40 protein-coding genes (1 of these 40 cut by a window edge) are annotated in these 42,140 nt (G+C 41.3%); 19 read left to right on the top strand and 21 right to left on the bottom strand.

What is annotated here, in order from left to right:
- Positions 1 to 313: 313 nt before the first annotated feature.
- A complete protein-coding gene (locus B6K83_RS12375) occupies positions 314 to 856 on the top strand; it encodes a gamma carbonic anhydrase family protein (protein ID WP_085285247.1) in 543 nt (180 codons plus the stop codon).
- Between the two features lie 12 nt (positions 857 to 868).
- On the opposite strand, the gene B6K83_RS12370 is transcribed toward B6K83_RS12375, so the two are convergent.
- The 6 genes from B6K83_RS12370 to B6K83_RS12345 form a co-directional block, all read right to left on the bottom strand.
- Positions 869 to 1,102: a hypothetical protein gene (locus tag B6K83_RS12370; protein ID WP_085285235.1), complete on the bottom strand. Its 234-nt coding sequence runs from the start codon at positions 1,100 to 1,102 to the stop codon at positions 869 to 871.
- A gap of 17 nt (positions 1,103 to 1,119) precedes the next feature.
- The gene (gene aroE, locus B6K83_RS12365; protein ID WP_085285234.1) at positions 1,120 to 1,932 is read right to left on the bottom strand and encodes a shikimate dehydrogenase; all 813 of its coding nucleotides are present in this window, start codon (positions 1,930 to 1,932) and stop codon (positions 1,120 to 1,122) included.
- A gap of 112 nt (positions 1,933 to 2,044) precedes the next feature.
- Positions 2,045 to 2,722, bottom strand: coding sequence for an OmpW/AlkL family protein (locus B6K83_RS12360; protein ID WP_085285233.1), 678 nt, complete (start codon positions 2,720 to 2,722; stop codon positions 2,045 to 2,047).
- Positions 2,723 to 2,958: 236 nt separating this feature from the next.
- The gene (gene hemF / locus B6K83_RS12355; RefSeq protein WP_085285232.1) at positions 2,959 to 3,864 is read right to left on the bottom strand and encodes an oxygen-dependent coproporphyrinogen oxidase; all 906 of its coding nucleotides are present in this window, start codon (positions 3,862 to 3,864) and stop codon (positions 2,959 to 2,961) included.
- Positions 3,861 to 4,406, bottom strand: a complete 546-nt coding sequence (locus B6K83_RS12350; protein WP_085285231.1) for a Sua5/YciO/YrdC/YwlC family protein — start codon at positions 4,404 to 4,406, stop codon at positions 3,861 to 3,863. Before B6K83_RS12350 ends, hemF begins: the two co-directional genes overlap by 4 nt.
- A gap of 137 nt (positions 4,407 to 4,543) precedes the next feature.
- Positions 4,544 to 6,175: an acyl-CoA synthetase gene (locus B6K83_RS12345; RefSeq protein ID WP_085285230.1), complete on the bottom strand. Its 1,632-nt coding sequence runs from the start codon at positions 6,173 to 6,175 to the stop codon at positions 4,544 to 4,546.
- A 325-nt stretch (positions 6,176 to 6,500) separates the two neighbouring features.
- Between B6K83_RS12345 and purE the strand changes: the two genes are divergently transcribed.
- Positions 6,501 to 6,983: a 5-(carboxyamino)imidazole ribonucleotide mutase gene (gene purE / locus B6K83_RS12340; protein ID WP_085285229.1), complete on the top strand. Its 483-nt coding sequence runs from the start codon at positions 6,501 to 6,503 to the stop codon at positions 6,981 to 6,983.
- A gap of 10 nt (positions 6,984 to 6,993) precedes the next feature.
- Positions 6,994 to 8,151 carry a 5-(carboxyamino)imidazole ribonucleotide synthase gene (locus B6K83_RS12335; RefSeq protein WP_085285228.1) on the top strand — a complete coding sequence of 386 codons (1,158 nt, stop codon included), beginning with the start codon at positions 6,994 to 6,996 and terminating at the stop codon, positions 8,149 to 8,151.
- A gap of 51 nt (positions 8,152 to 8,202) precedes the next feature.
- Here B6K83_RS12335 and B6K83_RS12330 read toward each other — a convergent pair whose 3' ends face one another.
- From B6K83_RS12330 to B6K83_RS12315, 4 genes are all read right to left on the bottom strand, one after another.
- Entirely contained in the window at positions 8,203 to 8,769 is a 567-nt protein-coding gene (locus tag B6K83_RS12330; protein WP_085285227.1) for a topoisomerase DNA-binding C4 zinc finger domain-containing protein, read from the bottom strand.
- 111 nt (positions 8,770 to 8,880) lie between these two features.
- Positions 8,881 to 9,354 carry a DUF494 family protein gene (locus B6K83_RS12325; RefSeq protein ID WP_085285226.1) on the bottom strand — a complete coding sequence of 158 codons (474 nt, stop codon included), beginning with the start codon at positions 9,352 to 9,354 and terminating at the stop codon, positions 8,881 to 8,883.
- Position 9,355: 1 nt separating this feature from the next.
- Positions 9,356 to 10,492, bottom strand: a complete 1,137-nt coding sequence (gene dprA, locus B6K83_RS12320; protein ID WP_233143984.1) for a DNA-processing protein DprA — start codon at positions 10,490 to 10,492, stop codon at positions 9,356 to 9,358.
- A gap of 32 nt (positions 10,493 to 10,524) precedes the next feature.
- Positions 10,525 to 11,613, bottom strand: a complete 1,089-nt coding sequence (locus B6K83_RS12315) for a LysM peptidoglycan-binding domain-containing protein (RefSeq protein WP_085285225.1) — start codon at positions 11,611 to 11,613, stop codon at positions 10,525 to 10,527.
- A gap of 116 nt (positions 11,614 to 11,729) precedes the next feature.
- Between B6K83_RS12315 and def the strand changes: the two genes are divergently transcribed.
- From def to trkA, 4 genes are read left to right on the top strand one after another with little or no spacing between them, the layout of a single operon-like run.
- Positions 11,730 to 12,245 carry a peptide deformylase gene (def, locus tag B6K83_RS12310; RefSeq protein ID WP_085285224.1) on the top strand — a complete coding sequence of 172 codons (516 nt, stop codon included), beginning with the start codon at positions 11,730 to 11,732 and terminating at the stop codon, positions 12,243 to 12,245.
- Between the two features lie 45 nt (positions 12,246 to 12,290).
- Positions 12,291 to 13,292 carry a methionyl-tRNA formyltransferase gene (gene fmt, locus B6K83_RS12305; RefSeq protein ID WP_085285223.1) on the top strand — a complete coding sequence of 334 codons (1,002 nt, stop codon included), beginning with the start codon at positions 12,291 to 12,293 and terminating at the stop codon, positions 13,290 to 13,292.
- 2 nt (positions 13,293 to 13,294) lie between these two features.
- On the top strand, positions 13,295 to 14,605 hold the full coding sequence (gene rsmB / locus B6K83_RS12300) for a 16S rRNA (cytosine(967)-C(5))-methyltransferase RsmB (protein ID WP_085285222.1): 1,311 nt from the start codon (positions 13,295 to 13,297) through the stop codon (positions 14,603 to 14,605).
- Positions 14,606 to 14,626: 21 nt separating this feature from the next.
- Entirely contained in the window at positions 14,627 to 16,006 is a 1,380-nt protein-coding gene (gene trkA / locus B6K83_RS12295; protein ID WP_085285221.1) for a Trk system potassium transporter TrkA, read from the top strand.
- A 35-nt stretch (positions 16,007 to 16,041) separates the two neighbouring features.
- Here the strand turns inward: trkA and B6K83_RS12290 are convergent, their stop codons facing one another.
- From B6K83_RS12290 to B6K83_RS12275, 4 genes are all read right to left on the bottom strand, one after another.
- Positions 16,042 to 17,508: a TrkH family potassium uptake protein gene (locus B6K83_RS12290; protein WP_085285220.1), complete on the bottom strand. Its 1,467-nt coding sequence runs from the start codon at positions 17,506 to 17,508 to the stop codon at positions 16,042 to 16,044.
- 2 nt (positions 17,509 to 17,510) lie between these two features.
- Positions 17,511 to 18,140 carry a YigZ family protein gene (locus B6K83_RS12285; protein WP_085285219.1) on the bottom strand — a complete coding sequence of 210 codons (630 nt, stop codon included), beginning with the start codon at positions 18,138 to 18,140 and terminating at the stop codon, positions 17,511 to 17,513.
- A gap of 4 nt (positions 18,141 to 18,144) precedes the next feature.
- The gene (gene pepQ / locus B6K83_RS12280; RefSeq protein WP_085285218.1) at positions 18,145 to 19,464 is read right to left on the bottom strand and encodes a Xaa-Pro dipeptidase; all 1,320 of its coding nucleotides are present in this window, start codon (positions 19,462 to 19,464) and stop codon (positions 18,145 to 18,147) included.
- 70 nt (positions 19,465 to 19,534) lie between these two features.
- Complete coding sequence (locus tag B6K83_RS12275) at positions 19,535 to 21,484, bottom strand: transglycosylase SLT domain-containing protein (RefSeq protein ID WP_092251368.1); 1,950 nt, start codon at positions 21,482 to 21,484, stop codon at positions 19,535 to 19,537.
- 188 nt (positions 21,485 to 21,672) lie between these two features.
- Between B6K83_RS12275 and tusA the strand changes: the two genes are divergently transcribed.
- Entirely contained in the window at positions 21,673 to 21,921 is a 249-nt protein-coding gene (gene tusA / locus B6K83_RS12270; protein WP_085285217.1) for a sulfurtransferase TusA, read from the top strand.
- 201 nt (positions 21,922 to 22,122) lie between these two features.
- Here tusA and glyS read toward each other — a convergent pair whose 3' ends face one another.
- The 6 genes from glyS to dnaA form a co-directional block, all read right to left on the bottom strand.
- Positions 22,123 to 24,192: a glycine--tRNA ligase subunit beta gene (glyS, locus tag B6K83_RS12265; protein WP_085285216.1), complete on the bottom strand. Its 2,070-nt coding sequence runs from the start codon at positions 24,190 to 24,192 to the stop codon at positions 22,123 to 22,125.
- Entirely contained in the window at positions 24,192 to 25,118 is a 927-nt protein-coding gene (glyQ, locus tag B6K83_RS12260) for a glycine--tRNA ligase subunit alpha (protein WP_085285215.1), read from the bottom strand. The genes glyS and glyQ overlap by 1 nt, the downstream gene beginning before the upstream one ends.
- A gap of 177 nt (positions 25,119 to 25,295) precedes the next feature.
- The gene (gene gyrB / locus B6K83_RS12255; RefSeq protein ID WP_085285214.1) at positions 25,296 to 27,737 is read right to left on the bottom strand and encodes a DNA topoisomerase (ATP-hydrolyzing) subunit B; all 2,442 of its coding nucleotides are present in this window, start codon (positions 27,735 to 27,737) and stop codon (positions 25,296 to 25,298) included.
- 10 nt (positions 27,738 to 27,747) lie between these two features.
- Positions 27,748 to 28,842 (bottom strand): DNA replication/repair protein RecF, encoded by a 1,095-nt coding sequence (recF, locus tag B6K83_RS12250; protein ID WP_085285213.1) that lies wholly within the window; start codon positions 28,840 to 28,842, stop codon positions 27,748 to 27,750.
- A complete protein-coding gene (dnaN, locus tag B6K83_RS12245; protein ID WP_085285212.1) occupies positions 28,842 to 29,945 on the bottom strand; it encodes a DNA polymerase III subunit beta in 1,104 nt (367 codons plus the stop codon). The genes recF and dnaN overlap by 1 nt, the downstream gene beginning before the upstream one ends.
- Before the next feature lie 27 nt (positions 29,946 to 29,972).
- Positions 29,973 to 31,337 (bottom strand): chromosomal replication initiator protein DnaA, encoded by a 1,365-nt coding sequence (gene dnaA, locus B6K83_RS12240; protein ID WP_085285211.1) that lies wholly within the window; start codon positions 31,335 to 31,337, stop codon positions 29,973 to 29,975.
- A gap of 451 nt (positions 31,338 to 31,788) precedes the next feature.
- Between dnaA and rpmH the strand changes: the two genes are divergently transcribed.
- From rpmH to B6K83_RS12210, 6 genes are all read left to right on the top strand, one after another.
- Positions 31,789 to 31,923 (top strand): 50S ribosomal protein L34, encoded by a 135-nt coding sequence (gene rpmH / locus B6K83_RS12235; RefSeq protein WP_085285210.1) that lies wholly within the window; start codon positions 31,789 to 31,791, stop codon positions 31,921 to 31,923.
- Positions 31,924 to 31,965: 42 nt separating this feature from the next.
- Complete coding sequence (gene rnpA, locus B6K83_RS12230) at positions 31,966 to 32,322, top strand: ribonuclease P protein component (RefSeq protein ID WP_085285209.1); 357 nt, start codon at positions 31,966 to 31,968, stop codon at positions 32,320 to 32,322.
- A complete protein-coding gene (gene yidD, locus B6K83_RS12225) occupies positions 32,289 to 32,537 on the top strand; it encodes a membrane protein insertion efficiency factor YidD (RefSeq protein ID WP_085285208.1) in 249 nt (82 codons plus the stop codon). Before rnpA ends, yidD begins: the two co-directional genes overlap by 34 nt.
- Positions 32,538 to 32,543: 6 nt before the next feature.
- Positions 32,544 to 34,178, top strand: coding sequence for a membrane protein insertase YidC (yidC, locus tag B6K83_RS12220; protein ID WP_085285207.1), 1,635 nt, complete (start codon positions 32,544 to 32,546; stop codon positions 34,176 to 34,178).
- A gap of 188 nt (positions 34,179 to 34,366) precedes the next feature.
- Entirely contained in the window at positions 34,367 to 35,752 is a 1,386-nt protein-coding gene (mnmE, locus tag B6K83_RS12215; RefSeq protein ID WP_085285206.1) for a tRNA uridine-5-carboxymethylaminomethyl(34) synthesis GTPase MnmE, read from the top strand.
- A 90-nt stretch (positions 35,753 to 35,842) separates the two neighbouring features.
- Positions 35,843 to 36,352, top strand: coding sequence for a hypothetical protein (locus B6K83_RS12210; protein ID WP_085285205.1), 510 nt, complete (start codon positions 35,843 to 35,845; stop codon positions 36,350 to 36,352).
- 56 nt (positions 36,353 to 36,408) lie between these two features.
- On the opposite strand, the gene B6K83_RS12205 is transcribed toward B6K83_RS12210, so the two are convergent.
- Positions 36,409 to 36,954: a tetratricopeptide repeat protein gene (locus B6K83_RS12205; protein ID WP_085285204.1), complete on the bottom strand. Its 546-nt coding sequence runs from the start codon at positions 36,952 to 36,954 to the stop codon at positions 36,409 to 36,411.
- A gap of 147 nt (positions 36,955 to 37,101) precedes the next feature.
- Between B6K83_RS12205 and mioC the strand changes: the two genes are divergently transcribed.
- From mioC to B6K83_RS12180, 5 genes are all read left to right on the top strand, one after another.
- Complete coding sequence (mioC, locus tag B6K83_RS12200; RefSeq protein WP_085285203.1) at positions 37,102 to 37,545, top strand: FMN-binding protein MioC; 444 nt, start codon at positions 37,102 to 37,104, stop codon at positions 37,543 to 37,545.
- 408 nt (positions 37,546 to 37,953) lie between these two features.
- Positions 37,954 to 39,843 (top strand): tRNA uridine-5-carboxymethylaminomethyl(34) synthesis enzyme MnmG, encoded by a 1,890-nt coding sequence (mnmG, locus tag B6K83_RS12195; protein ID WP_085285202.1) that lies wholly within the window; start codon positions 37,954 to 37,956, stop codon positions 39,841 to 39,843.
- Between the two features lie 29 nt (positions 39,844 to 39,872).
- Complete coding sequence (gene rsmG, locus B6K83_RS12190) at positions 39,873 to 40,499, top strand: 16S rRNA (guanine(527)-N(7))-methyltransferase RsmG (protein ID WP_085285201.1); 627 nt, start codon at positions 39,873 to 39,875, stop codon at positions 40,497 to 40,499.
- 40 nt (positions 40,500 to 40,539) lie between these two features.
- Complete coding sequence (locus B6K83_RS12185; RefSeq protein ID WP_085285200.1) at positions 40,540 to 41,346, top strand: ParA family protein; 807 nt, start codon at positions 40,540 to 40,542, stop codon at positions 41,344 to 41,346.
- Positions 41,347 to 41,358: 12 nt separating this feature from the next.
- Positions 41,359 to 42,140, top strand: partial view of a ParB/RepB/Spo0J family partition protein gene (locus B6K83_RS12180; RefSeq protein WP_085285199.1) — the 5' portion only. It continues 109 nt past the right edge of the window; the window shows 782 of its 891 coding nt (coding positions 1–782); it begins with the start codon at positions 41,359 to 41,361; its stop codon lies off the right edge, out of view.

The following is a 42,140-nucleotide window of genomic DNA, read 5'->3' as shown; positions in this document are numbered from 1 at the left end:
GATAACCTATTAAAACCGCCTCTTCGACTTGTCCCGAAGAAGTGGAGCGCATTTTAGAGATTTATCGCCCCGCGTCAACCGCTAAATGCAATTAAATTGCAAAAATGTGTTCGTTTGCTTTTTATTTATACAAGCCACGCCTTGGTTGTATTTTAACTGTGCAAAGCGCTGAAAATAACAGCAGCCTAATAACCGCTAACATGAGCTTTTTCGAGTAATTTAAGCTTTTGAGCAAGACTTTGGCATGAAAGACGCTATTCGATGCTCAATTTTTGCTAAGATGCCAGCATCAATCCTTAAAAATTTTCATTTTATGCAAATTAATAATTTTCGAAGCTATCGAGGTATAACACCTCAATTAGGTGATGCAGTTTATATTCATGAAAGCGCAGTTCTGGTCGGCGACATTGTTTTAGGCGATGATGTTAGCGTTTGGCCTTTAGTGGCCGCCAGAGGAGACGTTAATAAGATAACTATTGGCGCGAGAAGCAATATACAAGATGGTACTGTATTACATGTCACAAGAAAAAGTGCCACCAACCCTGACGGCTATCCATTAGTGATAGGCGCTGATGTTACCGTTGGCCATAAGTGTATGTTGCACGGCTGCACTTTAGGCGATCGTATTTTAGTGGGCATGGGCGCCATTATTATGGACGGTGCGATCGTTGAAGATGATGTTTTTATCGGTGCGGGCAGCTTGGTGCCACCCAATAAAACCCTTAAAAGTGGTTACTTATATGTTGGCAACCCGGTAAAACAGGCAAGAGTTCTTAAAGAAAGTGAAGCCAATTTTCTCAAACAGTCTGCGAATAACTATGTAGAGTTAAAGACGGAGTATTTAGCAGCTTACTAATAACGACCTGCTTTACCTCATTTCTATATGTATTTCATTTCCCTCTGGCTCGTTTTTCTCGAGCCAGAGCTCAGTGATCTCTTCTAAGTCATACTTTGTACAACTATCAATGCTCGATAATTGCTTTAACTGTAGAGAGTGAAAATATATGGTTATTTTTTGGCCCGAAAGTTGGCCGGTAAATGACCAAGCATCATGCTGGCTATCAAAACGTAGGTCATCATTAAATAGTATGGCTTGGTTCATGACATTCTCGCTTATTGCTAGGTTAACTCTGCTCTTAAAGATGCAAGTACTGGCTCTACATCTGGATTAATTCCGGTCCACAACTGAAAACTTGCCGCTGCTTGTCCAACCAACATACCTAACCCGTCAACAACCTGTTTGACACCTAAGCTGGTTGCTTGTTGTAAAAAGGCCGTTGGCGTTTTGCCATAAACCATATCATAACAAGCTAGCGCATTTTTTATGGTTTGATCGGATATCGGTAAGCTTGCGCCCGTTAATCCTGCAGACGTCGCATTGATAATAACATCAAAGGTTTGATGTTCGGTATCAGTAAACGTAACGGCGTTAATGTTGCTATTGGGGTATTGCTTAGTGATTGCCTGTGCTTTGCTTAAGGTTCGATTAGCGATTGTTAAAGACTTTGGTGCTTGTGCCAATAATGCCTGCACTACTCCTTTTGCTGCACCACCGGCACCAAGCAATAATATCTTACCTTCGTGTAGTTGAATTTGATGTCTGAGTAGGTCACTGACTAAACCCACGCCATCAGTTGTATCACCAATAATAGTGCCATTAACAAAGCTTAAGGTATTAACCGCGCCCGCTAACTTGGCCCTTTCACTGAGCTGATCACACAGTACAAATGCTTGTTCTTTAAATGGCGCAGTAACATTGGCTCCTTTACCTTGATTAGCGACTAAATTATTGACGGCTGATTCAAACTTATCAACTGGCACTAGCTCACGCTCATAATTCAGACGCAGTTGACTTTGCTGTGCAAATTGTTGGTGAATAAACGGCGATTTAGATTGGGCAATGGGATTACCGAAAACGCGATATTGATCCATAGGGGGTTTTAACTTGTGTGTTTAGCTTAGAATAACGTAAGTATGCACAGATACAACTAAAAAAGCAGCCATAAAATGACTGCTTAGAAAGAAGTTTAACTTAAAAATAGCACTAGAACGTATAGCCTAACATTAATGAATAGACCATAGGATCGACATCAATACTTGCCTTGCCAATACTGGCACCACCTACATCGAATGTTGCCTCAGTGTCGATATCGATATAGCGAACTGAGGCATTAAGCGACCACTTTTCATCTAACTGATAATCTGCGCCTATCTGAGCCGACAAACCAAACGAACCATCAAGCTTTAAATTGCTTAAGCCGAGCGACTTTGGCGCAGTACTAAACTTTTCTTTGAAAAATATTGTGTAGTTAAGCCCTAAACCAAGATAAGGCTTAAAGGCGCTGTTGCTGTCAAAATAATATAAGGCGCTCAATGTTGGCGGCAAATGAGAAACTTCACCTAGGTTGGCTCCATCCACGCCAAGCACGGCATTTTTATCTTGAATAGTCACTTGATGCTTATAAGGTGTTGCGGCTAATAACTCAATTGCCCAGTTATTATGGTAGAAATAAACAAAATTCAAACCGAGCTGCGTGTTATCGTCTACTGTAAGTGTCATGGTTGAGTCAGCGCCAGCCAAGACAATGTTAGTTTTATCACTATCTGGGTTGATCAAAGTGGCGCCACCACGGATGATAAAATCGCCAGTTTGATGGGCAATCGTGTGTGATGACAAGCAAAGCGCGGTAAGCATTAGTCCATTAATTACGGATGTTTTCATGAAAATATAACCTTATAAAAAATAGCGAAAGTATTGAATTCGTTTAATAAGGTGATACTACAACTGGCCTCAATTAGAGTAATTGATCTAGCACAAGTTTTTTATAAGTCCACAATTATTTTAGGGTTTTATGTTAAGAAAATGACAAGCTTTATGGATTTTGTGACTTAACGCACCAACAAAACCATCTCAGCGTTAGTTTTATTAGTGCCTTAAGGTTAATGAGCAGGTGCTCTTTATAGCCAGTCTTGGGGTACTAAATAGTCTTGCAATTGTGCCTCTGCACTACCGGTTTCAGCTTGAAAATTATACTGCCAACGCGCTAGCGGCGGCATTGACATTAAAATGGATTCCGTGCGCCCACCAGACTGCAAGCCAAATAACGTACCGCGATCGAACACTAAGTTAAATTCAACATAGCGACCACGACGATATAATTGAAATTGACGATGTTGCTCATTAAATGGAGTCGCTTTACGTTTTTCAAGTAGCGGAATATAAGCGTCGATAAAACCTTCACCTACTGCTTGCATAAAGGCGTAACATTTATCAAAGCCCCATTGATTAAGGTCATCAAAAAACAAACCACCGACACCACGCGTTTCGTTGCGGTGCTTCAAATAGAAGTAATCATCACACCATTTTTTGTACTCTGGATAAACTTCATCTCCAAAAGGCTGACAGATATCTTTAGCGGTTTGATGCCAATGCACCACATCTTCTTTGAACGGGTAAAAGGGAGTTAGATCAAAACCACCACCAAACCACCACACAGGTGCTTCTCCTGCTTTTTCCGCAATAAAAAATCGCACATTAGCATGTGAAGTGGGTATAAAAGGGTTTTTCGGGTGGATCACTAAAGAAACACCACACGCTTGCCATTTGCGGCCTGCTAGCTCTGGTCGATGTGCTGTTGCTGATGGTGGTAATTTATCACCTGAAACAACAGAGAAGTTAACCCCCCCTTGCTCGATAACACTGCCATCGGTTAAAACACGCGTTCTACCGCCTCCGCCTTCTGTACGTTGCCAGTTATCTTCAATAAACTTGCCACTGCCGTCTGCGGTTTCAAGTGCGTGACAAATTTTATCCTGCAATGATTTAAAAAACTCGATAACAACATTGATATTTACAGTGTTCATGAACGAATAATCTCTCCAGATAAGGCATCTATAATAGTGGATGGCTGTGCAAAGCCTAAGGTCTGCCCTTTAATAATAAAGTCGATTTTTTTTACTAAGGCTTCCGGGATCTCTTGCCATGATTTGGCTGGCTCCTGACCGGCTAAATTTGCGCTGGTTGACACTATGGGTTTATTAGTGGCATTGCAAAGCGCAACAACGTCGGGTTGACTGGTAATTCGCACCGCAATAGTGTCGAAACGCCCCGTTAACAAGGCTGATGTATTAGCATTTTTTGCCACCAATTGCGTTATGCCATCAGGCCAACGTGACAATACGGTAAAGCGTTTATCCTGCGGGATTTTACTGTCATCGATATAAGGTAACAGTTGTGAATAATTTGCCGCCAATAAAATCAAGCCCTTTTCAACCGGACGTGACTTTATCGCTAATAGTTTTTTTATTGCCTGCTCGTTATCAGGATCACAGCCTAAACCAAATACGGCTTCGGTAGGATACGCTAAAATCCCGCCCTGCTGGTATGTTGCTAATGCGCTTGTCATTGAGTGATACAATCTATGATTAATAAAAAATTGTCGGTGATTATACGTTTTTTATAAAGAAACTACATAATAACTATAAAAAAGCGCTAAAGGTGGTAAAGCCCTTAGCGCTTTCAAACTATTTTAGTCCATAAAACTTAGGCGTCAAAAAGCGTTTTTACCTGCTGACGTAAGACAAATTTTTGTACTTTTCCGGTTGAGGTTTTTGGTAACTCACTAAAGACGATGGTTTTCGGCACTTTAAAGCCGGCTAAATGTTGCCGACAGTGTTGAATAACCTCTTGCTCGGTTAGTACTTGCCCTGCTTTTAAGCCGACAAAAGCACAAGGTGTTTCACCCCATTTTTCGTCATTTTTTGCCACCACAGCGGCTTCTAAGATAGCCGGATGCATGTAGAGTACGCTTTCTACTTCTACTGAAGAAATATTTTCGCCCCCCGAAATAATAATATCTTTAGAGCGATCGCGAATTTCAATATAACCATCGGGGTGTTTCACCGCTAAGTCTCCAGAATGAAACCAACCATGTGCGAACGCTTCAGCGGTAGCTTTATCATTTTTTAAATACCCCTTCATGGTGGTGTTGCCTCGAAACATGATTTCGCCCATGGTTTCACCATCAGCAGAAACCGGCTCCATAGTGTCAGGATCAAGTACGTCAACATCTTCTTGAGTGAGATAACGTACACCTTGACGCGCTTTTAAAGCGGCACGTTCATCGGCACTCAACTGATTCCACTCTGCTTTCCATTCACTAACCACACAAGGCCCATAAACTTCGGTTAGGCCATAACTTTGGGTAATTTCAATACCTAGGCTTTCTATGCCTTTGATAACCGCAGCTGGTGGCGGTGCGCCGGCGGTCATGGCTTTGATGTTTTTCGGTAATTGCGCTAACAAGTCTTTATCGGCATTTAAAATCATATTTAAAACAATCGGCGCGCCACAAAAATGGCTGACTTGATGTTGGATCATAGCATTAACAATGGCGCCAACTTCCACTTGTCGCAAACATACCTGTGTACCGCCGACAGCCACTATAGTCCAAGGAAAACACCAACCATTGCAATGGAACATAGGCAAAGTCCAAAGATAATTGCTGTGCTGATCGGTCGGCCAAATAAAATTATGACCAAGTGCATTAAGATAAGCGCCACGATGTGAATACACCACACCTTTTGGATTACCTGTGGTACCCGAGGTATAATTTAACGCCAACGCCTGCCATTCATCTTCAATCAATGACTCAGTAAAGTTTTCATCTCCTTGTGCAAGTAACTCTTGATACTCCATCGTACCAAGACGTTCACCTCCCGGGCCTTCAGCATCATCAATGTCTATTACTAGCGGTTGGCGTTTACTGATCGCTAATGCTTGCTTAATTACCGCTGAAAATGCGGTATCTGTGAATAAAACATCACACTCACCGTGATCAAGAATAAAAGCGATGTTTTCGGCATCAAGGCGTATATTTATGGCATTAAGTACCGCGCCTATTAATGGCACCCCATAATGGGCGTCAAGAAAAGCCGGAATATTAGCGGCCATAATACTCACCGTTTGCCCCGGTTTAATGCCGTGTTGCATTAGCGCCGAAGCTAAGCGACGAACATTTTTTCGGTACTGCTGATACGTGAACTGTTGTCTACCATGAATTATCGCTACTTTATCGGGATGAACATCGGCAGTGCGGTTTAAAAAATTGATCGGGCTTAACGGTTGGCTATTGGCGCTCACCTTGTCTAACCCTTGCATATAAATATTGCTCATGATTTTTCTCTCTGGTTAGCAACATAAGCGGCAAAGCTGCCCATTTGCTACTTGATATTAACTAGATAAAAAATATCATACGCCAATCCCACCATTAGAAAATTAGCCTTTGGTCTAAAGCCAACATTATTTATTGCTCTTAATGGTGCTGATAAAAGAATTGTCATTTCAGATTATTTGCAAACACGTTATAATCTCTGTTTAAATTTTTGTAATGCGTCATTAACAACTCAATGAAAGTATCAGCGCCTTCATCGTAAACATAGGCCCTTTCAGCGACATTGACGATAAATATTAAATCACACCACAAAAAGGCAATAGCTATATGAAAGTCGGAATTATCATGGGGTCAAAATCAGATTGGCCAACCATGCAACATGCTGCACAAATGTTAGATTTATTTAATGTTGCTTATGAAACCAAAGTTGTGTCCGCGCATAGAACCCCACATTTATTAGCTGAATATGCTGAAAGCGCAAAAGACCGTGGTATTAAAGTGATCATTGGTGGTGCTGGTGGCGCCGCTCATTTACCAGGCATGACCGCTGCTTACACTAGCTTGCCTGTACTAGGTGTACCTGTGCAGTCAAAAGCGTTAAGTGGTCAAGACTCTTTGCTGTCGATTGTACAAATGCCAAAAGGTATTGCCGTTGGCACCTTAGCCATAGGCACTGCCGGTGCAGCCAATGCCGGTTTATTAGCCGCACAAATTATCGGCACCTTTGACCCAAGAGTACAAGCTGCTGTTGAAGCGTTTCGCAGCGAGCAAACGCAAAATATTCTTGATAACCCAAATCCTGCAGAATAAGGCCAACGCAATGAATGTTTTAGTATTAGGTGCTGGACAGTTAGCGCGTATGATGGCATTAGCCGCCAAACCATTAAATATCACTATTCGTGCCTTTGATGTTGGCTCTAACCAGGTGGTTGACCCGCTGTCTACTGATATTGTTTTTGGTGATTTAAACCAAGGTATTGAATTTGCAAACTTTATCACTGCAGAGTTTGAGCATATTGATCACCAAACCTTAGCACTTTGCCAAGCATCTGGAAAACTGCGTCCATCAAGCCAAGCCATTAAAACCGGCGGTGACCGTAGATTAGAAAAAGCGTTATTAGAAAAATGCGCGGTAGCTAATGCCAAACATAAAATCATTGCCAACCAAGCCGATTTCGAGCAAGCATTAACTGACTTATCCTTACCGCTAATTTTAAAAAGTGCTTTAGCAGGTTATGACGGTAAAGGCCAATGGCGCTTAAAAGATAAAGCGCAAGCAGCAGCAACTTGGGCCGATATAAAAGCCTTTTTCGACGGTGGCGAGCAAGGCGTTAGCCATGCGGTAGTGGCGGAGCAAATGGTTGCTTTTGATCGTGAAGTTTCGCTTGTCGGCGTGCGTGATAGTCAAGGTAATACCCAAGTTTATCCGTTAACTGAAAACCACCACAGCGATGGTGTTTTGAGTGTTTCCATTGCCAGCCAAGCCGATGCAGCATTGCAAGCACAAGCTAAAGACGTCTTCGACCGTATTGCCAATGAATTAAATTATATCGGTGTATTAGCAATTGAGTTTTTCCAAGTAGGTGAGCAATTATTAGTCAATGAAATTGCGCCGCGGGTTCATAACTCTGGCCATTGGACACAACAAGGCGCAGATACCTGTCAATTTGAAAATCATATACGGGCCGTTTGCGACTTACCGCTCGGCAGTACCGCATTAGTGCGACCATCGGCAATGATTAATATACTCGGTGAAGATCAAGTCACTCATGACATCTTGCAAATTGCTAGCACGCGTTTACATTGGTATGGCAAAAGTAAGCGCCCGGGTCGTAAAATGGGCCATATTAACGTTTCTGGAGATACCAAGCAGCAATTGGCTCAACGCCTGGTGCAATTGGCTGAACTTTTACCAGCAGCGGCATTTAATGAACTCAAGCCTTATGTCAGTAGCTACCAAAAACGCCTAAGCAAATAAACCACACTAAAAAGCCAGTATCACACTGGCTTTTTTATCGCGAACGCATAACTAAGTGGTTTGGAAATGACCACATGCTTTGGCGGCACATTGTCGCTTTTCACCAGCCGCCATTTGTCGTTTCAACAGTAAAGCAAAACCACATTGTTCACACTTGCCCGTCACGGGTTCATGATTAACCACAAACTTACATTTTGGGTAGTTTTCACAACCATAAAAGGTTTTGCCAAAGCGACTCGTTTTTGATTGCAAGTGGCCTTTCTGACACTGGGGGCAATTGATATCGTCTTGCGCAAGCTCATTTTCATCTTGTGGTACGATATGATGGCAAGCAGGATAATTACTACACCCTATAAACATGCCATAGCGGCCCTGCTTTACCGCCAACTCATGACCGCACTCTGGGCATTCGCTACCTGAAAGTAGCTGATCTTCAACACGTTCATGCTCAACAACCGGTCGAGTATATTGGCATGAGGGATAAGCGACACAACCAAAAAAGGCGCCCGCTTTGCCGTGTTTAATAGCTAACTGTTCGCCACATTCAGGGCAAGCTTGCGCACTTTTCTCTAAGGCATGTTCATGACGGGAAAATAATGTTTTATCAGACTTTGACATAATAAATGCACCTAAAAAATTAGCGATTTATTATGCCATAGTTTAGCCAATATAGCTGTAATGAAAACACAGGCGCTTAAACCTGCTTTTGCGTCTCGATGACCAGACAAATTAATGCAAGGGTCCTTCTTGTTCGTCAAAAATGAGATCTTCCATTTGCGAATAGGCACTTTCTTGGCCCGGCACATTAAACAGCACCATTAACACCACCCACTTTAGATCGTCAATTGAAAAGAACTTAGTATCAAGCTCCATGACGCGATCAATCACCATTTCACGAGTAGAAAAGTCCAAAACATTCACTTGCTCTAAAAACAGTAAAAAGCCGCGACACTCTACATCGAGTATTTGGCATTCTTCACGGGTATAAATTCGAACCGAACGTTTGCCAACACACGGTAAATATGGATACGCGTCGGTATCTTGCAATGCGGCAAGCTTTTCTAACCAAGCTAATGCTTTATAAATTTCATCTTGGTGAAAGCCTGCACGCGTTAGTTCATCGGTCAATAAATCATGGTCAACCATGACCTCGGCTTCACTGTGGACGTAATTCTCAAAGAGGTAAATCAAGATATCAAACATGTTAGCCCCTATCTAATTTAAGGTAACCCCCTGGCACCGAAGACACCAGACCTTTAAGCTCAAGCACGGTTAATCGAGTTAGTACAACATCGATCGGTAACTGACTCCGAGAAACCACTAAGTCTACCGGAGTGATTTCATATCCCACACTAGCTAACATTGGGTCGTTACACAAGTGCTGATTTTTACTATTTTCTGATGAGTTATCGAGTTCTTGGTTGTGATTTGGCTTTTGATTAATTATCACAAGATCCTCAAACTCTTCTCTTATATCGGCAACATCTTCAACAAGTTTAGCCCCCTGCTTAATGAGCCAGTGGCACCCCTTGGCTTGGTCATTAAATATTGAGCTAGGTACGGAGAACACCTCTCGCCCTTGCTCTAAGGCGCAACGCGCCGTGATTAACGAGCCACTTTTTAATGATGCTTCAACCACTAACACCCCTAAACTTAAGCCGCTGATCAAACGATTTCGTTTCGGAAAATGCCCAGCTTTTGGGCTGATGCCTGGCGCAAACTCGCTAATAATAAGACCGCCCTTGGCAATGATATCTTTCTGTAAACTTTTGTGTCGTGAGGGGTAAGTAATATCTAAACCTGTGGCGACAACTGCTATCGTTGCACCTTGGCAGTGTAACGTACCTAAATGAGCTTGCGCATCAATACCAAGCGCTAGACCACTGGTTATTACAAATTGTCTGCTTAATTGCCCGGCAAACTGATGGGCAATTTCTCGGCCCGCAACACTAGCATTACGGCTGCCAACAATCGCCATCTTTGGTAGTGTAAGTAAATCAAGGTTTCCGCGGGTAAATAGCACTAACGGCGGGTCGTAAATTTCCTTTAATAAGCTTGGGTAATTGGGGTCATCATAGGTAATAATTTGACTTTGGCACAGAGCAGACGCGGTGATTATTTTATCTATTGCTGACCAATTGGGTGAGGTTAATGCCATGCGTTGTGATTGGCTTAAACCGATCGCGGTCAGTTCAGCACTGTGGGTAAATAACGCTGTTAAACCATATTTTTCAACCAGTGCTATTTTCTTATGACTGGCCAGACGCGGAATTGCTTTCACGGCTAACCAGTAATGAATAGGCGTTAATGCCTGATTGTCGACATCAATATTATCTGCCACTAAATCTCCTTATCGTGTGGCGCACTTGATTATTAAGGTGCTGTTACTTGGTCGAGTATTCGCAATGGCTTTTCAGAACTCAAGATCAACGCCATACTGACATTAGTATAGACTTTAAACACCATCACCTTACCTATGGTTTCAGTTGGCATATCATAATCTGTCTGGCTTTCACTCACCATGCGATTCCAGCGTGATGTATTTTTGCTATATTGCGGGCCATCTTCTGTTTCAACAACAGCTGGGCTTTGACGATTCACCATTAGCACGTCTCCGGCCTTGACGGCTTGCTGATCACCTTTGTTAATCATTACCACGTCAAACTTAGCAAACTCTCTTAACTTAGAAACTGAACTAACAATTACGCCTTGTGCTTTTGGACTCGCTGCACGCATTGTAAAAACAGATGGGTATTGTTGATCATCATTCACAGGTATAACAAATGCGCCCGAGCGAATTTCGCGCTTGGCACCTTCAACATAAATCGTACTCGGTTGCTTCAGGCTGATATCACCAGATTGGGTTGCTTTGCCTGTGCCAACAAGTGTTATGTTATAACCTAAGTTTTCGGCTGTTTCGGGATCAATAATGGCACTACCTTTTTGAAATAAGCCATAGCTTTGCCCAACAACAAGGTCACTATTAACATAGACTTTAAAACCATCAATACTCGACTTATGACCTTCATCACTTCCAATGACATAAGGCAAGTTTGCTAACTCTGTAGCAGTTTTGACACTGTCATAACGGATATAAGGGGCAATGGCATGTAACGGCAACGTACTGACCGGATTTTGCTCCTTCAAGTGGCTGCGTACTTTTGGTGACCATTTCAGTTCAGGCTTACCTCGAACTAGCATAGGTTGACCTTGTTCATCAAACACAAGCCGAAGTACATCACCCGGGTAGATTAAGTGAGGGTTATTTATTTCTGGGTTAAGCCGCCACAATTTTGGCCATAACCAAGGCTGATTAAGGAATATTCCGGAAATATCCCATAAGGTATCACCTTGCTTAACCGTATAGGATTTAGGCGCATCTGTCTTTATAGTTAACTCATCTGCCAGCAAAGTCACTGACATTGTTATACCCAATATTAACGTAATAATTCTTTTTAGCATGTTAATCTGCCTATTATTTTAGGTTTTATCCTAAACCACTATGATTAATATCAAATAATGGCTAAAATTGAAACATAACACTCTATGCGAATTTTCGCGAACTCTTTTGAAAAATTATGGCTATTTTACCTGTATTACGATTTCCCGATGAAAGATTAAGAACCAAAGCACAACCTGTTAAGGAAGTGAATGATGAAATTCGCACTATTATCAGTAACATGTTTGACACCATGTATGCCGAAAATGGTGTCGGGTTAGCGGCAACGCAAGTGGACATTCACCAACGTATTGTTGTAATAGATGTCTCAGAAAATAAAGAACAACCTTATGTTTTAATCAACCCAGAAATTACCTTTAAAAGTGATGATACCCTGATTAATGAAGAAGGCTGCTTATCTGTACCTGGCTGTTACGCTAAAGTTGATCGTAGTGTCAAGGTCACAGTAACGGCCCTAGATGAAAATGGTAAAGAGTTTGCTTTAGACGGTGAAGAACTTTTAGCGATTTGTATTCAGCACGAACTTGACCACCTTAATGGTATTCTTTTTGTTGATTATCTCTCACCGCTTAAGCGTCAACGTATTAAAAAGAAGCTTGAAAAAGAAGCACGTTTAGATAAAGCAAACGCATAGCTGCTTTAATACTGTCTTTAACACCTATCTATTTTGGAATGTCTTTTGGCTAACCCTGTAACTAAACCACTAAATATCATTTTTGCCGGAACACCTGAATTTGCCGCTAAACATTTAGCGGCCCTGCTCCAATCAGAGCACAATATAGTTGCGGTATATTGCCCACCGGATAAACCGGCCGGACGCGGCAAAAAGCTGACGGCTTGCGCGACTAAGTTATTAGCGTTAGAACACCAGATTCCCATTGAACAACCGGTAAACTTTAAAAGCGAGCAAGAACAACAAAAGCTTGCAGCGTACCAAGCCGATGTCATGGTGGTCGTTGCCTATGGTTTATTGTTACCAGAGCCAATATTAACCACACCGCGCTTAGGTTGCATTAATGTGCACGGCTCTATTTTACCGAAATGGCGTGGTGCAGCACCGATACAAAGAGCGTTAGAAGCTGGTGATACCAAAACCGGCGTTACCATAATGCAAATGGATAAAGGCCTAGATACTGGCGATATCATTTTAACCGCTCACTGCGATATTACTATGACAGACACCAGCGCCAGTTTATATGAGAAGCTAGCAGAGCTTGGCCCAACTGCATTATTAGAAACCTTAGCATTAATGGCCACAGGCAATTATTCACGACAGCCACAAGATAATAGCAAGGCGACACATGCCGCCAAGCTGGATAAAGCCGAAGCAGAACTAGATTGGCACTTGCCCGCCGAAAATCTTGCGCTAAAAGTGAGAGCGTACATTCCTTGGCCGGTCGCACAATTTACCTTCACCGAAAACAACAAACAGCATAAAATTCGCGTTTGGCAAGCCAGCGCTATAGCGCTTAATCATCAGCAAACCGCTGGCACTATTATCAGCGCTGATAAACACGGCATCATAGTAGCCACACTTAACGGTGCGTTGCGCCTAGAAATTATCCAACTACCGGGTAAAAAAGCATTAGCCGTGGCAGATATTTTAAATGGTAAAGCACATTGGTTTGCACCAGATTTAGCCATTAACGGCCAAAAGCCCAACCTAGAAGGTTCGCAATAATTATGGCCCAAAACCTGAGAGCAGTCGCAGCGCGTTGTATTTATGCTGTCGTTGATAAAGGCCGCAGTTTAGCAGACGAACTACCGTCGCAATTGAGTAAAATTGCCGAAAAAGACAAAGGCTTATTACAAGAGCTTTGCTACGGTGTATTGAGGCACTTACCAGAATTAGAACACGATGTGCGTGACTTTATTAAAAAGCCGTTAACCGGCAAACAGCGTGTCGGTCACTTTTTAATGTTAGTGGGTATTTATCAGGTAAAATATACCCGCGTACCTGATCACGCGGCGTTTAATGAAACCGTTTCTGCTTGCAAGCCTTTAAAGTGTGAGCACTTAAAAGGCGTCATTAACGGCGTTTTACGAAATTTTCAGCGCCAACAAACCAATGCTAGCCATGTAACTAATAACAGCAAAAACATCGCCGACGCCATTGTTTATAATCACCCGTCTTGGTTTATTAAAAAAATACAAACGGCTTACCCAGAGCAATGGCAAGCACTATTAGCAGCAAATATGCAGCGACCGCCAATGTGGTTGCGAGTGAACCAAAGACACCATAGTGTTGAGCAGTATATCGCGCTATTAACAGCGGCTGATATTGAACATCAACGCCTAGATGAAAGCTCAGGTGCAATACAATTAACTCACGCGGTTGATGTCAATAAATTACCAGGATTTCAGTTAGGTTGGGTATCAATTCAAGATGCAGCTGCACAACAAGCTGCCGGCCTGCTAAATTGTCAAGCTGGTGACAATGTCCTTGATTGCTGCGCAGCGCCCGGCGGCAAAACTTGTCATATTTTAGAGCAATGCCCAGATATCAAAGCCATGACCGCTATTGATATTGAAGCCAGTCGATTAACAAGAGTAGAAGAAAACCTTAACCGACTTAATTTATCAGCTCAGGTTATTGCCGGTAACGCCGCCACCCCCCAGCAATGGTGGAATGGCGAACTGTTTGATCGCATTCTACTAGACGCCCCCTGCTCAGGAACTGGCGTTATTCGTCGCCATCCCGATATAAAGTGGTTGCGTAAAGCCCAAGATATTGAAGCTCTTACGGCCTTACAACAAGAAATATTGAAAAATATATGGTCTTTATTGAAACCTGGTGGTACTTTGCTTTATGCGACCTGCAGCGTGTTGCCTGAAGAAAATAGTGAACAAGTTCAACGTTTTGTTAATGAAACACCCGATGCAAAGCATGTGGCTATTAGCGAAAACAGTACTGACATTGGTTGGCAAATTTTACCAAACATGGCGGCAATGGACGGTTTTTATTACGCTAAAATCGTTAAAACCACCGCGTAAAAACAACAAAAAGCAAGCTAAATGAAAATAATAATTATTGGTGCCGGACAAGTAGGTGGAACCTTAGCGGAAAACCTAGTGGGCGAGAAAAATGAAATAACGCTCATAGACACTAACAGTGAAACCTTACGCGAATTACAAGATAAAATGGATTTGCGTGTGGTTGTCGGTCATGGCTCTCATCCTGATGTGCTCAAACAAGCCGGTGCAGAAGATGCTGAGCTAGTCGTGGCCGTTACCAATGATGACGCTATCAATATGATCGCTTGTCAAATTTGTTATTCGTTATTTAACACCGCCAATAAAATTGCTCGCATTCGCTCAAGCAAAATTCTCAAATATCAAGATTTGCTTTTTCAAAATAAAAATATCCCCGTCGACCATGTTATTGCCCCCGAACAACTCGTTACCCGTGATATTGCCCGATTAATTGATTACCCCGGGACATTACAAGTACTAGAATTTGCGCAAGGTAAAGTAAGTTTAGTGGCTGTAAAGGCCTATTATGGTGGCTTATTGGTTGGTCACGCCCTTTCAACCTTGCGTGAGCATATTCCCAATATTGATACTCGAGTCGCTGCCATTTATCGTAACGGTAAACCGATACGGCCTTTAGGTACAACCGTAATTGAAGCCGATGATGAAGTGTTTTTTATTGCCGCGACTATACATATTCGCGCGGTAATGAATGAATTACAAAAGCTTGAAGCGCCATACCAAAAAATTATGATTGCCGGTGGCGGTAATATCGGTGCTGGCTTAGCACGATTGTTAGAAAAAAATCATCAAGTTAAGTTAATAGAGCACTCGAGCAAACGCGCCGCACAGTTAGACGCTGAGTTAAACGACACCCTAGTATTTGCCGGTGATTCTTCAGATCAAGAATTACTGCTCGAAGAACACATAGATCAGTTTGATGTTTTTATTGCCGTCACTAATGATGATGAAGCCAATATTATGTCTTCGTTATTAGCGAAACGTCTAGGGGTGCGTAAAACCATGGTCTTAATACAACGCAGTGCCTATATCGACTTAGTCCATGGCAGCAATATAGATATAGCCGTGTCACCACAACATGCAACGATATCAGCGCTACTCACTCATGTTCGTCGAGGCAATATAAATAATGTGTATAGTTTACGCGGTGGTGCAGCCGAAGCCATAGAGATTGTCGCCAAGGGTGATGAAAAGTCATCAAAAGTAATCGGTAAGACTATTCAGCAAATTAAACTGCCACCAGGCACAAGTATTGCTGCGATTGTACGCGGCGATGAAGTTTTAATTGCCCACTCCAACACTAAGATAGTGGCAGAAGATCATGTCGTGCTATTTTTAGTAAATAAGCGCTACATCAGTGATGTAGAAGCGCTGTTTCAACTCGATGCCATCACCTTTTTCTGAGTAACAATATTACTTAGCTTTGGCGCTGGGCAACGTTATGTTCGCCAAAATGCCGGCGTAAATAACACCAGCAAGGTAAATATTTCTAAACGACCAAACAGCATAGCAACCACTAAGACCCATTTACTAAAATCGTTTATTTCAGCAAAGTTCGCTGCCACCTGCCCTAAACCTGGACCGAGATTATTTAAACAAGCGGCAACCGCCGTAAAGGCAGCTAAGTCGTCCATACCAGCCGCTAATAGCAAAAGCATACAGATAACAAAAACCGCCGCATAAGCTGAGAAAAAGCCCCATATAGCTTCTACTACCCTATTAGGTAAAGCTTTATTGCCTAATTTAATGGTAAATACCGCTTTTGGGTGTACAAGCTTATTCAACTCTCGCACCCCTTGTAAGTAAAGTAATAGCACGCGAATAACCTTCATGCCGCCACCAGTACTTCCCGCACAACCACCAATAAAGCTGGCAAATATTAACAGTAGCGGTAATAAAGTGGGCCAACTGGAAAACGCCACTTCCCCCGCTGAGGTGCCGGCAAAACCTGCGGTAGTACCAATTGAAACGGCGTGAAACAGCGCTTGCTCAAAGTTATCAAAATTAGATTGATACACATTAAAGCTTGCTAAAACAATAAAGCACACCAAAATTAACGAAAACTGTATACCTAAAAACGCTTTAAATTCAGCATCATAAAAATAATTTCGTAATGAGCGGCTATTCAACACGGCAAAATGCAACGCAAAGTTCACACCAGCAATCAACAGAAAAAACACACAAATAAAGTTAATCAGCGGGCTATCAAAATAGCCCATACTTAAATCGTGAGTTGAAAAGCCGCCAATAGCAATAGTAGAGAATGAATGACATATGGCATCAAATAAACTCATGCCTGCCGCCCAATAGCTTATGGCACAGGCAAAGGTTAAAGTGACATAAATTAGCCATAAATGCTTCGCCGTGTCAGCGATGCGCGGGGTCATTTTCGAGTCTTTTACCGGCCCAGGTATTTCGGCGCGATATAATTGCATACCACCAATACCAAGTATTGGCAAAATAGCCACTGCTAGCACAATAATGCCCATACCGCCTAACCATTGTAATTGCTGACGATACCATAACACTGCATGCGGCAAGCCATCAATTTGCGTTAAAATAGTGGCACCTGTCGTAGTTAAGCCTGAAAATGACTCAAAAAAGGCATCCGCAATCGACAGGTTTGGCTGCTCAAGTAACAGTAACGGTACAGCAGAAAAGCTCGCCAAGACACTCCAAAATAGTACCACAATCAAAAACCCTTCTCGCGCTCGTAAGTCGCTTTTTTCCGCACGATTAGGATACCAAAATAATAAACCCGCAATTAAACAAAAGAGAAACGACATCAGAAAAGAAACACCACCACCATCTCGATATATCAATGATATAAAGGCAGGGGGTAACATAGTTACGCTTAACAGCGCCACTAACAGTCCTAATATGCGGATAATATTTTTAATTTGCACAGTTATTTATTATTGCTTTTAGCTATTGATTGTAAGGTTAACTGCCCTGCTGACATCGTTTGCAGTTGCTGCTGAAAGGCATCAAGTTTTTCAGCCGGCAAAGCCAAGTTCAGGACAATATCTTCACGGTAATCTTGTTGTATAACTTCACCACCATGTTGCGACAAAAGATACAAGACATCGTTTATTTGATTATATTGACACGCTAATGTTTTGCGTACCATAGGTATTTTCAGTTTTGTTGGCAAAAGTGCTAATGCTTGTTTAACACTACCGCCATACGCGCGCTGTAAGCCGCCTGGCCCTAGCTTAGTGCCGCCAAAATAACGCACAACAACGGCACAAATCTCCCCCAACTCACTGCCCATCAACATCGTCAACATAGGCTTACCTGCGGTACCAGACGGTTCACCATCATCAGAAAAACCGTATAATTGGCTGTTCTCTGGACGACCGGCAATAAAAGCGTAACAATGATGATTCGCTTGTGGGTGTTTAAGTTGCAAACTTTTGATAAACGCTTTTGCATCTGCACTACTTGAACAAGGTCGCAAATAACAAATAAAACGACTTCGGCTGATGATGGTTTCATCAACCACTTCGCCAGCCGCTATATTATAAGGTATAGACACGCGCTTAATTTAACCCAAGATCTCTAGTCATGTTTTCATTATGTGACTGATGAACAATAATATTGTCTTCAATTCTAATACCACCAAAAGGTCGCATCGCATCGACAGCTGACCAATTAACCATTTGACCATGACTTGAGGATTTTAACTCCGCCAATAATGAGTCTATAAAGTAAAGGCCTGGCTCTATGGTGAAAACTTGATTAGTTTCAACCACGCGTGAAGTGCGTAAAAACGCATGTTGCTCAGGTGTATTAACGTGCGTGCCACGCTCATCAGCCATAAAGCCACCAACGTCATGCACCTGTAAACCTAAGTGATGACCTAAACCGTGTGGGAAAAAGGTGGAAATAATACCGCTTTCCACTGCTGTATCAGCGTCAACCTTGATAAAGTTAAACTCAGCTAACAACTGGCCTATTTGCCGATAAGTCGCTATATGCAAGTCTACATAGCTAAGCCCTGGCTTTAATTGCTCGACGGCGCGCAGCATTAAGTCATCCATGCGGGCAATCAATTCAGCAAACCGATCAGCTTTAAAGGCATAAGTACGAGTAATATCGGATGCATAGCCATGAAAATTAGCACCGGCATCTAGTAAAAAAGATTTATGCTCTGTTGGCGCTGCACGATTAAGAGCGGTGTAATGCAAGATAGCTGTATTTTCATTAAGCGCAACAATATTGCCGTACGGCGTTTCACTTTCGGTATGTTGTATGGCCGTTAAATAGGCATGTTGAATGTCATACTCTGAGCCACCGGCAAAAAATGCAGCTTTTGCTGCCTTATGACCAGTAACCGCTATGGCATTTGAGCGACGTAAACATTCTTGCTCATAGGCGGTTTTATAAGCGCGATGATAATGTAAATAGTTTAGTAGCGGCTCAGGGTTAATATGCTCAAACCCTAAGGCTTTTGCGACTTCAATATGGGCACCAATATAAGCAAAAGCGCTTTTATCATAGGGTAAAAGTTTATCGACTTCACTGGCGGTCTTTAATATTTTAATATCAAAAAATTGATGCCAATAGTCTTCGCTTAATTCAACGACTTTATGCCAAAAATCAACGGGTTGGTAATAAATCAAGGTTGGTTTATCTGTTCCGTTGACCAGTAACCAGCAATTAGCAACGTCAACAATTGGCAGCCAAGCTTTAAAGTGTGGGTTAACCCGAAACGGATAATTGTTATCATCTAAAAAGGCTTTAATTTCTTGGCCTGAATGAATCACTAAACCGTCTAAGTTTTCTCGTGACAATACTGCTTGGGTTCTTTTTTGTAACTCCGCAATATGGGCTGGGTATGCTTTGGCTAGTGTGTTCATCGGGTAACTCTCTAAATTTTTTGGTATTTAATTATAACGCTTATCGCGCACTATGATAATGCCTGTGCTGTTATTCATTAATATTCATGGCAATGATGGCATCAAATAACGATTTCCCCGCACCCACTTTATGTTGGTATATATGCTGGTAGGCAAGCACACTTTTCACATATTCGCGCGTTTCTTTAAAGGGGATGGTTTCTATCCACACATCAGCAGGTAGTGCTTTAGTATCTTTTAACCAACTTTTTACTCGATACGGCCCAGCGTTATAAGCTGCCGTCGCTAATACCTGATTGCCATCATGCTTATCAAGTAGCTTTCGTAGGTATTTCGTACCTAATTGGATATTGTTTTTTGCATTATACAAATAGCGATTGCTGACCTTTTTACGCGCAAGTTGCTTAGCTGTACCTGGCATTATTTGCATTAAACCTTTAGCTCCAGCAGACGAGTTGGCATCAGACATAAAAGAGCTTTCGCGCCGCGTAATGGCAAAAGCCCAAGCTGAGTCAATTTTTTCATTCTCGGCAAAATGTTTGATATCTTCTGCAAAACCAAGGGGAAAGCGTAAGTCGACATCATTTAAATAGCCCTCTTTTGCTAAGGTAAATATAGCGCGATCGTACCAACCCATTTCATGAGCCACTTTCGAGGCCACCAATTTTTCACGCTTGCTCAGTTTAGACAGCCAGTAATTCCATTCTAATCGTGCATGATGATAACGACCGATGGCAAATAACTCAAAAGCTCGTTTTGCTTCCGCACTATCAAGTATTTTGGCTTTTTCGTCATCACTAATCTCTAACGGTATGTCTTGAAAATTTGCTGGCTGATTAAGTAAACTGGCAGCTAAAAAGCCGTAGTAATGACGGCTTTTCGCTAGCTCACTTAGCACTTTATGCCCTGCCGTTAACTGATTGGTCGCCATTAAACTTCTACCGTACCAGTACTGCCATTGTCGGCTGGCGTGTCTTGTGCTTGGTAATGCTAGTAGTTTTTGCTTAATTTCTTGCCAATTTTGCGCTCGAAGCGCATCTGCAATATACCATTGAGTCAGGGTACTGTTAAAATTATCCTGATCAACTTTTGCTAGCCAGCTCGCCGCTGCTTGATGATTTTTACTTGCTAAAGCTAAAGCAAACCTTAAGGTGATTTGTTGGCTTTGTTTGGCGGTAAAAGGTAATAACCTTTTCGCCACCGCATAAGTATCAAGCGCTTGTTGGGGTGAACGCCAAATCAAACGCTGTAATCCGTAAGCAACAACACTCGCCTCTTTGGCATTTTTTTGTTTAAATTTTGATAACTTGGTGACATATGCAGGGTTACGACGAACCTTATGCCATAACTTAGCTAGATATTGCTCATGCTGAGGTAATAAAGTCGTTAAATACGGCAGTAATGTGTGCTTACCGCCATCTGCGGCTAGCTTTATCCGCTGCCATATTATTTCATTAGTGCGGTAACCCGCTTGTTGCCATTGTTTAAATAGCGGATCACAAACTTTGGGTTGTGATTTTCCCACTAACCACAAAGCACTGACCTTAGGCAGTACTTGTTGTGGTGGTACACCAGATTGTAGTTGATAGCGAAAGTATTGACACTGTAATTCTGCATTACTATTCGCTTTGTAAAAGCGCTGAAACAACACCGATTTATTGCGTTTCGCTAAATAAGTTAGCCATTTTTTTCGTAATGGCCAATCTAATGGTGTTGCTTGATATTTTGATAAAAACTGTTCAATTTCACCGGCCGATGAAATTGTCATATGATTCATTAAACGACGTTGGTCTAAATACGGTTGCAATGGATAGTAATGCAATTGGTTATATAGGTTTTGATAGCTTGCTGACTTATGATTCCAGATATGCTTTTCCGCTTGCAGGAAAATTTTACGCTGTAGAGACTCATTATTGGCAAGCGCGCTGTTATCAGTTATCGCAAGACAGAAAAAGCAAAAAATTATTTTAATAACAAGCGGGCGAGCAAACGACATTTCATAACCTTGAAAAATTAGCATATCTCAATTATTCATTCCTACTACAACAAAGCAAGCTTCTATACGGATTTAATGCTGATATTCTCATTTTTAAGCTATGATGCGTTTGACAACAAGCTGTATAACAGCACAACTGCAGTTTATACTTGCGTCATCAAGAATAGGCTTTAAAATTGCCGCAAGTAGAAAACTCTTCAGCAAGGTCGAACATGAAAAACACTGCACTGCCCGACACAGATCATCAACTTGATGCGATTGGACTTAGATGCCCAGAGCCGGTAATGATGCTACGGCAGAAGATCCGTCAAATGGCGGCTGGTGAATCCTTGTTGGTAAATGCGGACGACCCATCAACCACACGCGATATTCCAAGTTTTTGTCGCTTTATGGACCATCAATTAATTGCCCAGCAAACGCAAAGCTTACCTTTTCAATATGTGATAAAGAAAGGCTTATAACGCCAGCGTTACTGTGCCGAGTTTTCGTTTTGATACTGCTAATTTAGCGGTATTGGTATTTTGGGCTGCGATTTATTGGCTACGCGCCACTCCTCTATAAATCACTAAGCTCGTGTCACTAGCATGACAACGGCAGTTAGCCAGCACAAACAAAAAAGGAATGCATTAGCATTCCTTTTCATTATCCTAGCCAGCAAAATCTTACGATTGCAGTAAAGAAATATCTGCAATTGCAAGAAAACGGTTTCGGATTTCGTTTAACAAGGTTAAGCGATTGGTTTTAACTTGCGGGTCTTTATCCATTACCATGACATGATCAAAGAAGTTATCGATTGCCTGTTTTAATGCGGCTAACTCAGTTAATGCACTTTGGTAATTTTTTACCGCTAGCAAAGGCGCGACTTTAGCATTAACTGCGCTAAATGTGTCAGCAAGTTCTAGCTCAGCGGTTTCACTGGCGACATCACGTTTAAAGGCCGGAAATAACTCACCGTCAAACTTGACGAGTATATTACCAACACGCTTATTAGCTGCCGCTAACGTGGCTGCCTCTGCCAAGGCTTTAAAGTGGCTTACCGCATGGATACGCTTATCAAAATCTAACGGCTCCGTCGGTGCATTCGCTAGTACGGCTTGAATAACATCAATGCTGATATTTTGATCTTGGTAATAAGCACGGTATCTACCTAAAACAAACTCCAATACCTGGGTAGCTACGTCTTGGTTAGATAATTTATCTTGATATAAGTCGATACTTTGCTTAACAAGCTCGCTGATATCCAGCGTTAACTGTTTTTCGATAATAATACGAAGTAAACCTATGGCTGCGCGACGTAAAGCAAAAGGATCTTTGTCGCCCTTAGGCGGTTGACCTATACCAAAAATACCCACTAGCGTATCCACTTTATCCGCTATTGCCACAGCACAACCAATATTTTGCGCTGGCAACTTATCTCCGGCATAACGCGGTAGATATTGATCTTCTAAGGCTTGAGCAACAGCAGGAGCTTCGCCATCACTTTGTGCATAATACTTGCCCATAGTGCCTTGTACTTGTGGAAACTCTTGTACCATATCTGATAATAAGTCGGTTTTACTTAGCAGACCTGCTCGGTACGCTAAGCGACTATCTTCACCGATTTTTTCCGCAATAAACTCACTCAAGCTGGCAATTCTTGTAGATTTTGCTTTAACCGTACCAAGTTGCTTTTGAAATAAAACCGACTCCAAATGTTCTAATCTTGACTCAAGCGTTTGTTTTTTATCAGTTTTAAAGAAAAATTCAGCATCTGCTAATCGAGGACGGATTACTTTTTCATTACCTTTAATAACCTGACTGGCATCTTTACTGGCGATATTCGCAACAAAAATGAATTTATTCAATAGCTTGCCGTCTTTTCCAAAGACTGGAAAATACTTTTGATGGTCTTTCATTGAATAAATTAATGGCTCAGCGGGCACATTGAGAAATGCTTCATCAAAGCTTCCCACTAACACTACGGGCCATTCAACAATAGACGTTACTTCGTCGAGTAAGTCTTCGTCTTCAGATACCTCACCACCAAGTGCTTGTGCAGCAAGTTCTATTTCGCGTTTAATGGTTTGCTTACGCTCTTGATAATCTACCACCACATGCGCGTCGCGCAATTGAGCAACATAACTATCAGCATTTTCTATTGCCACTAAACCATGGTGATGAAAGCGATGGCCGGTAACCAAATTATTCGCTTTAACATTTAAAGCTTCACCCGCAATGATTTTATCGCCATATAGCATAGTAAGACTGTGCACGGGGCGAATAAACTGTGTTCTTCCCGCCCCCCAACGCATGGGTTTTGGTACCGGTAATTTATTGATTGCAACCTTAACCATCTCAGGTATTAATTGCTCAACATGCTTGCCAGGCTCTATAGTTTTGTGCAGTAGCCACTCGCCTTTATCAGTTACTAAGCGTTCGGCTTCATCTACCGTGATGCCATTTGAACGTGCCCAACCTTGGGCGGCCTTACTGGCATTACCGTCACTGTCAAATGCAACAGTTACCGCAGGGCCTCGCTTTTCAATCGCTTTATCTGCTTGGCATGCCACTAAACCTGTAACTTGAACTGCTAAGCGTCTTGGTGTTGCATACCAGTGCATCTCATTATACGCAAGCTGAGCTGCGTCTAGCTGGGTTTTGATTTGCTGATAAAAGGTTACCGCTAAGGTTTTTAGTGATTTCGGTGGCAGTTCTTCTGTGCCTAATTCAATTAATAGCGTATCAGTAGTCATTATGATTGTCCCTGTGCTGCAGTGCCATTATTTTTACAAAGAGGAAAACCTAATGCTTCTCGTTTTGCATAGTAGGCTTGTGCACATGCTTTTGACAAGGCTCTAACTCGTAGAATATAGCGTTGTCGCTCGGTTACCGAAATAGCGTGACGTGCATCAAGTAAGTTAAATGCATGAGAGGCTTTCATTACTTGTTCATAAGCAGGTAGCGCTAATCCTTCTGCGATGAGTTTTTCACTTACCGCTTCACACTGGTCAAAGGTCTTAAATAAATCTGCTACATCTGCGTGTTCAAAGTTATAAGCAGATTGCTCTACCTCATTTTGGTGAAAAACATCTCCATACAATACTTTACCCATAGGACCATCGGTCCATACTAAGTCGTAAATGCTATCTACGTTTTGAATATACATAGCTAAACGCTCTAAACCATATGTGATCTCGCCAGTTACCGGTGCGCACTCTAAACCACCAACTTGCTGGAAATAGGTAAACTGGGTAATTTCCATGCCATTTAGCCAGATTTCCCAACCTAATCCCCAGGCGCCTAAGGTCGGCGATTCCCAGTTATCTTCCACAAAGCGAATATCATGTACTAGTGGATCTATGCCCATTTCTTTTAAAGAGTTGAGATACAAATCCTGAATATTATCTGGTGAAGGCTTTAACATCACCTGAAATTGGTAATAGTGTTGCAGACGATTTGGGTTTTCACCGTAGCGACCATCAGTTGGTCTACGACATGGTTGAACATAAGCACTACTTATTGGCTCAGGACCAATGGATCGTAAAAAGGTCATCGGGTGAAAAGTACCTGCCCCCACTTCTAAGTCTAATGGCTGCACTATGACACAGCCTTGTCGTGCCCAGTAATCTTGCAACTGCAATATTAGGCCCTGAAAGGTCTTTATATTAAACGTACTCATATCAATCCGAATCTATGATTATTGTGTGTTAAATTTCGGCTAATTATACCTGCTGTCGCTTTATTAGCCTAGGGTCTGAACTTAGTTGTTTTTAATTTATTCAAGGAAAAATACTAAGCTATAAATAAAAATGCCCGATTTGATGACCGGGCATTATATTCTTATTATCGATAAGTGCTAAACATCTAAGTTTGCAACTTTTAAGGCGTTGTCTTCAATAAAGTTACGACGCGGCTCAACATGGTCGCCCATTAAGGTATTAAACAATTGATCTGCCGCAATGGCATCTTCAATAGTCACTTGTAACATTCTACGCGACTCTGGATCCATGGTGGTCTCCCAGAGTTGGTCTGGGTTCATTTCACCTAGCCCTTTGTAGCGTTGAATGTATTGACCTCGTTTAGACTCTGCCATTAACCAGTTTAGTGCTTCTTCAAACTCAGTAACGGCTTTGACTTTTTCACCACGCTTAACATAGGCACCTTCTTCCATTAAACCATTGATGGCTTTATTAAGGCTTTGGATTGAAGCAAATTCTTTTGAGTCAAAGAACTCATAATTGCAATCATATATTGTATCAATACCATGTTTACGCACATTAAAGCTCGGGTAATAAACGTGGCGTTCTTGATCATGCTTAACTTCCACCGTATAAATTGAGCCATTACCGTCCTGCTCGTCGAGTTGCTTTAATAAGCTTGCCGTCCAAGCTTCAACTTTGGCTTGGTCTTTGAAGTCTTCTGTAGTTATCGTCGAGCCATAAATCATTTTTTCTAGAATATCGGCCGGGATCAAACGAGACACGCGTTTAATGGTTTCGTGTGTTTTACGAAACTGTTTTACTAAATTTTCTAAGGCTAAACCCGATAAAGCCGGCGCTGATTCGTTGACGCGTATTTCGGCATTTTCTAATGCTAGTGTCGTTAGGTATTCAGTCAAACCTTCGTCATCTTTAATGTACCGCTCTTGCTTGCCTTTTTTAACTTTATATAGTGGTGGCTGAGCAATATAAATGTAGCCACGCTCCATAATTTCAGGCATTTGACGATAGAAAAAGGTCAGTAGTAAGGTACGAATATGAGAACCATCAACATCAGCATCGGTCATGATGATGATACTGTGATAGCGCAATTTATCTGGGTTATATTCATCACGGCCAATACCACAACCTAAGGCAGTGATCAAAGTACCAACTTCTTGCGATGAAATCATTTTATCAAAACGAGCTTTTTCAACGTTTAATATTTTACCCTTAAGTGGCAAGATAGCTTGATTTTTTCGGTTTCTGCCCTGCTTAGCGGAACCGCCAGCAGAGTCCCCTTCCACAATATATAGTTCAGAAAGTGCGGGATCTTTTTCTTGGCAATCCGCTAGTTTTCCGGGTAATCCTGCAATATCTAAGGCACCTTTACGACGCGTCATTTCTCTTGCTTTACGCGCGGCTTCACGCGCTCGTGCTGCATCGACTATTTTCATAATAATGGTGCGTGCCACGGTCGGCTTTTCTAACAAGTATTCTCCAAGCTTTTCACCCATGGCTTGTTCGACCGCAGTTTTTACTTCTGATGAAACTAATTTGTCTTTGGTTTGAGAGGAAAACTTAGGATCAGGCACTTTCACTGAGATCACAGCGGTAAGACCTTCACGGGCATCATCACCTGAGGCGTTGGTTTCAGTGTTACCTTTTTTACTTTTGTTTAAGCCTTCTTTTACCATATAGCTATTAAGCGTTCTGGTTAAGGCGGTACGGAAGCCACTTAGGTGTGTTCCGCCGTCCCGTTGAGGAATGTTATTGGTAAAACAATGGATGCTTTCTTGGAAACCATCATTCCATTGCATAGCCACTTCCACTACTATGCCGTCATCACGGGCTAAATCGAAATAAAATATCTCTTCATTAACAGGTGTTTTGTTGGTATTTAAATATTCTACGAATGCTTGTATACCACCATCAAAATGAAAATGTTCTTCTCGACCTTCTTCACGTTCATCGATCAAGCGAATTGAAACACCTGAATTTAGAAATGATAGTTCACGAATTCTTTTTACTAATAAATCAAAATGAAACTCGACATCTGAAAAGGTTTCTTCACTTGGCCAAAACCTGACTTCGGTACCTGTCTTTTCACTTTCACCGACCACTTTAAGTGGTTCTTCGGGTACGCCAGACTGGTATATTTGTTCAAATAATTTACCATCTCGACGAATATTAAGTTTTAACTTGCTACTTAATGCGTTTACCACGGAAATGCCAACACCGTGTAAACCGCCTGAAACTTTATAGCCTGAGTCTTCACCGCCAAATTTACCACCGGCATGAAGTACAGTCATGATAACTTCTGCTGCCGAAACGCCTTCTTCTGGGTGTATTTCTGTTGGTATACCACGACCATCATCTTTTACAGATACTGAGCCATCTAAGTGTATTTTAACAATAATATCACTACAGTGACCTGCAAGCGCTTCATCTATGGAGTTATCTAAAACCTCAAATACCATATGGTGTAGTCCAGTACCATCATCTGTATCTCCAATATACATCCCTGGTCTTTTACGCACTGCATCTAGGCCTTTCAGTACTTTTATACTTGCCGAGTCATAATCTTTTTCTGTTGTCATAGCTTGTAGCCTACTCACTGATTACTGATAGTTTGCCATGTTTCACGTGAAACATTTTATAATTATCTTCTTTTGGCACTAATTGTGCCACTGCTGTTTTATCAATTGCGGTTACAACAACTTGACATGTTATTTCTGCTATCGCGTTGTTAAGCAACGCTCTAGAGTGTATATCAAGTTCTGCACCAACATCGTCAATTAATAAAATTGGTTTTACGCGCTTTTCTCTTGCTATTAATTGTGCTTGTGCAAAAGTTAAAGCCAGTAAAAACAACTTTTGTTGGCCGCGTGAAAGTTGATTATCTAAACTTGTGCCATTTAACACAAATCTGACATCAAACTTTTGTGCACCATATAGGCTATATCCAGCAGCCAATTCTTTATCACGATATTGACTTAGTACCTCAAGCAAAGTTCGTTTTGAGTTCCATCCTTGCAGGTACTGAATAACTATATCATCAGAGACCTTAGGTAACATGATTTTTAACCAAAAACTTAACTCTTTGGTCAACTGCTCAACATAAGCTGCTCGGTACTGTGCTATTTGCTCAGAGCTAGTGGCAAAAACATCACTCCAGTAGTTTAAGCTCGCTAAATCTGTTTTTGTGCGTAAACAGGCATTTCGTTGTTTGTGAATACGGGTAAACTCTCGCCAATGATCTGAAAACCCATGTTTCACGTGAAACAAACCTAAATCTATAAAGCGTCTGCGCTGCTTAGGGCCGCCAAAAAAAAGCTTAAAGCTTTCTGGAGTAATAACCTGTACGGCAATATTCTTAGCCAACGCCGAAAACTTTGTTTGTTTTTCACCACTGACCCTGATCTCGCTGAGATTTAGATGTTCAAAAAATCCTTTTCGCACACCTAATTGCGCACCGCTTTGTGTTTTGGCACTTACGGTAAAAGATAATTTATTATGCATTAATAAGTTATCTGCTTTACTACTGCGAAAAGACTTACCATGGCCAAGATAAAAAATGGCTTCTAATAAGCTACTCTTGCCACTGCCATTATCACCGATAATAAAGTTTAAATCTTGATTTAAGTCGACTGAAACGCTGGCTATATTTCGAAAGTCTTGAATAAATAACTTATCAATACTCATTACAAACGCATAGGCATTACAACGTAAAGTGCTTCTCCCGACTCTGCACCCTCAATGACCACACTACTGTTTGCATCGGCTAAGGTGAACTTGACCGCAGGCTCTTTAATCGCGTTAAGCACGTCTAAGACATAGCTGACGTTAAAGCCAATTTCCACTTCGTCGTAGGGAAAGTCTATTTCTATGACTTCTTCAGCCTGCTCTTGTTCTGGATTATTTGCCGTTATTTTTAATTCTGTACTAGCGAAATTGAGGCGAACACCTTTAAACTTTTCATTCGATAATATTGATGCTCGTGATAATACTTGCCTTAACTCATCTTTATTGGCGTTAAGTATTTTATCACCATTGCGAGGTAATACACGACGATAATCAGGAAAGCGTCCGTCAACCAGTTTACTGGTAAAAGAAAACTCACTATCAATAATGCGAATATGATTAGAGCCTAAAAACACCTGCACGGTTTCATCTACCGGATTGAGTAAGCGAATAATTTCTAAAATACCTTTACGCGGTACAATAACTTGCCGAGCGGGCAGCGTAAGCTCTTGATTGACTATTTTGCAGATTGCGAGTCGGTGGCCATCTGTAGCAACTGAACGAATTTCATGACCATCAGTTTCAATTGACATACCATTTAAATAATAGCGCACATCTTGGTTAGCCATGGAAAAATGGGTACTTTCGATCAAGCGTAACAGCTCAGACTTTAATAGCTTAAACTCCACATCGCCTTTCCATTGCTCAATATTTGGAAAGTCACTGGCAGGTAAAGTTGAAAGCGAATATTTACTACGCCCAGTACTGATTTTGATGACATCACTTTCTGACGCAAAGGTGAGTGTCGAATCTTCTGGCAAGCTTTTACAAATGTCCAGCAGTTTGCGCGCTGGAATCGTTACTTTTCCATCTTCAGCATGGTTATCAATTGCAGCGTAAGCTACCATCTCTAACTCTAAATCTGTGGCTGTTAACGTAAGTGATTGCCCACTAACATCAAAAAGAATATTTCCTAATATCGGTAACGTACTTTTCCGCTCTACGGCACCAGAAACCAACAATAAAGGTTTTAGTAGTAATTCTCTGTTCAGTGAAAATTTCATATCTGACTCGCTTGTTACTTATTATTATTATGATGACAGTGTTCTGGTTAAATTTGAATAATCTTCTTTTATATCGTGCGACTCTTCGCGCAATGCTTTAACTTTTCGGCACGCATGTAAAACAGTAGTATGATCGCGGCCACCAAATGCATCACCTATTTCAGGTAAACTGTGATTGGTTAGCTCTTTAGATAATGCCATTGCTATTTGTCGAGGTCTAGCTACCGATCGATTTCTGCGTTTAGAAAGCAAGTCGGCAACTTTAATTTTGTAATATTCTGCCACTGTTCGTTGAATGTTATCAATAGTAACGAGCTTGTCTTGCAATGCCAATAAATCCCGCAACGCTTCGCGTACAAAATCTATGGTGATGGCACGACCCGTAAAGTTAGCATTGGCGATTACACGATTTAAAGCGCCTTCCAATTCTCGAACATTAGAACGTAAACGTTTAGCAATAAAAAACGCTACTTCATCCGCTAAATTAATATGACTCTCTTGGGCTTTGCGTTTTAAAATGGCAACGCGAGTTTCTAGTTCTGGCGGTTCGATGGCTATCGTTAAACCCCAACCAAAACGTGATTTTAAACGATCTTCAACGTCAACCTCTTTCGGATAACGATCACTGGTTAAAATAATTTGCTGATTACCTTCGAGTAAGGCATTAAATGTATGAAAAAACTCTTCTTGTGTACGATCTTTACCAGCAAAAAATTGAATATCATCAATTAACAAAGCATCGACTGAACGGTAATATTGCTTAAACTTTTCCATCGCATTGTTTTGTAATGCTCTGACCATATCTTGCACAAACCGCTCTGAATGCATATAGGCAATTTTAGCATTGGGTTTATTATGCAATATGCCATTACCCACTGCATGTAATAAATGCGTTTTACCTAATCCTGTTCCACCGTAGATAAATAACGGATTGTACGCGGCGCCTGGGTTATCTGCGACTTGCGATGCGGCTGCACGGGCGAGTTGATTCGACTTACCTTCAACAAAGTTATCGAACGTATACTTTACCCTGACATTGGTGGTTTTTGGTAAGTTACTATCAGGAATCGCCTGATCTTTATGGTTTGCTACTTTCGTACTGGCTGGTACTTGGTTTATGCCGCTTGCGTTTTCCGCTTTGTTAGCGGGTATACTGCCAACATCAAAGCGCAACAATGGTGGATTAGCACTATCTTGCATACTCACCAGTTCGTTGATGCGATTTACATACTTGTCTCTGACCCAGTCCAAAACAAAACGGTTGGGTGCGTATAGCGTCATGATATTATCTGTGATCACACACTGTAATGGACGTATCCACATACTAAATTGCTGCGCAGGCAACTCTTCCTGAAGAACAGATAAACATTTTTGCCAAAGTGAATGATCCAACAATCGACTCCTGATAAATACATGGCTTCCTGCAATTATTAACCTGTAAAAGAAGGGTAAAAAACAGCAAAGAAAATTTTAATTCTTATGATCTGTCTATTATCACCATAGTTATCCACAACATCAATATTGACATTTCGATAATTGCCTTTTATTTACATTTTTTTCTTCTATGCCAAGTAAATTCAGCACTATTGCCAAGTTAAAATAACCAATGAATACTAAAAAGTTTTCCATATTCTATTTAATTATGAAAGCGACAACCCTGCTTTTGTTATAAAACTGTGGATATATTTAGATCGAACCGATCCCCAAAGGATCTTTTCTAAATAGCCAAAGAATAAGCATTGACAATGTATCATTATCTATATAGAATTTCGCCTCATTTTTAGACCCAGTGTGCTCATGAAGGCTGTTTTGCCGGGGCAACAACAACAGACGGATTAGCGTAATGAAAAGAACATTTCAACCTAGTGTATTAAAGCGTAAGCGCAACCATGGCTTCCGTGCTCGCATGGCAACAAAAGCCGGTCGTGCCGTAATTGCACGTCGTCGTGCTAAAGGCCGTGCAAGCCTTAGTGCTTAATCCTTTCAACTTGCAACCTAAGTTAAAAGGATAGTAGCCACTATGGTTACTTATGAATTTAACCGGGAGTCACGTTTACTGACTCCCGGTCAATTTCAAGCTGTATTTAGCAAACCTCTTCGTTTTGGCTCTAGCCATATCACAGTACTCGTCACACAAAATTCTGATAATAAAAGCCGTCTAGGTTTAGCCATTGCCAAAAAACGAGTTAAGCTCGCGGTACAACGAAATCGTATTAAGCGACAAATTCGTGAAAGCTTTCGTTTAAATCAGCACAATCTGCCTGCTATTGACATTGTTGTTATGGTAAAGTCAGGTACCGACCAGCTAGACAATAAAGAAATTAATCGGCAATTGGAAAAAATATGGCGAAAAATAATTCAGCGCCACAAAAAATAGCAATTTCCTTGGTAAAAGCATACCAGCGCTGGCTTAGCCCCTTGTTAGGCCCTCATTGCAGATTTGACCCAACGTGCTCTTTTTATGCCATCGAAGCCATAAATCGCTTTGGTGTGTTAAAAGGTTGTTGGTTAGCAAGCAAACGTATACTAAAATGCCACCCACTCAATGCGGGAGGACATGATCCCGTGCCACTATCAAAAAAAGAGAAGTAATACATTATGGAATCACAACGCAGTTTTCTATTTATTGCGCTTATGGTAGTTACCTATTTGCTATTTAGTCAATGGCAAGCCGACAATGCCCCAGTTATTGAGCCCTCAACCGAGTCTCAACAAACCATGCCATCGCCTAGTAATGACAATGGCGACTTTGTGCCTGAATCATCGGCTACAGTAAGTACAATTAACAAGCAAACCAAAGCGGTCAGTGCCAGCTTAATTACCGTAACTAACGATGTATTATCACTTAAAATTGATACCAAAGGTGGTGACATAGTAGAAGCAAAGCTATTTAAGTTTGATACCGAGCAAGGCAATGGTATCCCTTATACTATGCTACGCACGGATCGCGACCTTTATGTGGCGCAAAGTGGTTTAACAGGTGCGCAAGGCTTAGACCGTATCATTCCTGGTCGCCCTATTTATCAAACAGCTGCCACTTCTTATCAAGCAACGGCAAATGAACCCTTAGTGATTGACCTAAACTATATTGATGAAACGGGTTTATCGGTAATTAAGCGCTTCACCTTAAACCATGACAGCTATGCCATTAATGTGGAATACATCATCACTAACAATGCCAGCACGCCTGCTAGTGTACAAATGTATGCACAATTAAAACAAACTACGTTAATCGACAGCGGCAGTGGCTTAATCCCCACCTACAAAGGTGCGGCTTTCTCGACTACTGAAGATGTTTACGAAAAGTATGATTTTGACGACATTGCCGACAAAAACCTCAATGTTGCTACGCAAGGAGGCTGGGTTGCTATGCTCGAGCACTACTTTGTATCTGCTTGGGTTCCTGAAAAAACAGCAACTAACCAATTATACACTAGCTACACCAGAAACAATGAAGCGGTTATTGGTTATAAAGCACCTGCTATCACCATAGAACCACACAGTACCGCAAGCACTTCTGCGATATTCTATGTCGGCCCGAAAGATCAAGACGTATTAGAAAGTATTGAAGAAAACTTAGATCTGACTATAGATTACGGCTTTTTATTTATGATCAGCCAACCGTTATTTTGGTTACTAATTAAAATACAATCTATTGTTTCTAACTGGGGCGTAGCCATTATAATTATTACGCTAATCGTTAAAGGTGCCATGTACCCACTCACGAAAGCTCAATATACCTCAATGGCAAAAATGCGTGCTTTACAACCAAAAATGACACAGTTAAAAGAACGTTTTGGTGATGATAAGCAAAAAATGTCACAAGCCATGATGGAGCTATATCGTAAAGAAAAAGTCAATCCAGCTGGCGGTTGTTTACCCTTAATCATTCAAATGCCGATTTTCTTAGCATTGTATTGGGTATTTTTGGAAAGTGTTGAATTACGTCATGCGCCCTTTATGCTTTGGATTCAAGACTTGTCTGCCCAAGATCCGTACTATATTTTACCGATACTAATGGGTATCAGTATGTTTATTATGCAGAAAATGCAGCCAATGACAGTTCAAGATCCTATGCAGCAAAAAATCATGCAGTATATGCCTGTGATGTTTACGGTATTCTTTTTCTGGTTCCCATCTGGCTTAGTACTTTACTGGTTAGTCAGTAATATTATTTCCATAATTCAAATGAAAATAATCTTTGCTGGCATCGAAAAAGCCAAAGCAAAATAAGCTTATTAAATTTACGAAAAAGGTAGCGAAAGCTACCTTTTTTTTCGCTAAAACTTTACCTAGCATCTAAATAAAGCGTCACTAAACCCACATAATACAAGCAAAAACAAAGTCTAGATTTCCAGCAGCGAATTAACGGTTTATAATGACGCCAATTTAGAGTATTTATTTTTAACTGAGAACATACCATGACCCAGCTTGCTTTTTCATCAAGCCAAAAAGAAACCATAGTCGCACAAGCTACAGCCCCAGGTAGAGGTGGTGTTGGCATCATCAGAGTTTCTGGTCCTGAAGTTCGCAATGTTGCTACGGCTATATTAGGTAAAGTACCTGAGCTTAGAAAAGCCGAATACTTAAGCTTTAACGATCGCCAAGGCCAGGCACTAGACCAAGGTATCGCCCTTTACTTTAAAGGACCTCATTCTTTTACGGGTGAGGATGTATTAGAGCTTCAAGGACATGGCGGGCCAATTATTCTAGATATGATCCTAAAAGAGATTTTAACGCTAACTAATGTCAGAATGGCAGAGCCTGGCGAATTCAGTGAACAAGCCTTTCTTAACGATAAGCTCGACTTAACTCAAGCTGAAGCCATTGCCGATCTCATCAACTCAAGCTCAGAGCAAGCTGCCCGCTGTGCGTTACATTCACTGCAAGGTGACTTCTCTAAATTAATTCACCAGATCGTCAACGACACCATACATTTACGCATGTACGTTGAAGCGGCAATTGACTTTCCCGAAGAAGAAATCGACTTTCTCGCTGACGAAAAAGTTGTCAATGATTTAAAAGCGATCATTCGCCAAGTTGAGCAAGTTAAAAGTAAAGCCAAGCAAGGTAGTATTATTCGTGAAGGCATGCGGGTGGTGATTGCTGGTCGCCCTAACGCGGGTAAATCAAGTTTACTTAATGCTTTAAGCGGTAAAGAAAGTGCCATAGTGACAGATATTGAAGGTACCACACGCGATGTACTGTCTGAACAAATTCATATTGATGGCATGCCGCTACATATTATTGATACCGCAGGTTTGCGTGAAAGTGCCGATAAAGTTGAACAAATTGGTATTGAACGCGCTTGGCAAGAAATTAAACAAGCAGATCGAGTGTTACTGATGATCGACTCCGCAGCGGATGAAACACTCGATGCTAAATCTGTTTGGCCAGAGTTTTTTGCACAACTGCCAGCCAATATGGCGTTAACTGTGATCAGAAACAAAGCCGACATCAGTCAAGCCCAAACCGGCTATCGCGAATTAAACCAAACCCCCACAGTGACCTTGTCAGCAAAAACCGGTGCCGGGGTTTCAGCCCTTACTGAGCACCTTAAACAGTGTATGGGCTACCAAGGTAGCACTGAAGGTGGTTTTATGGCGAGACGACGTCACTTGGTGGCACTAGAGCAAGCTCACCAACACTTAACGATAGGCCTAGAGCAGCTTGAATCTTTTGTAGCAGGCGAAATTTTGGCAGAAGAACTGCGCTTTTGTCAGCAAGAGCTCAATAAAATTACCGGCGAATTTAGCAACGATGATCTGTTAAGCGAAATTTTTTCCTCATTTTGTATCGGTAAATAAAATAAAAATGATATGGTGTTAAGTTCTCCCAACAAGCAAAATACGAATAAAAACCGAACCGCTAACAAGCTAAGGTTCACAAGGACAATAATGAAATACCTGAAGTCACTGTTAATTACCACCACCTTGATGGCAAGTTTTACAAGCTCAGCGGCTGCAATAGCACCAGAATTACTGCGCTGCAGTAAATTAACGGACAATACGCTAAGATTGCAATGTTTCGATAAATATATGCAGCGCGTAAGTTCAATTGCAGCAAATAACACGGCTAAAAATAAGCAACCGCCTAAAACGTCAGTTAAGGCTGAAGCTAAAAATGAAGAGAAATTAATTGCCTCATTCGGCCATGCACATAGATATTCTGAACAAGAACGTGAGTTTGACCAATTAACCGCTGTGGTAAAGTCAGCGGCACGCAACTTAAAAAAACAATGGAATATAGTGCTAGATAATGGTCAAGTTTGGCGAGAAAAAGGCGGGGATAAACGCGCAAAATTCGCGCCAGGCGACACTATCATCATCACCCGGGGCATTATGAACAGCTTCCAACTAAAAAAACAAGGAACAAAGCGGCGCATTCGTGTGCAGCGTATCCAGTAAAGTACGACATTAAGGCCCGTCAAATGGGCCTTAGCTACCATACTATAGGCTAATACCTAATCTATCATAGCATTGTAGGTTTGATGTTCATCAACGAAATAATGACCGTTTTTAACTTCAATTTTTTTACAACGATGTATGGGCTGCTTAGATCCTAACTCTCGCTCATTTTTACATTTTAAGCGCTGACTTTTAGCACCATAGAGCGTGACATACTTTTCACCTTCAACGTTTAATGTTTTTAAATAATCGGCTGGCAATTTTTCTTCAAGCATTTTTAACGGTAATAGCCAAGCTTTGCTTTTTTGTTCATTGGCCACCGTTAACCAAGCATAACTTTTTGCTAAATCTTGCGGCGTACCTTGGCCATTCAAATACATAGTGCCTACGATATATTGAGACATTTTATCGCCCCGCTTGGCAAATAACTCTAGCTGTGGCAATGCCTTATCGTAATTATTTTCTTTGTATAAACGAATGGCTGCTTTTAACTCTTTATTGTAATCCTCTATCTCCATCAGTTTATCCGACATTGAATGACTGAAAAATGACGTAGCGAGTAATACCATTAACAGGGTAAAATTGCTCATTAACTTATTCATAAATTATCCAAATATTTGTTTTACCTTTAGAATACTTAATTTGATATTTCTATGCTTTTCCAATTGTAAACATATGTAACTAGGGCCTTAATAAAGCCAAATTTATTAAGATCATAACTAACGACTCTTTTTTAATAGGATTGATAAATGAGCTCATTTCAAATAATTGTTGGCAGTATGTTAGGTGGCTCGGAGTACGTAGCCGAAGCTTGCGAAGAAACATTAGTGACACTTGGTCATCAAGTGCAGTTGCATTTCCAGCCGGATTTAGCGCAAATACCCAGCGAAAATCAAACTTGGTTAATTTGTACATCCACCCACGGTGCAGGAGACTACCCCGATAACATCCAGGCCTTTGTCACGGATCTAGAAAAAACCGATCATGATCTATCCTCAATGAGCTTTTTAGTCATTGGCCTAGGTGACTCAAGCTATGATACGTTTTGTTACGCGGCTAAAAATATAAATAAACTATTAATATCAAAAGGATGCAAAGAAACCATACCTTTGTTAACGATCGATATGAGTACCGATATCGATCCAGAGTTGCGATCACAAGAGTGGTTAATGACCAATAAAGATCACTTATAAGTAACTTACCCATAAGTTATTCACAGTATAGGCTTAAAAAAACACCTAATGTGTATAACTATAAGGATAAGCTCTTAATTTTCTATTATTATTCAGTGCACAGTAAATTATCATTTTAACCATGTGGATAACTCGATGTTTTGATCAAAGGATATAACTGAGTTGATCAAGCTTTGATCACAAGGATTGGTGTTGTTCATGATCTTGTTTTATAACAATAAAAGTGGCTTATCAACAGAAAAGTAGGATCCTAATAAGTAATAATAATAAGATCTATTTAAAGATCTTTATATATTACTTAAGGATCTTCCCCCGATCTTTTCCTCAATTTGATCATTCCCCTACCGTCAAAAAAGCGCTAAAATAGCGCTCTTAAGTTTTTATCCAATTGGAAAAGGTCGTTTATTTATGTGGTATCAAGAGTCTTATGACGTAATTGTTGTTGGTGGCGGTCACGCAGGTACTGAAGCCTCACTTGCAGCAGCGCGCATGGGCTGTAAAACCTTACTGCTGACTCATAACATCGATACTTTGGGTCAGATGTCATGTAACCCAGCCATTGGTGGCATTGGTAAAGGCCATTTAGTCAAAGAAATTGATGCTTTAGGCGGATTGATGGCAACCGCTGCTGACCATGCAGCGATCCAATTTAGAACCTTAAATGCCAGCAAAGGACCTGCTGTACGCGCTACACGCATTCAGGCCGATCGTAATTTATATCGAAACTTTGTCCGTAATTACTTAGAAAACCAAGAAAACTTAACTATATTTCAACAGCCTTGTGATGATCTGATTTTAGAAAACAATAAGATCGTCGGCGTTTCCACACAAATGGGCTTAAAGTTTAAGGCTAAGAGTGTCGTGCTAACGGTAGGAACATTTCTTGCCGGCCAGATCCATATTGGCATGAATAATTATCAAGGTGGTCGAGCGGGTGATCCTGCTAGTGTTAACTTAGCAACACGCTTGCGTGATATGCCGTTTCGCATTGATCGTTTGAAAACCGGAACTCCACCACGGCTAGATGCTAGAACGCTTGATTTTTCACAAATGACCGAGCAACCTGGCGATGAGCCAAGGCCGGTGTTTTCCTACATGGGATCGCTAAACGATCACCCAGAACAAGTTTCATGTTTCATCACCCATACCAATAAGAAAACCCATGAAATCATTCAATCCGGTTTAGATCGTTCGCCAATGTATACCGGAGTTATTGAAGGTATTGGTCCTCGCTATTGCCCATCGATTGAAGATAAAATTCATCGCTTTGCGGAAAAAGACAGCCACCAAATTTTTGTTGAGCCTGAAGGCTTGAATACGCATGAAATATACCCGAATGGTATTTCTACTAGCTTACCTTTTGATGTGCAAATGGATCTGGTGCGATCAATTAAAGGTTTTGAAAATGCACATATTACCCGTCCGGGTTATGCCATTGAATATGACTTTTTTGATCCGCGCGATCTAAAACAAACGCTGGAAAGTAAGTTTGTTGAAAACCTATATTTTGCCGGACAAATTAATGGTACAACGGGTTATGAAGAAGCTGGTGCTCAAGGACTTGTTGCCGCAACGAATGCTGCGGCGCGAGTACAGGGTAAAGACGAGCTAATATTAACGAGAGAGCAAGCTTACATTGGCGTCTTAATTGATGATCTTGCCACCTTAGGCACCAAAGAGCCCTATCGCATGTTTACCTCTCGTGCTGAATATCGCTTATTATTACGCGAAGACAATGCCGATATTCGCTTAACAGAGCAAGGTCGCGCATTGGGCTTAGTTAATGATCAACGCTGGCAACGATTTAATGAGAAAATGGAAAACGTTGAACAAGAACGTCAACGTTTGCGTACTACTTGGTTGCATAAGGATCATTTGGCAGCGGCTGAGGTGAATGAATTACTGAAAACGCCACTCAGTCGTGAAAATAGCTTAGAAGATCTCGTACGACGTCCGGAAGTACGTTATGACGACCTTATGACTATTGCGGGCTTAGGACCTAAGCTTGCGGATGCCCAAGCTTCGGAACAAGTGGAAATTCAAATTAAATATGCCGGTTATATTGAACGTCAGTTAGATGAAATTGCGAAAAAGAAACGCCATGAAAATACGTTGATCCCAATTGACTTTGACTTTACCCAGATTTCTGGTCTATCAAATGAAGTGGTGGCTAAATTGACTGATGCACGCCCAGAAACTATTGGCAAAGCATCGCGCATTTCTGGTATTACTCCGGCGGCAATTTCGTTATTATTGGTTTATCTGAAAAAACATGGCTTATTACGCAAAATTGCATAAAAAGTCACCATATATGAAAGATTTACCTTATGACATTATCTGAACAGCTGACAACGTTACTGAAAGAAACCTCACTTGAGGTTTCTCAAACACAAATTTCTTTACTTATTCAGTATGTTGAATTACTTAATAAATGGAATAAGGCCTATAATTTAACCTCAATACGCGATCCTAAAGATATGATAGTTAAGCATATTATGGACAGTTTGATGGTTGGCCCATATTTAACCGGGCAGTCTTTTATCGACGTAGGAACAGGGCCGGGTTTACCAGGCATTCCTCTTGCCATCTTGTATCCTGATCGTAATTTTGTATTATTAGACAGTTTAGGCAAAAGAGTTACCTTTTTACGGCAAGTGGTTTTTCAGTTAAAACTGGAAAATGTTACGCCAATAAAATCGCGTGTTGAACAGTATCAGCCTGAGCAAACCTTTGATGGTGTGCTTAGTCGAGCATTTTCATCACTAACCGATATGGTGACTTGGTGTGAACACTTAGTGAGTGCAGATCATGGTCGATTTTTAGCACTTAAAGGTGTATACCCAAATGATGAAGTCTCTGCGTTACCGAGTAATATATCACTAGTGAAAAGTCACGCTATTGTCGTCCCCCAGTTAACGGGTGAACGCCATTTGCTAGAACTGGTTAAATCATAAATAATAATAAGCTTTTGCTCAGAAAGTATTTGAGGATCCTGTGGGAAAAATAATTGCGGTTGCAAATCAAAAAGGTGGCGTTGGTAAAACAACCACCTCGGTTAATCTCGCTGCATCACTTGCAGCCACAAAACGTAAAGTCTTATTGATTGATCTTGATCCCCAAGGTAATGCCACTATGGGTAGTGGTATCGATAAATATGAAGTACCAGCAACCTGTTATGAACTGCTGATAGAAGAGCGCCCATTTGACGAAGTGGTGTGTAAAAATACTGCCGGTGTGTACGATTTGATCGCCGCCAACAGCGATGTCACCGCGGCTGAAATCAAACTGATGGAAGTGTTTTCTCGCGAACACCGCCTGAAAAATGCACTATCAAAAGTCAAAAAAGATTATGACTTTATTATCATCGACTGCCCACCCTCATTAAATATGTTAACGGTAAACGCCATGACTGCGGCCGACTCAGTGCTAGTACCTATGCAGTGTGAATACTATGCATTGGAAGGGTTAACGGCGCTAATGGATACCATTGCTCAATTAACCAGTGTTGTGAATGGTAAATTACATATTGAAGGCATTTTGCGCACTATGTATGATCCGCGTAACCGTTTGGCTAATGATGTTTCTGAGCAGTTAAAGCGTCATTTTGGTGACAAGGTTTATCGAACCGTTATTCCCCGAAATGTTCGTTTAGCTGAAGCGCCAAGTTTTGGTGCACCTGTGATGTATTACGATAAGTCATCAACAGGCGCTAAGGCATACCTTGCGTTAGCGGGTGAAATATTGCGTCGTGCAGAAGCCAATAAACCCCCAGCAAAGCAAACTACTACTGATACTGAGTAAATAAGGAATATCATGAGTCAAACAAAACGCAGAGGCCTAGGTCGTGGTCTTGATGCCTTATTAACCAAACCCGAAAATGAAGCAAGCAGTAGTATTGATGAGAAAAATGCTGTCATCAGTAAAAACACTGAACTACAAACGTTACCGATTGAACAATTGCATCCTGGGAAATATCAGCCGCGCAAAGATATGTCGGCGGAAGCGTTAGACGATTTAGCTAACTCAATCAAATCACAAGGTATAATTCAACCTATCGTGGTGCGCCCTATTAGCGAACACAGCTATGAAATTATTGCCGGAGAACGTCGCTGGCGTGCTGCTCAACTGGCTGAACTAGATATGGTACCTTGTTTAATTAAGCAAGTGCCTGATGAAGCCGCAGTGGCTATCGCCTTAATTGAAAATATTCAGCGTGAAGATCTTAACGCGATGGAAGAAGCCATTGCGTTAGAGCGCTTATTAATAGAATTTGAATTAACTCACCAAGAAGTAGCCGACGCCGTTGGTAAATCAAGAACCGCAGTCAGTAATTTATTACGTTTAAATAATTTAAATAGCGAAGTCAAAACCTTACTTGAGCATGGTGATATTGAAATGGGTCATGCGCGCGCGCTGCTGGCGTTAGACAATGATATTCAAACCAATACCGCACGCATCGTGGTGGCAAAAGAGTTAAACGTACGCGAAACAGAAGCGTTAATTAAAAAAGTGCAACAACCACCAAAAGCCGTTGTTGCCAAACCCGTTGACCCAAATACAAAAGCTTTAGAGCAAAACTTATCAGAAAAGCTTGG

It is taken from the genome of Colwellia chukchiensis, from assembly GCF_002104455.1.
Classification (GTDB): Bacteria; Pseudomonadota; Gammaproteobacteria; order Enterobacterales; family Alteromonadaceae; genus Cognaticolwellia; species Cognaticolwellia chukchiensis.
The sequence above is the reverse complement of the archived record's forward strand: the minus strand, read 5'-3'. Positions and strand labels throughout refer to the sequence as shown.

Excerpts from the sequence above, each read along its gene's own strand:
- B6K83_RS12375 (WP_085285247.1), top strand. The coding sequence starts at position 314 with ATGCAAATTAATAATTTTCGAAGCTATCGAGGTATAACACCTCAATTA.
- B6K83_RS12370 (WP_085285235.1), bottom strand. The coding sequence starts at position 1,102 with ATGAACCAAGCCATACTATTTAATGATGACCTACGTTTTGATAGCCAG.
- aroE (WP_085285234.1), bottom strand. The coding sequence starts at position 1,932 with ATGGATCAATATCGCGTTTTCGGTAATCCCATTGCCCAATCTAAATCG.
- B6K83_RS12360 (WP_085285233.1), bottom strand. The coding sequence starts at position 2,722 with ATGAAAACATCCGTAATTAATGGACTAATGCTTACCGCGCTTTGCTTG.
- hemF (WP_085285232.1), bottom strand. The coding sequence starts at position 3,864 with ATGAACACTGTAAATATCAATGTTGTTATCGAGTTTTTTAAATCATTG.
- B6K83_RS12350 (WP_085285231.1), bottom strand. The coding sequence starts at position 4,406 with ATGACAAGCGCATTAGCAACATACCAGCAGGGCGGGATTTTAGCGTAT.
- B6K83_RS12345 (WP_085285230.1), bottom strand. The coding sequence starts at position 6,175 with ATGAGCAATATTTATATGCAAGGGTTAGACAAGGTGAGCGCCAATAGC.
- purE (WP_085285229.1), top strand. The coding sequence starts at position 6,501 with ATGAAAGTCGGAATTATCATGGGGTCAAAATCAGATTGGCCAACCATG.
- B6K83_RS12335 (WP_085285228.1), top strand. The coding sequence starts at position 6,994 with ATGAATGTTTTAGTATTAGGTGCTGGACAGTTAGCGCGTATGATGGCA.
- B6K83_RS12330 (WP_085285227.1), bottom strand. The coding sequence starts at position 8,769 with ATGTCAAAGTCTGATAAAACATTATTTTCCCGTCATGAACATGCCTTA.
- B6K83_RS12325 (WP_085285226.1), bottom strand. The coding sequence starts at position 9,354 with ATGTTTGATATCTTGATTTACCTCTTTGAGAATTACGTCCACAGTGAA.
- B6K83_RS12315 (WP_085285225.1), bottom strand. The coding sequence starts at position 11,613 with ATGCTAAAAAGAATTATTACGTTAATATTGGGTATAACAATGTCAGTG.
- def (WP_085285224.1), top strand. The coding sequence starts at position 11,730 with ATGGCTATTTTACCTGTATTACGATTTCCCGATGAAAGATTAAGAACC.
- rsmB (WP_085285222.1), top strand. The coding sequence starts at position 13,295 with ATGGCCCAAAACCTGAGAGCAGTCGCAGCGCGTTGTATTTATGCTGTC.
- trkA (WP_085285221.1), top strand. The coding sequence starts at position 14,627 with ATGAAAATAATAATTATTGGTGCCGGACAAGTAGGTGGAACCTTAGCG.
- pepQ (WP_085285218.1), bottom strand. The coding sequence starts at position 19,464 with ATGAACACACTAGCCAAAGCATACCCAGCCCATATTGCGGAGTTACAA.
- B6K83_RS12275 (WP_092251368.1), bottom strand. The coding sequence starts at position 21,484 with ATGCTAATTTTTCAAGGTTATGAAATGTCGTTTGCTCGCCCGCTTGTT.
- tusA (WP_085285217.1), top strand. The coding sequence starts at position 21,673 with ATGAAAAACACTGCACTGCCCGACACAGATCATCAACTTGATGCGATT.
- glyS (WP_085285216.1), bottom strand. The coding sequence starts at position 24,192 with ATGACTACTGATACGCTATTAATTGAATTAGGCACAGAAGAACTGCCA.
- glyQ (WP_085285215.1), bottom strand. The coding sequence starts at position 25,118 with ATGAGTACGTTTAATATAAAGACCTTTCAGGGCCTAATATTGCAGTTG.
- gyrB (WP_085285214.1), bottom strand. The coding sequence starts at position 27,737 with ATGACAACAGAAAAAGATTATGACTCGGCAAGTATAAAAGTACTGAAA.
- recF (WP_085285213.1), bottom strand. The coding sequence starts at position 28,842 with ATGAGTATTGATAAGTTATTTATTCAAGACTTTCGAAATATAGCCAGC.
- dnaN (WP_085285212.1), bottom strand. The coding sequence starts at position 29,945 with ATGAAATTTTCACTGAACAGAGAATTACTACTAAAACCTTTATTGTTG.
- rpmH (WP_085285210.1), top strand. The coding sequence starts at position 31,789 with ATGAAAAGAACATTTCAACCTAGTGTATTAAAGCGTAAGCGCAACCAT.
- rnpA (WP_085285209.1), top strand. The coding sequence starts at position 31,966 with ATGGTTACTTATGAATTTAACCGGGAGTCACGTTTACTGACTCCCGGT.
- yidD (WP_085285208.1), top strand. The coding sequence starts at position 32,289 with ATGGCGAAAAATAATTCAGCGCCACAAAAAATAGCAATTTCCTTGGTA.
- yidC (WP_085285207.1), top strand. The coding sequence starts at position 32,544 with ATGGAATCACAACGCAGTTTTCTATTTATTGCGCTTATGGTAGTTACC.
- mnmE (WP_085285206.1), top strand. The coding sequence starts at position 34,367 with ATGACCCAGCTTGCTTTTTCATCAAGCCAAAAAGAAACCATAGTCGCA.
- B6K83_RS12210 (WP_085285205.1), top strand. The coding sequence starts at position 35,843 with ATGAAATACCTGAAGTCACTGTTAATTACCACCACCTTGATGGCAAGT.
- B6K83_RS12205 (WP_085285204.1), bottom strand. The coding sequence starts at position 36,954 with ATGAATAAGTTAATGAGCAATTTTACCCTGTTAATGGTATTACTCGCT.
- mioC (WP_085285203.1), top strand. The coding sequence starts at position 37,102 with ATGAGCTCATTTCAAATAATTGTTGGCAGTATGTTAGGTGGCTCGGAG.
- mnmG (WP_085285202.1), top strand. The coding sequence starts at position 37,954 with ATGTGGTATCAAGAGTCTTATGACGTAATTGTTGTTGGTGGCGGTCAC.
- rsmG (WP_085285201.1), top strand. The coding sequence starts at position 39,873 with ATGACATTATCTGAACAGCTGACAACGTTACTGAAAGAAACCTCACTT.